This window comes from Rhizobium herbae (genome assembly GCF_019511375.1).
Lineage (GTDB): Bacteria > Pseudomonadota > Alphaproteobacteria > Rhizobiales > Rhizobiaceae > Pararhizobium > Pararhizobium herbae_A.
In genome coordinates this window covers 169,948-225,650 of sequence record NZ_JAEUAO010000002.1, presented here as the reverse complement: position 1 = coordinate 225,650, position 55,703 = coordinate 169,948, and the positions used below count along the sequence as shown (strand labels likewise).

General features: G+C 62.7%; 59 protein-coding genes, 2 tRNA genes and 1 other RNA gene (2 of these 62 only partly in view). 34 read left to right on the top strand and 28 right to left on the bottom strand.

What is annotated here, in order from left to right; genetic code table 11:
• The 8 genes from JNB71_RS08310 to JNB71_RS08275 all read right to left on the bottom strand — a co-directional run.
• Positions 1–147, bottom strand: the start of a protein-coding gene (locus JNB71_RS08310) for a CpaF family protein (protein ID WP_220371372.1). The gene continues 1,332 nt to the left of window position 1, outside the view; 147 of the gene's 1,479 nt are visible here — the first part of the coding sequence; its start codon is at positions 145–147; the stop codon falls past the left edge of the window.
• 32 nt (positions 148–179) lie between these two features.
• The gene (locus tag JNB71_RS08305; protein WP_220371371.1) at positions 180–1,469 is read right to left on the bottom strand and encodes an AAA family ATPase; all 1,290 of its coding nucleotides are present in this window, start codon (positions 1,467–1,469) and stop codon (positions 180–182) included.
• Positions 1,470–1,498: 29 nt separating this feature from the next.
• The gene (locus JNB71_RS08300; protein WP_223215827.1) at positions 1,499–2,164 is read right to left on the bottom strand and encodes a CpaD family pilus assembly protein; all 666 of its coding nucleotides are present in this window, start codon (positions 2,162–2,164) and stop codon (positions 1,499–1,501) included.
• A gap of 102 nt (positions 2,165–2,266) precedes the next feature.
• Positions 2,267–3,781: a type II and III secretion system protein family protein gene (locus JNB71_RS08295; RefSeq protein ID WP_220371370.1), complete on the bottom strand. Its 1,515-nt coding sequence runs from the start codon at positions 3,779–3,781 to the stop codon at positions 2,267–2,269.
• Between the two features lie 20 nt (positions 3,782–3,801).
• The gene (cpaB, locus tag JNB71_RS08290; RefSeq protein WP_220371369.1) at positions 3,802–4,617 is read right to left on the bottom strand and encodes a Flp pilus assembly protein CpaB; all 816 of its coding nucleotides are present in this window, start codon (positions 4,615–4,617) and stop codon (positions 3,802–3,804) included.
• Positions 4,618–4,801: 184 nt separating this feature from the next.
• On the bottom strand, positions 4,802–5,314 hold the full coding sequence (locus tag JNB71_RS08285) for an A24 family peptidase (protein ID WP_220371368.1): 513 nt from the start codon (positions 5,312–5,314) through the stop codon (positions 4,802–4,804).
• Positions 5,315–5,498: 184 nt separating this feature from the next.
• Positions 5,499–5,681 (bottom strand): Flp family type IVb pilin, encoded by a 183-nt coding sequence (locus JNB71_RS08280; RefSeq protein WP_220371367.1) that lies wholly within the window; start codon positions 5,679–5,681, stop codon positions 5,499–5,501.
• Between the two features lie 146 nt (positions 5,682–5,827).
• Entirely contained in the window at positions 5,828–6,010 is a 183-nt protein-coding gene (locus JNB71_RS08275; protein WP_220371366.1) for a Flp family type IVb pilin, read from the bottom strand.
• Positions 6,011–6,292: 282 nt separating this feature from the next.
• On the opposite strand from JNB71_RS08275, the gene JNB71_RS08270 reads away from it, so the two are divergent.
• From JNB71_RS08270 to JNB71_RS08240, 7 genes are all read left to right on the top strand, one after another.
• The gene (locus tag JNB71_RS08270; protein WP_220371365.1) at positions 6,293–6,718 is read left to right on the top strand and encodes a pilus assembly protein N-terminal domain-containing protein; all 426 of its coding nucleotides are present in this window, start codon (positions 6,293–6,295) and stop codon (positions 6,716–6,718) included.
• A 193-nt stretch (positions 6,719–6,911) separates the two neighbouring features.
• Entirely contained in the window at positions 6,912–7,544 is a 633-nt protein-coding gene (locus JNB71_RS08265) for a TadE/TadG family type IV pilus assembly protein (RefSeq protein WP_220371364.1), read from the top strand.
• Positions 7,545–7,553: 9 nt separating this feature from the next.
• Positions 7,554–8,150, top strand: coding sequence for a TadE/TadG family type IV pilus assembly protein (locus JNB71_RS08260; protein ID WP_431028429.1), 597 nt, complete (start codon positions 7,554–7,556; stop codon positions 8,148–8,150).
• Positions 8,151–8,292: 142 nt separating this feature from the next.
• A complete protein-coding gene (locus JNB71_RS08255) occupies positions 8,293–9,513 on the top strand; it encodes a phosphopentomutase (RefSeq protein WP_220371363.1) in 1,221 nt (406 codons plus the stop codon).
• Entirely contained in the window at positions 9,510–10,478 is a 969-nt protein-coding gene (locus JNB71_RS08250) for an adenosine deaminase (protein WP_220371362.1), read from the top strand. Before JNB71_RS08255 ends, JNB71_RS08250 begins: the two co-directional genes overlap by 4 nt.
• A 110-nt stretch (positions 10,479–10,588) precedes the next feature.
• Positions 10,589–11,218, top strand: coding sequence for a uracil phosphoribosyltransferase (upp, locus tag JNB71_RS08245; protein ID WP_220371361.1), 630 nt, complete (start codon positions 10,589–10,591; stop codon positions 11,216–11,218).
• 130 nt (positions 11,219–11,348) lie between these two features.
• On the top strand, positions 11,349–11,867 hold the full coding sequence (locus JNB71_RS08240; protein WP_220371360.1) for a TIGR02281 family clan AA aspartic protease: 519 nt from the start codon (positions 11,349–11,351) through the stop codon (positions 11,865–11,867).
• Here the strand turns inward: JNB71_RS08240 and deoA are convergent.
• From deoA to JNB71_RS08205, 7 genes are all read right to left on the bottom strand, one after another.
• A complete protein-coding gene (deoA, locus tag JNB71_RS08235) occupies positions 11,857–13,176 on the bottom strand; it encodes a thymidine phosphorylase (RefSeq protein WP_220371359.1) in 1,320 nt (439 codons plus the stop codon). The two genes, JNB71_RS08240 and deoA, sit on opposite strands and share 11 nt — an antisense overlap.
• Positions 13,173–13,943, bottom strand: coding sequence for a deoxyribose-phosphate aldolase (deoC, locus tag JNB71_RS08230; protein WP_220372211.1), 771 nt, complete (start codon positions 13,941–13,943; stop codon positions 13,173–13,175). Before deoC ends, deoA begins: the two co-directional genes overlap by 4 nt.
• A gap of 120 nt (positions 13,944–14,063) precedes the next feature.
• Positions 14,064–14,861: a purine-nucleoside phosphorylase gene (locus JNB71_RS08225; RefSeq protein ID WP_220371358.1), complete on the bottom strand. Its 798-nt coding sequence runs from the start codon at positions 14,859–14,861 to the stop codon at positions 14,064–14,066.
• Positions 14,858–15,250: a cytidine deaminase gene (locus tag JNB71_RS08220; protein ID WP_220371357.1), complete on the bottom strand. Its 393-nt coding sequence runs from the start codon at positions 15,248–15,250 to the stop codon at positions 14,858–14,860. Before JNB71_RS08220 ends, JNB71_RS08225 begins: the two co-directional genes overlap by 4 nt.
• 2 nt (positions 15,251–15,252) lie before the next feature.
• Entirely contained in the window at positions 15,253–16,224 is a 972-nt protein-coding gene (locus tag JNB71_RS08215; RefSeq protein ID WP_220371356.1) for an ABC transporter permease, read from the bottom strand.
• A 3-nt stretch (positions 16,225–16,227) separates the two neighbouring features.
• The gene (locus JNB71_RS08210) at positions 16,228–17,358 is read right to left on the bottom strand and encodes an ABC transporter permease (RefSeq protein ID WP_220371355.1); all 1,131 of its coding nucleotides are present in this window, start codon (positions 17,356–17,358) and stop codon (positions 16,228–16,230) included.
• Entirely contained in the window at positions 17,355–18,890 is a 1,536-nt protein-coding gene (locus JNB71_RS08205; protein WP_220371354.1) for an ABC transporter ATP-binding protein, read from the bottom strand. The genes JNB71_RS08210 and JNB71_RS08205 overlap by 4 nt, the downstream gene beginning before the upstream one ends.
• Before the next feature lie 277 nt (positions 18,891–19,167).
• Here JNB71_RS08205 and JNB71_RS08200 point away from each other — a divergent pair, with 277 nt between their 5' ends.
• Positions 19,168–19,377: a SlyX family protein gene (locus JNB71_RS08200; protein WP_220371353.1), complete on the top strand. Its 210-nt coding sequence runs from the start codon at positions 19,168–19,170 to the stop codon at positions 19,375–19,377.
• A gap of 87 nt (positions 19,378–19,464) precedes the next feature.
• Here JNB71_RS08200 and JNB71_RS08195 read toward each other — a convergent pair whose 3' ends face one another.
• The 5 genes from JNB71_RS08195 to JNB71_RS08175 all read right to left on the bottom strand — a co-directional run bounded on the left by JNB71_RS08195 (position 19,465) and on the right by JNB71_RS08175 (position 25,376).
• Positions 19,465–20,457 (bottom strand): BMP family lipoprotein, encoded by a 993-nt coding sequence (locus JNB71_RS08195; protein ID WP_220371352.1) that lies wholly within the window; start codon positions 20,455–20,457, stop codon positions 19,465–19,467.
• Positions 20,458–20,923: 466 nt separating this feature from the next.
• A complete protein-coding gene (locus JNB71_RS08190; protein ID WP_220371351.1) occupies positions 20,924–23,080 on the bottom strand; it encodes a TonB-dependent siderophore receptor in 2,157 nt (718 codons plus the stop codon).
• A 167-nt stretch (positions 23,081–23,247) separates the two neighbouring features.
• Positions 23,248–24,129: a helix-turn-helix domain-containing protein gene (locus JNB71_RS08185; protein WP_220371350.1), complete on the bottom strand. Its 882-nt coding sequence runs from the start codon at positions 24,127–24,129 to the stop codon at positions 23,248–23,250.
• Positions 24,130–24,296: 167 nt separating this feature from the next.
• On the bottom strand, positions 24,297–24,944 hold the full coding sequence (msrA, locus tag JNB71_RS08180; protein WP_220371349.1) for a peptide-methionine (S)-S-oxide reductase MsrA: 648 nt from the start codon (positions 24,942–24,944) through the stop codon (positions 24,297–24,299).
• 102 nt (positions 24,945–25,046) lie between these two features.
• Complete coding sequence (locus JNB71_RS08175; protein ID WP_220371348.1) at positions 25,047–25,376, bottom strand: hypothetical protein; 330 nt, start codon at positions 25,374–25,376, stop codon at positions 25,047–25,049.
• Positions 25,377–25,680: 304 nt separating this feature from the next.
• Between JNB71_RS08175 and JNB71_RS08170 the strand changes: the two genes are divergently transcribed.
• The 6 genes from JNB71_RS08170 to JNB71_RS24605 all read left to right on the top strand — a co-directional run bounded on the left by JNB71_RS08170 (position 25,681) and on the right by JNB71_RS24605 (position 28,760).
• Positions 25,681–25,770: transfer RNA gene (locus tag JNB71_RS08170), tRNA-Ser, on the top strand.
• Between the two features lie 155 nt (positions 25,771–25,925).
• On the top strand, positions 25,926–26,468 hold the full coding sequence (locus JNB71_RS08165) for a hypothetical protein (protein WP_220371347.1): 543 nt from the start codon (positions 25,926–25,928) through the stop codon (positions 26,466–26,468).
• A gap of 397 nt (positions 26,469–26,865) precedes the next feature.
• On the top strand, positions 26,866–28,140 hold the full coding sequence (locus JNB71_RS08160; protein WP_431028422.1) for an alpha/beta hydrolase: 1,275 nt from the start codon (positions 26,866–26,868) through the stop codon (positions 28,138–28,140).
• A 95-nt stretch (positions 28,141–28,235) separates the two neighbouring features.
• Positions 28,236–28,418 (top strand): hypothetical protein, encoded by a 183-nt coding sequence (locus JNB71_RS08155; RefSeq protein WP_220371346.1) that lies wholly within the window; start codon positions 28,236–28,238, stop codon positions 28,416–28,418.
• A gap of 12 nt (positions 28,419–28,430) precedes the next feature.
• Positions 28,431–28,613 (top strand): hypothetical protein, encoded by a 183-nt coding sequence (locus tag JNB71_RS08150; RefSeq protein WP_220371345.1) that lies wholly within the window; start codon positions 28,431–28,433, stop codon positions 28,611–28,613.
• Between the two features lie 15 nt (positions 28,614–28,628).
• The gene (locus tag JNB71_RS24605; protein WP_262927095.1) at positions 28,629–28,760 is read left to right on the top strand and encodes a hypothetical protein; all 132 of its coding nucleotides are present in this window, start codon (positions 28,629–28,631) and stop codon (positions 28,758–28,760) included.
• Here JNB71_RS24605 and JNB71_RS08145 read toward each other — a convergent pair.
• Positions 28,754–29,032, bottom strand: coding sequence for a BON domain-containing protein (locus JNB71_RS08145; protein WP_220371344.1), 279 nt, complete (start codon positions 29,030–29,032; stop codon positions 28,754–28,756). The two genes, JNB71_RS24605 and JNB71_RS08145, sit on opposite strands and share 7 nt — an antisense overlap.
• 230 nt (positions 29,033–29,262) lie before the next feature.
• Here JNB71_RS08145 and JNB71_RS08140 point away from each other — a divergent pair, with 230 nt between their 5' ends.
• On the top strand, positions 29,263–30,207 hold the full coding sequence (locus JNB71_RS08140) for an AEC family transporter (RefSeq protein ID WP_220371343.1): 945 nt from the start codon (positions 29,263–29,265) through the stop codon (positions 30,205–30,207).
• A gap of 119 nt (positions 30,208–30,326) precedes the next feature.
• Here the strand turns inward: JNB71_RS08140 and JNB71_RS08135 are convergent, their stop codons facing one another.
• Positions 30,327–30,971, bottom strand: a complete 645-nt coding sequence (locus JNB71_RS08135) for a c-type cytochrome (RefSeq protein WP_220371342.1) — start codon at positions 30,969–30,971, stop codon at positions 30,327–30,329.
• A gap of 156 nt (positions 30,972–31,127) precedes the next feature.
• On the opposite strand from JNB71_RS08135, the gene JNB71_RS08130 reads away from it, so the two are divergent.
• The 3 genes from JNB71_RS08130 to JNB71_RS08120 all read left to right on the top strand — a co-directional run bounded on the left by JNB71_RS08130 (position 31,128) and on the right by JNB71_RS08120 (position 34,012).
• Positions 31,128–31,880 (top strand): 3-deoxy-manno-octulosonate cytidylyltransferase, encoded by a 753-nt coding sequence (locus tag JNB71_RS08130; RefSeq protein WP_220371341.1) that lies wholly within the window; start codon positions 31,128–31,130, stop codon positions 31,878–31,880.
• An 11-nt stretch (positions 31,881–31,891) separates the two neighbouring features.
• Positions 31,892–32,746 (top strand): prephenate dehydratase, encoded by an 855-nt coding sequence (locus JNB71_RS08125; protein WP_220372209.1) that lies wholly within the window; start codon positions 31,892–31,894, stop codon positions 32,744–32,746.
• A 195-nt stretch (positions 32,747–32,941) separates the two neighbouring features.
• Complete coding sequence (locus tag JNB71_RS08120; protein ID WP_220371340.1) at positions 32,942–34,012, top strand: porin; 1,071 nt, start codon at positions 32,942–32,944, stop codon at positions 34,010–34,012.
• Positions 34,013–34,070: 58 nt separating this feature from the next.
• On the opposite strand, the gene nudC is transcribed toward JNB71_RS08120, so the two are convergent.
• On the bottom strand, positions 34,071–35,045 hold the full coding sequence (nudC, locus tag JNB71_RS08115) for an NAD(+) diphosphatase (RefSeq protein ID WP_220371339.1): 975 nt from the start codon (positions 35,043–35,045) through the stop codon (positions 34,071–34,073).
• A 2-nt stretch (positions 35,046–35,047) separates the two neighbouring features.
• Positions 35,048–35,452, bottom strand: coding sequence for an HIT domain-containing protein (locus JNB71_RS08110; protein WP_220371338.1), 405 nt, complete (start codon positions 35,450–35,452; stop codon positions 35,048–35,050).
• A gap of 102 nt (positions 35,453–35,554) precedes the next feature.
• On the opposite strand from JNB71_RS08110, the gene ffs reads away from it, so the two are divergent.
• The 3 genes from ffs (at position 35,555) to JNB71_RS08095 (ending at position 37,938) form a co-directional block, all read left to right on the top strand.
• An RNA gene (gene ffs, locus JNB71_RS08105) (signal recognition particle sRNA small type) lies at positions 35,555–35,652 on the top strand.
• Positions 35,653–35,701: 49 nt separating this feature from the next.
• Positions 35,702–37,576, top strand: coding sequence for a DNA polymerase III subunit gamma/tau (locus tag JNB71_RS08100; protein ID WP_220371337.1), 1,875 nt, complete (start codon positions 35,702–35,704; stop codon positions 37,574–37,576).
• A gap of 38 nt (positions 37,577–37,614) precedes the next feature.
• On the top strand, positions 37,615–37,938 hold the full coding sequence (locus tag JNB71_RS08095; RefSeq protein WP_026202966.1) for a YbaB/EbfC family nucleoid-associated protein: 324 nt from the start codon (positions 37,615–37,617) through the stop codon (positions 37,936–37,938).
• A 139-nt stretch (positions 37,939–38,077) separates the two neighbouring features.
• Here the strand turns inward: JNB71_RS08095 and JNB71_RS08090 are convergent, their stop codons facing one another.
• Positions 38,078–38,692, bottom strand: coding sequence for an MOSC domain-containing protein (locus JNB71_RS08090; protein WP_220371336.1), 615 nt, complete (start codon positions 38,690–38,692; stop codon positions 38,078–38,080).
• Positions 38,693–38,751: 59 nt separating this feature from the next.
• Between JNB71_RS08090 and recR the strand changes: the two genes are divergently transcribed.
• Positions 38,752–39,357 carry a recombination mediator RecR gene (gene recR, locus JNB71_RS08085; RefSeq protein ID WP_112846534.1) on the top strand — a complete coding sequence of 202 codons (606 nt, stop codon included), beginning with the start codon at positions 38,752–38,754 and terminating at the stop codon, positions 39,355–39,357.
• Positions 39,358–39,560: 203 nt separating this feature from the next.
• Positions 39,561–40,814, top strand: coding sequence for a lytic murein transglycosylase (locus JNB71_RS08080; protein WP_220371335.1), 1,254 nt, complete (start codon positions 39,561–39,563; stop codon positions 40,812–40,814).
• 19 nt (positions 40,815–40,833) lie between these two features.
• On the opposite strand, the gene JNB71_RS08075 is transcribed toward JNB71_RS08080, so the two are convergent.
• Entirely contained in the window at positions 40,834–42,462 is a 1,629-nt protein-coding gene (locus JNB71_RS08075) for an MFS transporter (RefSeq protein WP_220371334.1), read from the bottom strand.
• Between the two features lie 257 nt (positions 42,463–42,719).
• On the opposite strand from JNB71_RS08075, the gene rimP reads away from it, so the two are divergent.
• The 4 genes from rimP (at position 42,720) to infB (ending at position 48,523) form a co-directional block, all read left to right on the top strand.
• Positions 42,720–43,352, top strand: coding sequence for a ribosome maturation factor RimP (gene rimP / locus JNB71_RS08070; protein WP_220371333.1), 633 nt, complete (start codon positions 42,720–42,722; stop codon positions 43,350–43,352).
• 57 nt (positions 43,353–43,409) lie between these two features.
• Entirely contained in the window at positions 43,410–45,017 is a 1,608-nt protein-coding gene (nusA, locus tag JNB71_RS08065; RefSeq protein WP_220371332.1) for a transcription termination factor NusA, read from the top strand.
• Positions 45,018–45,049: 32 nt separating this feature from the next.
• A complete protein-coding gene (locus tag JNB71_RS08060; RefSeq protein WP_220371331.1) occupies positions 45,050–45,733 on the top strand; it encodes an RNA-binding protein in 684 nt (227 codons plus the stop codon).
• 105 nt (positions 45,734–45,838) lie between these two features.
• The gene (gene infB / locus JNB71_RS08055; RefSeq protein ID WP_220371330.1) at positions 45,839–48,523 is read left to right on the top strand and encodes a translation initiation factor IF-2; all 2,685 of its coding nucleotides are present in this window, start codon (positions 45,839–45,841) and stop codon (positions 48,521–48,523) included.
• 175 nt (positions 48,524–48,698) lie between these two features.
• Here infB and JNB71_RS08050 read toward each other — a convergent pair whose 3' ends face one another.
• The gene (locus JNB71_RS08050; protein WP_220371329.1) at positions 48,699–49,148 is read right to left on the bottom strand and encodes a DoxX family protein; all 450 of its coding nucleotides are present in this window, start codon (positions 49,146–49,148) and stop codon (positions 48,699–48,701) included.
• Between the two features lie 188 nt (positions 49,149–49,336).
• On the opposite strand from JNB71_RS08050, the gene JNB71_RS08045 reads away from it, so the two are divergent.
• Both JNB71_RS08045 and JNB71_RS08040 read left to right on the top strand, forming a co-directional pair.
• Positions 49,337–49,618 (top strand): SelT/SelW/SelH family protein, encoded by a 282-nt coding sequence (locus JNB71_RS08045; protein ID WP_220371328.1) that lies wholly within the window; start codon positions 49,337–49,339, stop codon positions 49,616–49,618.
• Between the two features lie 4 nt (positions 49,619–49,622).
• The gene (locus JNB71_RS08040; protein ID WP_223215804.1) at positions 49,623–50,060 is read left to right on the top strand and encodes a YqaA family protein; all 438 of its coding nucleotides are present in this window, start codon (positions 49,623–49,625) and stop codon (positions 50,058–50,060) included.
• Positions 50,061–50,111: 51 nt separating this feature from the next.
• Here JNB71_RS08040 and JNB71_RS08035 read toward each other — a convergent pair whose 3' ends face one another.
• Positions 50,112–50,540 (bottom strand): BA14K family protein, encoded by a 429-nt coding sequence (locus JNB71_RS08035; protein ID WP_220371327.1) that lies wholly within the window; start codon positions 50,538–50,540, stop codon positions 50,112–50,114.
• Between the two features lie 212 nt (positions 50,541–50,752).
• Between JNB71_RS08035 and JNB71_RS08030 the strand changes: the two genes are divergently transcribed.
• The 5 genes from JNB71_RS08030 to JNB71_RS08010 form a co-directional block, all read left to right on the top strand.
• A complete protein-coding gene (locus tag JNB71_RS08030) occupies positions 50,753–52,180 on the top strand; it encodes a phosphomannomutase (RefSeq protein ID WP_220371326.1) in 1,428 nt (475 codons plus the stop codon).
• Positions 52,181–52,328: 148 nt separating this feature from the next.
• Positions 52,329–52,415: transfer RNA gene (locus JNB71_RS08025), tRNA-Leu, on the top strand.
• Between the two features lie 283 nt (positions 52,416–52,698).
• The gene (locus JNB71_RS08020) at positions 52,699–53,400 is read left to right on the top strand and encodes a CerR family C-terminal domain-containing protein (protein WP_220371325.1); all 702 of its coding nucleotides are present in this window, start codon (positions 52,699–52,701) and stop codon (positions 53,398–53,400) included.
• Positions 53,397–54,404, top strand: a complete 1,008-nt coding sequence (gene hlyD / locus JNB71_RS08015) for a secretion protein HlyD (RefSeq protein ID WP_220371324.1) — start codon at positions 53,397–53,399, stop codon at positions 54,402–54,404. The genes JNB71_RS08020 and hlyD overlap by 4 nt, the downstream gene beginning before the upstream one ends.
• Positions 54,401–55,703, top strand: the 5' portion of a protein-coding gene (locus JNB71_RS08010) for an ATP-binding cassette domain-containing protein (RefSeq protein WP_220371323.1). The gene runs 440 nt beyond the window's last position; 1,303 of the gene's 1,743 nt are visible here — the first part of the coding sequence; its start codon is at positions 54,401–54,403; the stop codon falls past the right edge of the window. The genes hlyD and JNB71_RS08010 overlap by 4 nt, the downstream gene beginning before the upstream one ends.

Genomic DNA, 55,703 nt, shown 5'->3' with positions numbered 1-55,703 from the left:
CGTCGTTTCGCGGGCGGGCTCCGCCAGCACGGGTGCAGCCGGCCGCTCGGATACGGCGACGGGAGCAGCGGCGGGCACGGGCGTTTGCTTAAGGGGGGTGATGGTGCCACCCTTTCCGAAGCCTTCGTTTCCTCGTTTACCAAACATGCTCTCAAATCCGATTTTCGTCTAAATATCAGTTATTTGCGCCCAAGCATCCCGAGCACCTTGCCAAGGCCGCCCTTCTTGGGCTTCTTGGCTGTGGTCCTGCCCGTCACCAGATGCGCGAGTTGCGAGAATATTTCCGCGGTCGGTGATTTCCTGTCGGTCTCGGCGATCATCCGGCCGCTGTTCGCTGCATTTCCGAACAGCACGGCATCGAACGGTATGATCGCGACCGGCTCGATCTCCAATGAATCGCAGAAGTCGCCCGGTGATATTTCCGGCCGCTTCGGCATCCCGACCTGATTCAGCACCAGATGCGGCGTCTTGTCGTTCGGCCGGATTTTCTTGAAGGAATCGAACATGTTCTTGGCATTGCGCAGGTTGGCGAGATCGGGCACGGCGACAACCACGACCTCGTCGGCCTCCGCCAGCACGGTACGGGTCCAGTCCGCCCACAAATGCGGCACGTCGAGGACGGAGACGGGCGCGTTGCGCAGCAGGATTTCCATCAGCGGCTGGAACGCCGTTGCGTCGAAGTCATAGGGGCGGTCGAGCATGGAAGGTGCCGCAAGCAGCGACAGGTGCTGCGAGCACTTGGTCAGGAGGCGATCGAGGAACACCTCGTCCAGGCGCTCCGGTGAGAAGACCGCTTCTGAAATGCCCTGCGGCGGATCCTGGTCAAAATTGATGTTGGCGGTACCGTAGGGCAGGTCAAGATCGGCCAGCACCACCTCGGTCGAGAACAGGTTCGAAATGCCCCAGGCGCAATTGTGGGCGAGCGTCGAGGAACCGACACCGCCCTTGGCGCCGATGAAGGCAATGCTGCGGCCGAGCGGCTCGGCTTCGGGATCGACGAAGATGGCGGCAATGGCGCCAAGAATGTCGGGCATGGCGACGGGAGCAACGATATATTCGGAAATGCCGTTGCGGATCAGTTCGCGATAGAGCGGGATATCGTTGTAGCGACCGATGAGGATGACCTTGGTCGAGGGATCGCAGACAGCGGCGAGCGGTGCCAGTTCCGCCATCAGCAGGCGCGGTTCCGTCGATGTTTCAAGAATGATCAGGTTTGGCGTCGGTGCCGTCGAAAACATGTTGGCGGCGGCGGCAATCGAGCCGCTGTTGATCCTGAGGCTGACCTTGCTCATCCGCCGGTCCTGGCCGCAGCGCTCCATCGTGCGCTGCACGGCTTCGGTTTCGCAGAAGGCATGCACGGAGATGCGGGGAAGTGGCCGCAGCTGATCGACATCGCTCGGGCGGACCGCATCGGCATAGCCATCCGGCTCGCCGGATGCAGTCTCTATCTTGTAGTCAATCGTGCTCATGATGCTGTCCCGTCAAACCGCCCGGAGTATCAATTGTTGTTGATGTTGATGGTCGTTTCCGTCCCGGTTGGGACGCCACGGTAGTCGCTGATCACCTGGCCGCGCTGGACCGCATCGATCGGCGACATGTCGCGCGGGCCGAGCAGATCCATTGGGTTGGCAATCTGGGCCGCGAGATTGGCCTGACTGGCGCACCCAAAATTCTCGTAGTTCTTGTTCTCGATCGTATTGACGACGAGGTCCTTCGGCCAGTTGCCACAGGGTGCGGTCTTTGCCGTAATCGCCGTATAGCTGAGCCGGATCGGCGCTGCGTCCCCCTCACCGCTTGCCTGATAGCTTGCTTCGGCAAGGCGCCCTGCCGGAATCCCGGCGCCGACCAGCACGCCACGGACTTCCTTGCGCAGCGCCGATGCGGCATGGGCGTTGACCGAGCCGGTGGGTACCAGGATCTGCACCGTGCCGGTGGCAGAATCCCTATAGTTCGAAGCAAAACCACGGATGACCTCGCGCGCGCCCATGGTCAGGTGCCTGTCGCTGGAGGCGACGGGCACATCGATCGCATGCTCCGCCTCGGCAATCACGATTGGATGGCGGGTGCGGTAGTCATCGGGCAAGGCGCCGGTCGACATGCCGTCGCGGCTGGCGCAGCCGGCAAGGGTCGTGCCCGCCAGCAGCAACGCACCGATCGCCAGCATGCGCGCGAACCGAACCGCACCGGTGGAGATGTTTGGCCGCATGGTCGATTGCCCCTTGATATTGCGGTTCAGGATGATCTTGGTCGTCATGTCCGCTCCCCGCTATTTGTAGATGAAGCCTACATTGCCGTGGTACTGCCCGACCGGGGCTGCCTGACGGTTGCCGTAGATGCGATTGACTTGGCCGAGGAATGCGCCGGACAGGTCATCGGCCGGATTGAAATTATCGTCAGGCCGCGATAGCTCGGCGCGCGCCACCGGCTGAACCAGATAGGGCGTCGCGATGATCACCAGTTCCGTCTCGTTGCGGATGAAGTCCTTCGAGCGGAACAGCGTCCCGAAAATCGGAATCTTGGCAACGCCCGGAAGACCGGACATGGCCTGGCGGATATTGTCCTGCACCAGACCGCCGATCACGATGGAGCCACCAGACGGAAGTTCGACGCTGGTCGACGCCTTGCGGCGGCGGATCGACATGTAGGTCTGACCAGGGATGTTGACTGCATTGGCGTTCACGACCGACCCTTCCCAGGTGGGTTCGGAGACCTCGGTGGCGATTTCCAGGCTGATGCGGCCGGGCCCGAGCACGACCGGCGTGAAATCCAGGCCGATGCCGTATTCCACCGTCTCGTTGGTTCGCGTTATACCGCCATCCTCATCAATCTCCTGCTCGGAGGGCAGCCGATATTCGCCGCCGACGGAGAAGCTCGCCTTCTTGCCGGAGATCGCGGTCAGGCTCGGCTCGGCGAGCGTGCGCATGACGCCCGCCTGCTCCATGGCATTGATATAGCTGGCAAAGCCCATCGTGCCGGAACCGATCGTGCCCGTGACCGAAGATGCAATGGCATTGACGGCGTTGCCGAGGTTGGCCGGGTTGCGGAACGTGATGCCATCGCCGCTCGTCGAACTGCGGATCGAGCCGCTGAAGCCGAGCTGCTTCAACACCTGGCGCGAGACTTCGGCCACGGTGACCTTCAGCATGACCTGGTCTTCGCCATCGATTCGCAGAAGATTGACGATCTGCGAAGCCTGACGGTCTTCGGCGAAAATGTCCGCGTCGCCGTTGGTGCCCTGGGCGGTGATGTTGCGCGTCGTCGCTTCACCACCCTTGATGAACGCCTTGGCGAGTTCTTCGACACGGGTCGAGTCCAACGGCGTGCGGACGGTGCCGGTCAGCACGATGTTGTCCGAAATGATTTCCACCTTGATATCGGAATCGGGCAGGAACCGCCGCAGATTGGCCTCGAGGTTGGAAATGTCGCGCTCGATCTCCAGATCGAGGCTGACGATCTCCTCCCCATGTGGGCCGAATACGAAGATGTTGGTCTGGCCGACCATTTTTCCGAACAGATAGATCCGCCGCGAGGTTCGCGTCACGGCGTCCGCCAGCGTCGGGTCGGCGACCAGAATGTCGTGTGCATCGGTCGGGAGATCGATGACGACGGCCTTGTTCAGCCCCAGCCTGATGGTTTTCTTGACGCCTGGCCCGCTTTCGGCGATGCGCACCAGCGACTGCGACGCAGCCTCAGCCGTCTGGGCAGGCATGCCGGAAAAGGCCAGGCAAAAGGCCAGTCCGCCGGCGATCGAGCTGCGAAGTTTCTTTCCGATCCGGCTCACGTTCCGCTCCCGCTCACACATTATTTCGCTTCGTTCATGGATGAGCTGTCATCGCTCTTGACGATGGAACCCGACTTGATGACCTGGATGGAGGGGCGGCCGTCGCCGCTCAGCAGATAGTCCGCCGCGATGGTATCCGGTTCCTGCGCGTCCGCGACGCTGCGCAGCGCCAGCGACAGACGCTCGGCCATCTGCTGGGCGACGGTCATGACCTTGGACTGGTCCGGCGTCAGCTCCAGCGTCGCGGTCGTACCGACGACGGACTTCGACCCATCGTCCTTTTCCTCGATCTGCTGGTCGATGGCGAGCACGCGAACGTTGCTGAGAACCGTTTCGGTGAGGAAGGAACCGGCTTCCGATTTGCGCACCATGATCACATCGACGCGGTCGTTGGGCAGAATGAAGCCGCCAGCGCCCGTTGCGACGGTAATCTCCGTGGCAACCGCGCGTTTTCCGGCCGGCAGCAGCGCGGACATGATGCGGCTCGATGAATCGGCAATCTTTTCCTGCCGCACGGGTTCGCCGTTGAAGATCGGCAGGCGCACGACGACGCCTTCAAGATCGGTAACGGCGTTCGGGCGAAGCTCTTCGGTGATCAGGCCATCGACAACGCCGTCCTTCGGCCAGGAGATCCAGTGAATGGCGTCCGGGCCGAGCCTCGAGCCGACAGGCAGGCTCTTGCTGGCAACGAGAACGTTGACGGTCGGTTCGCGCTCGATGACGGGCTCGGACGAGGTGACGACGGTCCTGCCGCTGGTCAGCTTGAGAGCCAGGAATCCAGCCAAGCCCGCCGATACGACGGCCACCGCCAGAATAATAACGCGCACCGGTTTCATGATCTGTCCCTGCAGCCGAGAATATGCCTGCTGCAGAATGATCAGGAATTAGTGTAATTATGGTTAACGCACTGCTTATATTCGTGGTTAATAAAGGGTTTGCGCCGCAAGCGGCCGGCAGGCGACTGCGCCGGCGCAACCATCACAGGCCGGGATGATACGAAGACGTTAACGCGTCGAACGCCTAATGCAGCCGGGCGAGCGCTGCCTGCATCAGCGGCGATGAGGGATAAGCGAGAAAACCGCCGAGACCGATGGCAATGCCGTAGGGGATCTTCTTGGCCGTGAACAAAAGCGGCGGAACCGGAAGACCCGAGGCGAGGATGGCGTTTTCCTGCTTGCGCATCATCAGGATCAAAAGCGTGAGCAGACCGCCGAAGATCGAAACATAGAGGGCGAAGGTCATCAGCGAACTGTTGAAGCCGAACCAGACGGCACTCGCAGTGAGCAGCTTGGCATCGCCGCCGCCCATGACATTCAGCGCAAACAGCGTGAAGCACACCGAAAAGACGATCAGGCTGGCGAGCAAATGCATGCCAATCATTGCTGCACTGAGGCCGGCCAGAGGTGCGACGAGCAGGAATGCGCCGAACAGGATGACCGATACACGGTTGGGGATCGTCATGGTGAAGAGGTCGGAGAAGGCGGCGATTGCGAGGCATAACGGCAGGATAACGAAAATGGCAGCTTCGATCATGTGCGTCTCCCACCGGTTATTTGCAGATACCGCCTGCTTTCGCTCCGCACCCCCAGTCAAGTGCTGTTGAACGAACCTACTCTCACTGATTTAACGAAATACCCAATCCGACGCATCGTCACCTTGCGCCCCAAAGAAAAAGCCGCCTAGGAGAGGCGGCTTTTAGGAAAATGAAGTTGATGGCTTAGAACTTGCCGTCGGCAGTCGTCATCTTGGTGCTCAGATCTTGGAACTGAGTATCCAGGGTGGTGCCGAGAGTCGTTGCACCGGTGATCAGTGCAACCGAGATGAGGGCGGCAATAAGGCCGTATTCGATCGCGGTCGCGCCAGACTCATCCTTGATGAAACGTGCGAAAAGCTTGGTCATGTTACTTCTCCTGATTCAAGCATCGGGTCATGCCTCCAGCAGCGAGCGCTGCAGATCGGACACGTGAATTGATACCGCGGATGATGGTCACGGGCGTCACCAACGTCCAGATGAGCCGCCATCACACGGCGCCGGCCTCTTGCTGCTTAGAACTTGCCGTCGGCCGCCGTCATCTTCGTGCTCAGATCCTTGAACTGGGTGTCCAGGGTCGTGCCGAGCGTCGTTGCACCGGTGATCAGGGCGACGGAGATGAGGGCGGCGATCAGGCCGTATTCGATCGCGGTCGCGCCGGACTCATCCTTCATGAAACGTGCGAAAAGCTTGGTCATGTTGTTTCTCCTACTTCACTTGTTGTTCAGCACCGCCGTCAACTGTTTCCCGTTGATCGGATGAAGCGAACCTACACAGCGTGAATTTCAATCAGCTTAAGGAAAAGCGTTACCAAGGGCTTAACGGCTCATGGCAGGTTTCTTGGTAAAGGCAACGTCAATCCGGACGGTCGCTTTTTACCGCTTGCCGATCCCTGCAAGGCTTGGCCGAACGCCTCGGATTTAACGCTTCATTCACCAAAACCGAGCATGCTAGAGCATCCGCATCATCAGGAAGCAGCCATGAACTTGCACAACACAGCCATCGGCACCCGGTTGGTGACAACGACCCTCGCAAGCCTGGCCCTGATAACCTCATTATGGGCGAGCCCTGCCGGCGCCGCCGAGGCGATGCTGAACGTCTATATGAACCACGCGCGGGTGCTGAAGCTCGACCGGCCGGTCAGCAAGGTCATTATCGGCAATTCGGAAGTGGCCGATGCGACCGTCGCCGACGCGAAGACCATCGTTCTGACCGGCCGCTCTTTCGGCACCACCAATCTCGTTATCCTCGACATCGACGGCAACGCCATAGTCGACGAGCGCATCCTGGTGTCGATCGACGAGGGAAATACCGTGCGCGTCTTCAAGCAGACGATCCGCTCCGTTCTATCCTGCACGCCCAATTGCGAAGAGCATGCCACGCATAAGTTGACCATAGCGAATTGACGAAACCGTGCCTGCGTGGGAAATCGCCGACCGAGGACATGCGAGCTGTGACCAAGGTTGAATAGTGCGGTCCTCGCCAAATCGTTAGCATCTGGTGAGTCTTTCCATTCAAATTTCGTCATTGCTTGAATACGAAATATCAACGGTCGTTTCCTAATGTACGCCAACGCATAGCGCTTGACGGAACGACGAGATGTTGAACAACACGGATCATCCCACGGCAGCCGCTCTTTCGGCGCCGAAGTGCGGCGGTTTGCTGCGCCGCTTCCTCAAGGAAAAATCCGGCACGTCGTCGATCGAGTTCGCGCTGCTCGCCCTGCCCTTCCTCGTCGTCGTCTTCGCATCGATCGAGACATTCGTCGCGTTCACAGGGGAGCAGCTCCTCAATAATGCCACCGAGACGATGGCCCGCAAGGTGCGCACCGGCGAGATCACCTTTGGCATCAACGCGGCAACGGACATGTCGCAGGAGCAGTTCCGACAAGCCTTCTGCGACGAGATCTCGATCATGATGACCTGCTCGGAGACCGAGGTCAAAAACCCTTCCAAGCTGTTCATCGATGTTCGCAGCTTCGCCGATTTCTCGCAGATTCCCGCGGCGATCCCCCGCGTCGGCGGCGGCGAAGATTCGGATCTCGATACCAGCGGCTTCAAATTCGCACCCGGCGGACCGACGACGATCAATATCGTGCGCGCCTACTACCGCTGGGAAGTGATCACCGATCTGGTGCGCCCCTATGTCACCAATCTGCGGCCGGCGGGCACCAGCATGCCCAATGACTACCTCATGGTGTCGACGGCAGCCTTCCGCAACGAGGCCTACTGAGGAGCCGCCATGAAAGCCGCGATCCGTTATCACAGGGCCCGCCTCTTGATGAAGGCAGAGGCGCTCAAGCACTTCTGGCGAGACCGCAAGGGCACGGGCGCAATCGAATTTGCGATTATCGCCCCCCTCCTGATCATGGCCTATATCGGCTCGTTCGAAATTTCGCTCGGCTTCAGCATCGCCCGCAAGGTTTCCCGCGCCTCCAGCACCGTCGCCGACATCCTCACCCAGCAGACCACCGTCGATACCAAGACGCTCGACGGCATGAAGGATGTCGCCAAAAGCGTCATGTCGCCCTTCGAGATGACCGACTACTCGCTGAAAATGACCGGCATCAAGGTAACCGGCACCGGCACCGGCACCGTGGTCTGGTCGCGCGACGAGAATGGCGGCACGCCCTATCAGGCCGGCTCTTCCGTGACGCTGCCGAGCGACATTTCATCGGTGAATGCCTTCATCGTCCGCTCGGAGCTCGTGGTTCCCCACGAATTGCTGCTGTTTGCGCCCGGGCTTGCGGCCAATGAGCTGAAGACGATCGATCTTTCCAAGACCTATTATTTCCGTCAGCGCGTCGGCGACGAAATCACGTGCACCGATTGTACCTGATTTGCAATTCGGCCGGTCGCGGGGTATTTCTCGCGCTTTCGTCGCCGATGCGTTGACTGCACCGGGCGGCGACAACAACTGTCCTGCCGCAAGCTGCCTCACGCAATCTGACGAGGACTTGCGGCAGCTTCGCGGGTGATCCATGGCGCGTGCCTTTCTGTTCGTTCTTGATTCCTTCGGCATCGGCGGGGCGCCCGACGCCGGCGATTTCGGCGATGACGGAGCCGATACGCTTGGCCATATCGCCGAATTCTGTGCCGCCGGCGCCGGCGACAGGGCCGGCCTGCGCGAGGGTCCGCTTTCGCTTCCCAATATGGCGGCGCTCGGTCTGCTGCATGCGGCAAAGTTCGCCAATGGTCGCTTGCCGGCGGGCATGGAACTGCCCGAGCGGGTTTTTGGCGTCTATGGCGCTGCCAGCGAAATCTCCCGCGGCAAGGACACGCCCTCGGGCCACTGGGAAATAGCCGGCACGCCGGTGACCTTCGACTGGGGCTATTTTCCCACCGAAGGCGATGCATTTCCGCCCGAACTGGTGGACGCCATCTGCCGCGAAGGCGACGTCCCGGGCATCCTCGGCAATTGCCACGCCTCCGGCACCGATATCATCGCCCGCCATGGCGAGGAACATATGCTGACCGGCAAGCCGATCTGCTACACCTCGTCCGATTCCGTTTTCCAGATCGCCGCGCACGAGCACTCGTTCGGCCTCGAGAGACTGCTTGACTTCTGCGAGACGGTGCGACGGCTGCTCGACAACTACAATATCGGCCGCGTCATTGCCCGGCCCTTCGTCGGCACCACGCCGAAGGATTTCGTCCGTACCGGCAATCGCCGCGACTATTCGGTCCTGCCGCCGGAGCCGACGCTGCTCGACCGGCTGACGGGCGCAGGCCGCACGGTTCACGCCGTCGGCAAGATCGCCGACATTTTCGCGCATCAGGGCATCGGGCGGCTGATCAAGGCCAATGGCAACACGGCACTGTTCGACGCGACGCTACGGGCCATGGACGAGGCCGAGGACGGCGATCTCGTGTTCACCAATTTCGTCGATTTCGACATGCTCTACGGCCATCGCCGCGACGTGCCGGGTTATGCCGCGGCGCTCGAGGCCTTCGACCAGCGGCTGCCTGACCTCGACCGCACGCTGAAACCGGGCGACATCGTCATCCTGACCGCCGACCATGGCTGCGATCCGACCTGGCGCGGTACCGACCACACGCGCGAACGCGTACCCGTCCTCGTTTTCGGCCCAGGTGTGCGGACACGCTCCATCGGCGTGTTGCCGAGTTTTGCCGATATCGGCGAAACCGTCGCCAAACATCTGGGCCTCGAACCGGGCCTCCATGGGAGAAGTTTTCTGTGACTGCACATCTCAAGAAGGCTGAGTTGCACTGCCATATCGAGGGTGCGGCGCCGCCGGCGCTGGCTCTCCTCCAGGCGCGAAAATACAATGTCGATGTCAGCAGCATCATCGAGGACGGTGCCTATGTCTGGGCGGATTTCAGCCATTTCCTGAAATGCTACGACGCCGTTGCCGAACTCTTCCGAACCGAGGAAGACTACGCGCTGCTGGCGGAGGCCTATCTGACGGAGCTGGCGCAGGCAGGTACCATCTACAGCGAGATCATCGTCTCGCCCGATCACGGCAACACGATCGGCATCGGCAGCGACGCCTATCTTCGCGGGCTGGCGGCCGGCATCGAGGCGGCCAGGGCAAAGACCGGCATCGAAGGCCGGATGATCATCACGCTCATCCGCCACATGGGACCGGAAGCCGCGGAACGCACGGCGCTCTATGCGGCAAAACGTGAACATGCGCTTGTAACGGGCCTCAACCTCGCCGGCGAGGAGCGCGTGCACAACGTTGCGGACTTTGCCCGCGCCTTCGACATCGCCCGCGATGCGGGCCTCGGCCTCACCATCCACGCCGGTGAAATGGCCGGTGCCTTCAGCGTCCGCGATGCGCTCGACCACGTCCGCCCGACCCGCATCAGCCATGGCGTGCGCGCCATCGAGGATGCCGATCTCGTCAAGCGGATCGCCGACGAAGGCGTGGTACTGGAGACCTGCCCCGGCTCCAACGTCTCGCTGCAGGTGTTCCCCGATTTCGCCTCACATCCGCTGCGCGCTCTTCATCAGGCCGGATGCCGGGTAACGCTCAATTCCGACGATCCGCCGTTCTTCCACACCTCGCTCAAGCAGGAATACGAGATCGCCTCTCAGGTGATGGGTTTTTCCGACGACGAGATCAATGGCATGACCCGCACCGCAATCGAGGCTGCCTTCGTCGACGAGGCGACCAGACGGCGTCTGCTGGCGGCATTGTAAGCCTTTCGGGCTGGGGATGATGCGGCAAAGCGCCGGTCGCCCCTTGCAGGGGTTCGCCCTTCTGTGAAAAAAGGAACTTGAATTTCTGGTTTCCGAAGGAGGGCTTGGCCATGAACGGCGTTACAGTCATCAATCATCCGCTCGTTCAGCACAAGCTGACCATCATGCGCAAGAAGGAGACCTCGACGGCAGGTTTCCGCCGCCTCCTGCGCGAAATCTCCACCCTTCTCTGCTACGAGGTCACCCGCGACCTCGAACTGACGCTGGAAACCATCGAGACGCCGATGCAGGTCATCCAGGCGCCGGTTCTCGAAGGCAAGAAGCTGGTGTTCGCCTCGATCCTGCGCGCCGGCAACGGCCTGCTCGAAGGCATGCTGGAACTCGTCCCCTCGGCCCGCGTCTCGCATGTCGGCGTCTATCGCGACCATGAAACGCTGGAAGCCGTGGAGTATTACTTCAAGGCGCCGGAAAGCCTGTCGGAGCGCCTCGTCATCGTCGTCGACCCGATGCTCGCGACCGGCAATTCCTCGATAGCCGCGATCGACAAGCTGAAGGAACGCGGCGCCACCAAGCTGCGCTTCCTCTGCCTGCTCGCAGCACCTGAGGGCATCCGCAATTTCCAGTCCGCCCATCCGGACGTGCCGATCTACACCGCCGCCATCGACAGCCACCTCAACGAGCACGGCTATATCGTGCCGGGTCTCGGCGACGCCGGCGACCGGATGTACGGGACGAAGTGATTTCGGGTTTCTTAACCAGATTTTCACAATCAACGGGAAGCCGCCGAAAATTCCGGCGGCTTTTTGCATTCCGTTAGCGCGCATGTGGTTTAGCTGAAACCTCGGTTTCGTCGTTCGGGGTGTGACACGGATGCTCGTGCGTTTCTCCATCTTTGCCGGAGGCATGGTCGCCGCAGCCATGCTGCTGCCGTGGCTTGCAACCACGTATCTCGACCGCCCGAAAACGGAAAGCGCCGAGGCCAGGCCGCAGCAGGTGAGCACGGCAAAATATGCCGGCGGCAAGGGCGTACTGCTCGAGCCGAGCGCCGGCGGACACTTCTTCGGTTCGTTCACCATCAATGGCCGCAAGCAGGATGGCCTCGTCGATACAGGCGCCAGCGTGATCGCCATCAACATTTCGACGGCGCGGCGACTTGGCGTGTCGACGGGATCGCTATCCTTCAATGCGCCGGTGAGCACGGCAAACGGAACGGTCAAGGCAGCGCGTGTCAGCCTGGACCGGGTCGAGATCGGCACCATCTCGGTCCGGGATGTCGAGGCCATGGTGCTTCCCGACAAATCCCTGTCGGGCATGCTCGTCGGCATGAGCTTCCTCAACAAGCTCTCGTCCTATCGCGTCGAAAACGGCGCGCTTTACCTTACCCGCTGATTTTCGAGACGACGACGGGCCGCCCTGCGGGCTCCTCCTCGCTGATCGCATAGATCTCCAGAAGCCGTGAACGCGATTTCTGCGCAGCGTCTTCACTCGCGGCATGGACGAAGGCGAAGGGTTCGCCCTTGGCGACCTTCGTGCCGAGCGGTTTCAGCCCGCTGAAGCCGACGCGGTGATCGATCGGCTCGTCCGGGCGCGTGCGCCCGCCACCAAGCGCGATGACCTCCATGCCGACATCGCGAGCATTGCAGCTGTGAAGAAAGCCTTCGAACGGCGCCTCGACGGGCAAGACGACCGGCGCCACCGGCAGATAGGCATGCGCCCGCTCGACAAAGTCGGTGGGGGCCCCGAGCAGATGGACCATGCGGGCGAACCGTTCCAGCGCCGCGCCGCTCTTGAGGGCGCGGCGAGCAAGATCGGTGCCTTCGGCCGGGCTTACGGTGAAACCCGAGGTCGACAGCATTTCAGCGGCAAGGGACATGACCACCGCTTCAAGTCGTGTACCGGCCTTCTCGCCACGCAGGAAGGCGAGGCAATTTTCAATTTCGACGGCGTTTCCGGCGGCGTCCGCCAGCGGTTCGTTCATGTCGGTGATCAGGGCGGTGGTCTTCACGCCCGCCCCATTGGCGACGCCGACCAGCGAGCGGGCCAGCGTCTCGGCCTCCTCCAGCCCGACCATGAAGGCGCCATTGCCGATCTTGACATCGAGCACCAGCGACTGCAGCCCTGCCGCCAGCTTCTTCGACAGGATCGAGGCGGTGATCAGCGGCACGGAATCGACGGTCGCCGTCACGTCGCGGATGGCGTAAAGCCGCCGGTCGGCGGGGGCAAGGTCGGCAGTCTGGCCAATGATGGCGCAGCCGGCGTCCTTCACCACCTGCCGGAGCAGCGCCGCGGACGGCTTGATGTCGTAGCCCGGAATCGATTCCAGCTTGTCGAGCGTGCCGCCGGTATGACCAAGACCGCGGCCGGAGATCATCGGCACGGCGAGGCCGCAGGCCGCCACGATCGGCGCCAGCATCAGCGAGACATTGTCGCCGACACCGCCCGTGGAGTGCTTGTCGGCAACGGGCTTGTCGATGGCCGCCCAAGACAGGACCTCGCCGCTGTCGCGCATGGCGAGCGTCAGCGACACGGTCTCACCGAGGCTCATGCCGGAGAACCAGACGGCCATGGCGAAAGCCGCCACCTGCCCTTCGGAAATCGAGCCATCGGCAAGACCACGGACGAAGGCCGTGATATCCGCCTTGTCCAGCGCCTCTCCGTCTCGCTTGCGGCGGATGACCTCCTGCGGGATCATCGTCAATACGCCGTTGCGCCGGCGACAGGCTCGCGGTCCTCGAGCACCGAGAGGATGTCGAGCAGACCCGATGCACCGAAGCGGAATGTCGAGGGCATCGGCCAGTCCGGGCTGTGGATCGTTGCGGCAAGATTGAGATACATGCGGGCATCACCGATCGTGCGCACGCCGCCAGCCGCCTTGAAGCCGACTTTTCGGCCGCTTTCGCGGATGCAGGTGAGCATGATGTCGGCTGCCTCCAGCGTCGCGTTGACGGCGACCTTGCCGGTCGAGGTCTTGAGGAAGTCGGCCCCCTCCTGGATGGCTATGTGCGAAGCACTGCGGATCAGGTCCCGGTCCCGCAGCTCGCCGGTCTCAAGGATCGCCTTGATGAGCACTGGTGCCGGGCAAACCCGGCGAACGGCCGAGATCATCCCGCGCACGGCCTGTTCATCGCCGGCCATCAAGGCGCGATACGGAATGACCAGGTCGATCTCGTCTGCACCGTCGCCGATGGCTCGGCTGGTCTCCTCAACGACAGTGTCGACCGCCAGCTCGCCGGACGGGAAATTGGCGACCGTCGCGATCTTCACCGCGTTGTTGGGCCCGAGAATGGCGCGCGCTTGGGCGACGAAACGCGGCCAGATGCAGATGGCGGCCGTGTGACCGTGGCGGATGCGGGCGCAAGCGCAGAGCCTCTCGATCGCTTCCGGCGTGCAATCGTCCGTCAGATCGGTGAGATCCATCAAAGACAACGCAAGCGCAGCTATCTGGCGATTGGTGGCTTCGAGCATCATGGGGTCCGTCCATTTTATGCCGCGATTGGTTCGTGGCCCAGCCAGGGATCGCGAATGCTTGTTCTATACGCTCAAGGTCGGCACGCAAAGCCTTTCCATGCCGCAAGCTGGCCGACGTCAGGCCTTGGCCGAGATCATTTCCGTCAGGATGGCGGCAAGACGGCGCCCGCCGATCGGCGCCATGTCCTTGGTTTCGTGATGGCTGAGTTCACCGCCCGTCATGCCCGCCCCGAAATTTGTGATCACCGAGGCCGCCGCCACCCTCAACCCGAAGAACCGCGCCAGAATGACCTCCGGCACCGTCGACATGCCAACCGCATCGGCGCCGAGAATGCGCGCCATGCGGATTTCGGCCGGTGTTTCGAAATTCGGGCCGGAGAACCACATGTAGACGCCCGAGCCGAGCGGAATATCGAGCTTGACTGCCGCAGTGCGCATGCGCTCTGCCAGTTCGGCATCATAGGCGCTGGTCAGGCCGACGAAGCGGTCGTCACTCTCCACGCCGATCAGCGGGCTGGCGCCTGAAAAGTTGATGTGGTCGGTGATCTGCATTACCGAGCCCGGTGGCAGGTCCTCGCGCAGGGAACCGGCCGAGTTGGTAAGGATGAGTGTCTCGACGCCGAGCGCCTTCAGCGCCTCGATCGGGCCACGCATGGCGTTGGCATCGCCACGCTCGTAGAAATGCACGCGGCCCGAAAGCACGATGACGGCAGCGCCGCCGATCGTGCCGGCGACCAGTTCGCCCGCATGGCCGGAGACGGCGCTGACCGGGAAGCCCGGAACATCGGCATAGGGAATCCGCACCGGATCGACCACGGCCTCGACGAGCGAGCCGAGGCCCGAACCGAGCACGATGCCGTAGCGTGGCGAAAGCCCGGAAAGCCGGGTCCTGAGCATGTCGGCCGCGGCGCTCATCCGAGGATCTCGGTCTCGAAGGAATGCGGTAAGAGGTCGGACATCGACAGTGTCTTCCTCACGCCGGTCTCGTCGCACAGAAAGATGCGGGTCGAGGCGCCGGAGAACTCGGCGAGCCGCTGGCGGCAGCCGCCGCAGGGCGGGCAGAGCGCCAGTTTCTCGGCAATGACGGCAACCTCGAGGATCTTGCGCTGGCCAGCCATGACCATATGGCTGATCGCCGTCGTTTCGGCGCACCAGCCCTCCGGAAAGGACAGGTTCTCGATGTTGGCGCCGCTATAGATCTTGCCGTCCTCGGCGCGGATGGCGGCCCCTACCGGAAATTTGGAATAGGGGGCATGGGCCTTCGCCATGGCCTCGCGCGCCGCTTCGAACAGCTCGTTTTCCATGATCAGCGTTCCTTTACATAGGGTACGCCGCCGGCCTTCGGCGGGATCGCCTTGCCGATAAAGCCGGCGAGCAGGATGACGGTCAGGATATAGGGGAGCGCCTGCATCAGCTGCACGGGTACCTGGCCGATGAAGGGCAGCGGATTGCCCTGCAGCCGGATCGCCAGTGCATCGAGGAAGCCGAACAGCAGGCAGGCCATCATGATGTTGACCGGCCGCCACTTGGCGAAGATCAGGGCGGCGAGCGCGATATAGCCCTTACCCGCCGTCATGCCCTTGACGAAACCGGCGCTCATGGCAAGCGACAGATAGGCGCCGGCGAAGCCGCAGAGGATGCCGCAGCAGATGACCGCGCGATAACGCAGCCAGATCACCGAAATGCCCGCGGTATCTACCGCGCCCGGATTTTCACCGACGGCACGCAGTCGCAGGCCGAAGCGGGTTCGGTAGAGCACCCACCAGCTGAAGGGCACGAGCAGGAAGGCAACATAGGTGAGGATGAAATGTCCGGAGATCAGGTTGGAATAGATCGGCCCGAAGATCGGCACGTCCTTCACCGCATCGGCGAAGGGGAACGTTACCGTCTGGAAGCGGGCGTCGGCGTCCAGTGCCGGCGTGCGGCCGCCCTGCCTGAACCAGGCTTCCCCGAGAATGACGGTCGAGCCGGCGACGATGAAGTTGATGGCGACGCCCGAGACGATCTGGCTGCCGCGCTGGGTGATCGAGGCATAGCCATGCACCAGCGAGAGCAGCACCGAGATCAGGATCGCCGCCATGAGCCCCGTCAGCACGGAGCCGGTGACGGCCGCCACCGCGCCGGCGGCAAAGGCTGCGCCCAGCATCTTGCCTTCCAGTCCGATGTCGAACACTCCTGCCCGCTCGGTGAACAGGCCGGCAAGTGCGGCGAAAATCAGCGGGACGGAGACGCGGATGGTGGATTCGAGGATCGCGACGATCGTGTCGAAAAATTCCATGGATTACGCTCCCCTCTGTGCGGCGACCGGGAAGCGCCGACCGAACGTCGCAAAACCGCGCCCGATCGCCGGGCGGAACATGTTTTCGAGTGCGCCGGCAAACAGGATGACGAGGCCCTGGATGATGACGATCATGTCGCGCGAGATGGAGGGCATTTCGAAGGCAATTTCAGCGCCGCCCTGGTAGAGCATGCCGAACAGGATCGCCGCCGGAATGATGCCTGCGGGATGCGATCGGCCCATCAGCGCGACCGCGATGCCGACGAAGCCGGCGCCCTGGACGAAGTCCAGCTGCATGCGGAACTGCTCGCCCATGATCGGGTTCAAAGCCATCAGACCGGCGAGGCCGCCGGAAATCATCATGACGATGACGGTGATGCGGGCCTCCTTCATCCCGGCGTATCGGGCGGCCGAGGGGCTGAAGCCCATGGTGCGCATCTCGTAGCCGAGCTTGGTGCGCCAGATCAGCACCCAGACGCCAAACGCGGCGAGAAGGGCAAGCAGGAAGGAGACGTTGAACGGCGCGTTGCCGACATCGAGCCCGAAGACCGATAGCAGCCAGTCGAGCTTGGGCAACTGGCCGCCCGCCTCGAAAGTCCGGGTCTGTGGCGCCATGGAGCCGAGCGGCTTGAGAACGCGGGTCAACAGATAGACCATCAAGCTCGAGGCAATGAAGTTGAACATGATTGTGGTGATGACCACATGGCTGCCGCGCTTGGCCTGCAGCCAGCCGGGCAGGAACGCCCAGAGCGCGCCGAAGGCGGCCGAACCGACGATCGCCAGCGGGAAAACGACGAACCAGGGCATGGTCTTGTCGAGCCAGAGACAGGCGAGCGCCACGCCGATGCCGCCGATATAGGCCTGACCTTCGCTGCCGATATTGAACAGACCGGCGTGGAAGGCCACGGCGACCGACAGGCCGGTGAAGATGAAGGTCGTCGCGTAGTAGAGCGTGAAGCCGATATATTCGCCGCGGCCGAAGGCACCGTTGATCATGTGATAGGCGGCCTTCAGCGGGTTTTCGCCGACCAGAAGCACGACGAGACCCGCCACCAGGAAGGCGACGACGAGGTTGACCAGCGGGATCAGGCCGTATTCGGCCCAGGCCGGCAGCTTTGCATATGGATTGCTCATTCGGCGGCCTCCTTGCGGCCTTCGACACCGGCCATCAAGAGGCCCAGTTCCCCTTCGGTCGCATCCGGCTCCCGCTCGCCGACGACGCGGCCGGCGAACATGACGATGATGCGGTCGGACAGGGCGCGGATCTCATCGAGCTCGACGGAAACGAGCAGGACAGCCTTGCCCTGGTCGCGCATCTCGATGATCCGCTTGTGGATGAATTCGATGGCTCCGACATCGACGCCGCGCGTCGGCTGGCCGATGATCAGCACGTCCGGCCCACGCTCCATTTCCCGCGCCAGCACGATCTTCTGCTGGTTGCCGCCGGAGAAATTCGCCGTCTTCAGCCGCGGATTGGGCGGCCTGATGTCGTATTTCCTGATCTTTTCCTCGGCGTCGGCCTGGATCGCCTTGGTGTCGAGGAAGACGCCGTTCAGGTAGCGCTTGTCATTGTGGTAGCCGAGAATGCCGTTCTCGGCCTCATCGAACTTCAAGACGAGGCCGACATGGTGGCGGTCTTCCGGCACATGGGCGAGACCGCGGCTGCGCAGGTCGCCAGGATCGGCATGGCCGGTCACGTCGATCGGCCTGCCGTTGAGGAGCACCGTGCCGCTGACCGCCTTGCGAATGCCCGAAATCGCCTCGAGCAATTCCGACTGGCCGTTGCCCGCCACGCCGGCGATGCCGACGATTTCGCCGGCGCGCAATGTGAAGGAGACGTTGTCGACCATGGTAACGCCGCGGCTGTCGCGAACCGTCAGGTTTTCGACGGCCAGCTTGACCGCACCCGGATTGGCCTCGCCCTTGTCGACGCGCAGCAGCACCCGGCGGCCGACCATCAGCTCGGCCAGTTCCTCGACCGACGTGTCCTTCGTCTTGCGGGTCGCCACCATCTCGCCGCGGCGCATGACGGAGACCTCGTCGGTGATCGCCATGATCTCGCGCAGTTTGTGGGTGATGAAGATGATCGTCTTTCCCTGATCCTTCAGCTGGCCGAGAATACGGAACAGGTGATCGGCCTCCGGCGGGGTCAAAACGCCGGTCGGTTCGTCGAGAATGAGAATATCGGCCTTCCGGTAGAGCGCTTTCAGGATTTCGACGCGCTGCTGCAGGCCGACCGGCAATTCCTCGATCAGCGCGTCGGGATTGACCTCCAGCGCATATTCCTTTTCCAGCCGCTTCAACTCGACGCGCGCCTTGGAAATGCTGGTGTTGAGGATCTGGCTGTCTTCGGCACCGAGCATGACGTTTTCGAGCACGGTAAAGTTCTCGACCAGCATGAAATGCTGGTGGACCATGCCGATGCCGCTTAAGATCGCCGCGTTCGGATCCTTGATCGTGACCTTGTTGCCACCGACCAGAATGTCGCCGCTGTCGGCCTGGTAGAAGCCGTAGAGGATCGACATCAGCGTCGACTTTCCGGCGCCGTTTTCGCCGATGATGCCGTGGATGGTGCCCTTGCGGACGGTCAGGTTGATGTTCTTGTTGGCGTGGACAAGGCCGAAGCTCTTGTCGATGCCACGCAACTCAATGGCCATATCGCTCATATTGACCCACGTTCCCCAAGTCGGCCCGGTTTTCCGCTTCGATGACAGCGGCCCAGGCATCGATTTTTTTACCAATTGGTATAGGTTTAGCATCGAATTTTGGACACGGAAGCCCAAAAATCACTGGTTTGTCTACTCTTCCCAGTTCATCGGGGAGAGTCCAGCGCGATTTACGCGTCTGTGACCGAAACGCAATATAGCGGCGGCGCAGCCTGTATCCTACATGTGGATATGATAGGGAAAGCGCCTGCACAGGAACGGCTTGCCGAGGAAACCCATGAGCAACGACAACGAACGCATCACTCGGCTCGAGGAAACGATCGCGTATCAGGCAAAGACCATCGAAGAACTGTCGGACCAGTTGGCCGAACAATGGGCGGTCGTCGAGCAGGTTCGCACCAAACTCGACCGGCTGACCGAGCGGTTCCTCAGCCTCGAGGAACAGAGCCTGGACGCGCCGGCGATTACCCGCCCGCCCCATTACTGAGCCGGCTAACAGCCCCTTGTGATGCCGAAACAGAGAGCCGCCGGCCCAGAGGGTACCGGCGGCTCACCTTCATTCGATCCCGAGAGATCAATAGGGGCAGGATTCGTCCGTCATGTAGTCGTGAACCTCAATCTTGCCGGCAATGATGTCGGCCTTGGCCTTGTCGACGGCAGCCAGCATTTCGGGCGTGATCAGGGCCTTGTTGTTGTCGTCGAGCGCAAAGCCGACGCCGTCTTCCTTCAGGCCGAGATTTGAAACGCCGAATTCGAACTTGTCGTCCTTGGCAGCCTTGAAGGCTTCGTAGACGGCAACGTCGACGCGCTTCAGCATCGAGGTCAGCACTTTGCCCGGCTGCAGGCCGTTCTGGTTGGAATCGACACCAATGCCGAGCTTGCCGGCGTCTGCCGCCGCCTGGAGCACGCCGACGCCCGTGCCGCCGGCAGCGTGATAGACGACGTCCGAGCCCTGGTCGATCTGGGACTTGGCGATTTCGCCGCCCTTGACCGGGTCGTTCCAGGCATCCGGGGTGGTGCCCGTATAGGCCTCGAGGACCTTGACGTCAGGGCCGGTCGACTTGGCGCCACCGACGTAACCGCAGGCGAATTTGTGGATCAGCGGGATGTCCATGCCGCCGACGAAGCTGACGGTCTTCGTCTTCGAAGCAAGACCGGCGAGAACGCCGACGAGGTAGGAACCTTCCTGCTCCTTGAAGACGATCGACTTCACGTTCGGCTTGTCGACGACCATGTCGATGATGGCGAATTTCGTGTCCGGATATTCGGCCGAGAGCTTTTCGAGCGGCGGCGCCCAGTTGAAGCCGACGACCACGATCGGGTTGTTGCCGTCGCCGGCGAAGCGACGCAGCGCCTGTTCGCGCTGTGCGTCGTTGCTGATTTCGAACTCGCGATATTCAACGCCGGTTTCGGCCTTGAACTTTTCCGCGCCGTTGAAGGCCGCTTCATTGAAGGATTTGTCGAACTTGCCGCCGAGATCGAAGATGAGCGCCGGCTTGACGTCGGCGGCAAGCGCCGTGGCGGACATCATCGAGAAGGCAAAGAGACCGAGAAGGGTTTTTTTCATTGTGCAGCCCTGTTGTTGCTATTGATCTTGTTGGGTCCTCCCGCAAGCTCCTCTTCGGGAGCATGTCTGCGGAACCACCACTCCCTGTTCAAGGGGATGTCTGGCTGGCGCGCATCCTTGCACGCCTCAAATCAAAATTCACCCGAAATTTTTCAATTGGTAAAAAAAGGTAAATCGCTCAAAAACCCGGCAAAATCATCGGCTTTGCGGGCATATGCGGCCAATATTTGAGCTGCCGCGAACGTGACAAAGCCGCGGCGAGAAAGCGCCGCGGCTAAAACGGCTGACGAACCTCACCAAGCCCGCGACGTCATCCTCGGCCTTGTGCCGAGGATCTGCCACGTCCGATTCCTGGTTCAGATGCTTGGGACAAGCCCGCGCATGACGAAAGAGGAGATGGCCGACTTTGTCATCAATCTGAGCCGCGTCGAGCGAGCGCCGCGGCTTTCGTGCAATGGAGTTCAGCCTACCAGGACTTGCTGAGCTTCAGCGTGATCGTCCTCTGGTCGCCGTAACCGCAGGTGAAGAGGCCCTGGCAGCCCTTGACGTAGTCCTTGTCGAACAGGTTCGTCACGTTGAGCGCAGCACCCCAGCCGTTGTTTGCATAGCGGATCGCCGCGTCGGCAACGACGGCGTCGGGAACCTTGGCCGTGTTGGCGTTGTCGGCGAAGGATTCGCCCTGGTAGCGCAGGCCGCCGCCGAGGCTCACGCCTTCCAGCGCACCGTCTGTCACCAGATATTCAAGCCACAGGGCGGCCTGGTGTTCCGGGATCAGGTAGGGCCGGTTACCGATCAGCTCGGCGTTCAGGTCCTCGGTGATCTCCAGATCGTTATAGGTGTAGGAGCCGAGCAGCTTCCAGTTCTGGGAGAGGTTGACCTTGCCTTCCAGTTCCAGGCCGCTCGAGGTGACTTCGCCGAGCTGCTCCTGCAGGAAGTCGGGCCGGGTCAGCGCGACGTTCTGCTTGACGATATGATAGACCGAGGCGGTGAACAGGCCGTCGATGAAGGTCGGCTGATATTTGATGCCGCCCTCGAACTGATGCCCCTCTTCCGGTTCCAGCGGACTGCCGTCGAAGGCCGTGCCGATCAGCGGATTGAAAAAGGTCGCGGCCGACACATAGGGCGTCAGGCCGTTGTCGAATACATAGGCGAGGCCGGCCCTGCCGCTGAGCGCATCATCGGTCGCCTGGTAGCTCGTGCCGATTGCCGCATCGGACTGCGTGTCGACATGGTCGTAGCGGCCGTTCAGGGTGACGAGCCAGCCCTCGCCGAAGCGGATCTGGTCCTGCGCATAGACGCCGACCTGCTTCAGCCGCATCACCTGATCGAGATAGGTCGAGTAGGCAGGAAGGTCGCCGCCATAGACCGGATCCCCGGGATCGAGATCGGGCGCCGGAAACGCCGAAGCCTGCGTCTGGTCGATCTTGAAATTCTTGTAGTCGAGGCCGACCAGCAGCGCGTGGTCGAGGAAGCCTGTGACAAATTCCTTTTCCGCCCGGTTGTCGACCGCAAAACTGTCCACCGAGGTGTCGTGCTTGAAGCCGAGGCGCGCCAGATCATAGGTTGCCGTGTAGGCATAGGGGTAGACAAGCTCCTCGGCCTTGTCGAGGTGGCCGTAGCGCAGGTTCTGCGTGACCTTCCAGCCATTGTCGAATTCGTGCGAAAACTCGTAGCCGATCATCTGCTGGTCATGGCGGCCGAAATCGTGATCCGGTTCACCGAAGAAGAAGTCGCGGTCGATCTTGCCGAAAGGCGCGCTCGTCACCGTGCCCTCATAGGGCAGGAAGCCGTTGCCGACATGGGTCTGGTCGAGCGCGGAGACGATCGCGTAGACCGTCAGGCTCGTGGCATCGTTCGGCGCATAGGTCACCTGCGGCATCAGGAAGCCGCGCAGGTCCTCCGAATAATCGCTGTAATTGTCGCCGCCCGCGATCTTGCCAGTGATGCGGTAGGTCAGCGTGCCGTCGGCGTTCAGCCCGTCGTTGGCATCGAAGCCGAAGAAGGCATTGCCGAAATTGTTGATGCCGATTTCCGTCGAATAGGCCGGCTCGTCCTGTGGCCGCTTGCGAATGAGATCGACGATACCGCCCGGGCTGGAGCCGCCATAGAGGACCGAGGCCGGGCCCTTCAGCACCTCGACGCGTTCGAGCATGTAGGCATCCATCTGGAAGCCGCCGAAACCGTAGGAATAGAGGTTGAGTCCGTCGAGAAAGACACCGGTCTGGGTCGCGTCGAAACCGCGGATGTAGAACCAGTCCGTATCGGGATCGCTGCCGAAGGGCTCGGTCGAGACGCCGGCGGTGTAGCGCAGCGCCTCGTCGATCTTGGTGACGACGCCGCGGTCTTCCAGTTCCTCGCGCCCGACCACAGAAACGGATTGCGGAATGGCGGAGATCGGCGTGGCGGTCTTGGAGCCGGTGCCGGTCGCCTCTGCCACATAGCCGTCGACAGGGCCACTCGCTTGCGCGTCGCCGGCTTTGCCGCCCTCGACCGTCAGGCGCTCCAGCTGCGTCGCACTGGTCGCTGCCGCATCCTGCGCCGAAACCGCGTGCGGGATGGTGATTGCCGTCACCGCCGCGCTTGCCATCAATATCCGGCGGAAACCGGTTCCCTTGGTCTGCATCTGTTCGTCACCCCAGCCTGGCTCCGGACGCCCGTCGGCAACGCACTATCCGGCAATTGCCTGAAAATAAGCTGAGTGTTTAGATCAACTATTAGGGCCGGGATTGTCTCTCAATGCGGAAATTGAACATTTCTGGCCTATATTCCGCATCGTACGGGGGCGCACCGTCACAGTCGCTGGCTCTTCGCCCAGGTGGCAGGCGTCGCCCCGACCGTCTTGCGGAAGACGCGGGTGAAATGCGCCTGGTCGGCGAACCCGGTTTCGGCGGCCACGACACTCATCGGCAGATCGCCCGTAAGCATCAGCGTCTTGGCGCGCTCGATGCGGGCCTTCATCTGCCACTGATGCGGCGGCAGGCCGGTCGAGGCCTTGAAGGCGTGGCTGAAATAGGACTGCGACAGGCCGGTCAGCGCCGCCAGCTCCTCCAGCCGGATCCCGCGCAGGCAGTTTTCCTCGATATAGTCGATCGAGCGGCGCAACTGCCAGGAGGCCAGTTCGCTGCGCTTGCGCGACCGCACGGGGCCGAGCCGCATGACGTCGATGAACAGCGCCACCGACAGGCCGTCGCCATAGAGATCGTGCAGCGGCTGCGGATTGGCGCATTCCGCCGCAATCAGTTCCGCCAGCGCCAGGAACCGCGGCTCGGAAAACATCAGGCGCGGCATGGCCAGCTTGCGCGGATCGAGGTCTTCCATCAGCCGGCGGCTGAGCGTCTCGGCGTTGAAATGCAGATCGAGGTGGCGGACATAGTTTACGTCGACCATCTCGGCCCAGAGTTCCATGCCGGCGGGAATATAGGAGATCACCTGGCGCCGGCTGTCTTCCGCAACCGCCTGCATCTGGCGCAGCCGGATATTGCGCCGGCCGCCGCCCTTGGCATCGAGCACGATGAACAGCCGCGGATCATCGGCCACGTAGAAGCCGCCCGCGACCGGCGCGCATTCGACGTCCCACAGATCCGCGACAATCCCGTTCCACACGCGCCGGTTCAGGCCGCCGATGACGGAGAACCCCGAAATCCTGTTGTTCATGCGCGGTTGAAAGGTCATGCCTCGGTCTCAGGCAGCGTCGGGCCACCAGTAAACTTGCCAATAATAGTCAAGTTTAGCTAGCCGATTTTTCGCATCGTTTCAATCGTGAAATGTTCGCAATGCCGTGACACAAAGATGCCGCGCCTTGTTCGGGCGCGGCATTTTGCACGGGCTGACCGCAACGGTCAGATGGCGCAGCTGACGCCGGTGCCGCGCAAGCCGCAGTAGCCGTTCGGGTTTTTCGCCAGATACTGCTGATGATCGGCATCGGCAAAATAGAACGCGCCGGCCCTGGCGATTTCCGTGGTGATCCTGCCCTTGTGCCCGGCCTTTGCCAGCGCCGCCTGGAACGCGTCGCGGGCGGCGATCGCTTCGGCCAATTGCGCGTCGTCCTCGACATAGATGGCCGAGCGGTAGGTGGTGCCGACGTCGTTGCCCTGGCGCATGCCCTGCGTCGGGTCATGCTCCTCGAAGAACACCTTGAGCAGTTCCGCAAGCGACACCTTGGCGGGGTCGTAGACGACCAGCACCACTTCCGTGTGGCCGGTCAGGCCCGTCGTGGTTTCCTGATAGGTCGGGTTCCTGGTGAAGCCGCCGGAATAGCCGGCCGCAGTCACATAAACACCGGGAATCTGCCAAAGCAGCCGCTCGGCGCCCCAGAAGCAACCCATGCCGAACAGGACCTGCTTGTAGCCTGCCGGGTATGGCCCCTTCAGCGGATGCCCGTTGACGAAGTGGCGCGCGGCGGTTGGGATCTCGGTTTCGCGGCCCGGCAGAGCGTTTTGCGGGTCCGGCATCGTCGTCTTCTTGTTGAACATTTCGGTCAGCAACATGCCTGTCTCCTTCGGCTGTTTCAATCGGGGGAAATCTCGTCGCGGATCATCCGCGCCGGTCTCGGGGCCGGCACCGCATTTCTCAGGTCTGCAGGGCGGAACTCAGGCGGAAAAGCGGCCGGCCACCGGCGGTCGCTTGTAGCCCATCATCCAGAGGACGAGCGCGATCAGCAGGAAAAAGGCGAAGGCCGGCTGCTGCAGCGTCCAGCGGATCACCGGATCCCAGAACGCGCCCCACAACGCGCCGCCGGCGTGCGGCCTTTCCAACGCCTCAACCAGCGACTGGGTCGACGAGCCGCCGGCAGCAAGCGCCGTTGACAGCGGCGTCAACACCGGCTGGGACGCCGAGACCGACTGGATGGCGTCCACCGAGGCCACCAGGACAGCGGCAACGAGCGCCAGAAAACTTGCAAACCGCAGCAAAAACCGCATACCGCCCCTCCGCCGATCGGCAGGCAACCCATCTCCACCCGACCGGATTTCTCCCGCTCAGCAAGACATAGGCAGAGGTCTTGCGAAGTGCAATGCCGCACTTTTGCCGCCCGGCGTCACAAGAAGTCAAAAAACTGTCAGAAACCAGTTGATCCCTCAGGCTTCCTCGGTATATATCGCGCCGGTCCGCTGGTTTTACACTTGCCGGACACCCCGATCTGGCCCTGCCGAACGGGATTTCAAGGAGAAAGCAAGCGCTTGTCTCTGATCCGCCGGACCCAACCGCCGGCGCGATTGACAAAACGGACAGGTGGCCGAGTGGTTGAAGGCGCACGCCTGGAAAGTGTGTATACGTGAGAGCGTATCGCGGGTTCGAATCCCGCTCTGTCCGCCATTTATAGCTGAAATAATTGGGATTTATTTGGCTATCTCGGCTCAAACCCCAACTTAATCTCTAACTTCCGCCAGCGTCACAGGGCTTAAATCGCTCTATCATTGCGTTCGAACCTTTATTGCTGCACCTTCTGTCAATGCAACACGGAGGGTGCAATGAAGCCTGCTGGAATGTTGATGACCGTTTTATCCTCGGTCCTGTTGGACGCTGTCGGCGCTAGCATTATCGCATTCCTGTTCGGAGGCACCGAAAAGGCCGAAGTCTTCGCTCTCACTTTCGCATTCATGTTGATTGTGCCCTGCATTTTAGGTGCGTGGGGCCTGTTGAAGTTTTGGATAGGTTACGCCCTGTTCTTCAAAAGCCGCCTTACGCGAGTCTACTTGGCAGAACTTAACAGGCACACGCTGCCGAGCGCCGCCCATCACTATGACGGCACGAGCTACCTTAGTGAGGTGATTCAGGATGCGACGGAAATTCCATCGGTTCGCGCGAGTGCAGCACTCGTACTTGGTGAGTTGCAGGCGGCTAGGGCGCTCAAACCTTTTTCACTCGGCATGGGAAGCAGCATTGCTTTAGAAGCAGCTATGAGCCAATACCTGCGCCGACCGGATATGTTTTCGGCCATGACAAAAAAGGCGGAGATGGCAGCTATGGCTGCACAACTCGAAAATCAGGAAGTAAAAGCAAAAGATTCCTAGAAATCTACACCAAGCAGCCTACCAAACATCGCCAGCGCCGCGCGCTCCGACCGATCGTTCAAAGCCTCGCCTCTGGGCCCAAGCTTCTCGTAAGTCCGCCAATGCACGCCTTTCGGCTTTTCCGGGAACGGGTCATCTGTGCAAGGTGAGCCGCCCAATCTTTGCCATAACTTCTGCGCTTGCGATAATGCCCGGCAATGCGGTTTGTCGGACGCTCTGTCCGCCATTTTTCCAGCTCCTCCCGATTAGTTCATTGATACGGCGGGAAGCTGTGCGATAGATGCCAGACCCCTCAGGCTTCCCGCCAGGCACCCTTGACGAGGCCCGCCGATTGTGTGCGGAGTCGAGCCCGCAATCCGGAGCGGTTTGCAGTGTTTGCTCGGGTGGAAGCATGGTCATGGGAAAGATGTCGAACGGGGTCTCGGCGACACGAGCAGCGGCGGGGCGCGTTCGGCGGATTGCCGTCGTGTGGTCGCTCTCGATCGCGCTTTCGGGCTGTGGCGGCCATGTGAAGGGCGTCATGGAGCCGCTCAACCTTGCCGAGGCCCCCAGGGGCAATGCCGTCGTCGATATGCTGGTTGCGACCAGCCGGCGGCCGTCCGACAATCCCGCCACCCTGTTTTCCGGCGAGCGCAGCACAAATCCCTCTGTCACCGATGTCGCCGTCTCGATCCCCTCGGGCAAGGAGCGCGCTGCCGGCACCGTGCAGTGGCCGAAGAAGCTGCCGCCCAATCCGGAAACGGATTTTGCCGTGGTGCGCGTCCAGCCAATCGAGACCGTCGCGCAAGCCCATGAGTGGGTGCGACGGCATTCGAAGGGCGGCCACGCCATGGTGTTCATCCACGGCTTCAACAACACCTATGAGGATTCGGTCTTCCGTTTTGCCCAGATCGTCCACGATTCCGGCGCCGACGTGACGCCGATCCTGTTTACCTGGCCATCGCGGGCGAAGGTGCTTGATTATAACTACGACAAGGAAAGCACCAACTATTCGCGCACCTCGCTGGAAAGGGTGCTGAAGGCACTGGTCGAAGACAAGAACGTCAAGGACATCACCATCCTCGCCCATTCGATGGGCACGTGGCTGGCGATGGAATCGATACGCCAGATGGCAATCCGCGACGGGTCGCTGCCGAAAAAGATTGAAAACGTCATTCTCGCCTCGCCGGATATCGACGTCGATGTCTTTGCCCGGCAATGGAGCGAGCTGGGCGACAAGCGGCCGAACTTCACCATCTTCGTCTCGCAGGACGACCGGGCGCTCGCGCTGTCCCGCTACATATCCGGCGACGTCCAGCGGCTCGGCCAGATCAATCCGGCGGAGGAACCCTACAAGACCAAGCTCGAAGCTGCCGGAATCACCGTCGTCGACCTGACCAAGGTAAAAGCCTCCGACCGGCTGAACCACGGCAAGTTCGCCGAAAGCCCGCAGATCGTGCAGCTGATCGGCCAGCGGCTGGTCACCGGTCAAACGCTGACGGATTCGGATGTCGGCCTTGGCGACGGCATCACGGCAGTGGTCGCCGGGACCGCCAGCAACATCGGTAAGATCACCGCCTCCACGGTGGCAACACCGGTCGATCTTCTCTCCGGAAACCTCAGGCCGAACCCGAAAAGGAGACCCGGCGATCTCGACGCGACGCTGCAAGGCGAAAACGCGCCTCTGAATTGACGCCAGGCGCGACCATCCATGCTCCCGAGGAACGGGGGTGCCCTCGGAACCATCGGCCAGCAAATTCGTTCTCCTCCCGATCAAGGAGGACCGTTATGCCGAAGACAACTCCCCTTCCGCCGGACGAGACATCGCACGACCGGCAGCCAGACATGCCGCAGCCCTCTCGGGACGAGCCTGTGACGCCGCCTGTAACCGACAAGGATGATCCGAATAAGCCCGATCGGGTGCCGGATCCGGCCCTGCTGCCGATCGGCGATCCCGCCGGCATGGCCTAAAGGAGCCCTTAAATGTCGACCGATGACAGCAATGTGACGCCCGAACAGAAGAAGCCGCGGGATGTGCACAGGTCGCCCGGCCAGCCCTCCCATGCCGACGAGAAATCCAAGGCACCGCCCGCGGTGCAGCCGGCCGGCGCCAAGGACGAGAGCGAAAAGCCAGTGGTAAACCCGGTTACCGGCGGCGCTCTTTAAAAAAGGACAATCGTGATGCCGGTATCAGAAACACCAAGAAAATCCGTCCGCCGCGAATACCGGCAGCTGATGTTTCGCCAGTTTCTGATGTGGCTGTTCGGCGTCTCGCTACCAGCCCTTTTGGCGTTTGCCTTTTGGGTCTATTGAACCGGGCGTTCGGTTTGCTGCGGTCGCACCTCCAGCCGGTTCTCCACCAGATGCACGCCGATGACCGAGGCGGCTGCCTCCTCGGCGCAGCCGAGTTCCGATTCGCAGGAAACATAGCCGCTTAGAACGACGGTCCGGCCGATAGCCGTGACCGAGAGGCCGGACGTATCGATCAGCGCGGAATACCGGACGTAGCGCAACACCTTTTCGGCAAGTTCGTCGCCCGTCAAATCCGGGTGATCGTCCTCATGGACGTAAATCTGCTTGTGCATGGCCACCACCTGCCCTTCCATGGGGAAAACGCAAAGCTTTTCCCGAAGGTTCCCTCGGGCGGCGTGTGCCAGCCGTTCTGCGGAGGAGGGCATTCCCCGGATCGCGTGAGTCTCGGACGACGCGGCTGCCCGAAAAGCCGCGTTCGAAGCGCCTGTACCTCGCGCCAGGTTGCGGCATAGCGGCGAATGGGTCTATGGCGGAAGCTCAACTCGCCAAGAGGCAGCACCCGATGTCCGATGTCTTCCTGAATGTCGTGCCGATTTTCGTCCTCATACTGCTCGGATGGCTGATCGTGCGGACGAACTATCTGAAGGCGACCGTCGGGGAAGCGCTTGGCGATTTCGTCTTCCGGGTGGCAGTGCCGGTTCTCTTGTTCCGCACCATTGCCGAGGCCGACTTCAAGGAAGGGTCGCCCTGGCCGCTCTGGGTCGCCTATTTCTCAGGCGTTGCGGTCACATGGACGCTCGGGCATCTCGCAGCCACCATGTTTTTCAAGAAGGATGCGCGCGTCGGCGTGCTCTCGGGCGTTTCCTCCGCCTTTGCCAATACGGTTTTCATCGGCCTGCCGCTGGTCTCCCGCAACGTCGGCGAGGACGGGGTGGTGGCGCTGTCCATCCTTTTATCGGTGCATCTGCCCGTCATGATGATTGCCGGCACGATCCTGATGGAGCGGGCCGAGCGCCAGACCAGCGGCAAGCCCGGCCAGAGCCCCTTGCGGCTGTTGAAGGGCATTCTGCGCAATCTGGTGCGCAATCCGCTGGTCATCGGCCTGGTCTGCGGTGCGGTCGTCTATCTCGTCGGCATGCCGCCTGGCGGACCGGTCAAGGTCGTCGTCGATCAGCTCGCCTCCCTCGCCGCCCCAGCGGCGCTCGTCTCGATCGGCATGGCGCTCGACAAATACGGTCTCGCCGGCAATACCGGGCTTGCTTCGATCACCAGTGTCCTGAAGCTGGTCATTCTGCCGGCAACCGTCTATGGCGCCTGCCATCTGCTCGGCCTCAACAGCAACTGGACGGCCGCCCTGGTTTTGACCTCATCGGTGCCGACCGGCGTCAATGCCTGGCTGATTGCCAATCATTTCAACGTCGGCCACGGGCTGGCCTCCTCGACGATCACCATCACCACCGCACTTGGCGTCATCTCGGTTTCGGCCTGGGCCTATATACTCCTGTAGGAAGGGCGGACTGCGGATTGGCGCGGCAGACGCATTTGTTGCCGGTTGGCCGAGCGGTCACGAAAAAGCCCGGCACATGGCCGGGCCTAGGGATGTAACTGGCTTCAAGAAGCAGCGGCTTATTGCGCCGGCGCGGTTTCCGTCGCCGGCTTGGCTGCCTCGGCTTCGGCAGCCGGCTTCACGGCTTCGCCTTCGGCGGCAGGCGTCGCGGCAGCGGAAGCGTCCGGCAGTGCCACCGGCGCGTCGGCCTGTTCGCGCAGCCAGGCAATCAGGTTGGCGCGCTCTTCCGGCTTCTTGATACCGGCAAAACCCATCGCAGTGCCGGGAACGTGCTTCTTCGGCGCTTCGATGAAGAAGCTCAGATGGTCGTAGGTCCAGGTCTTGTTGGCTTCGGCGAAGGTCTTCATGCCGGCCGAATAGCTGAAGCCCTCATGCGAGGCGATCGGACGCTCGACAACGCCCCAGAGATTCGGGCCGACCTTGTTCGCGCCGCCCTTTTCGGAGGTGTGACAGCTCGCGCACTTCTTGAAGACGGTCGCGCCGGCCGCCGGATCGGCCGATGCGAGCAGCGGCTTGATATCGACTTCGGCTTCTGCCGCGCCACCGGCACCGGCTTCCGATCCACCTTCTTCGGCGATGATGGCGAAACCTTCCTTCTCGGGAGCTTCCGAATGGAAAATGCCTTCCGACGCAATCGATACGGACATCAAAACAAAGACCGTACCAAGAAAGGCACCCACGCCCATGTTCACATATGAGTTCATCTGCAAACGCTCCCCTTGCAACCGGCGCAAACAAAACGCCGGCCTATCTTGAAATCGCGCGGAACCTATGTCTTTTGGCTTTGCGTTGCAACAGACATTATAAGCCCCGGACTGAGACCTTTTGACACTTTTCCGGCGCGTTTTGAAGGCCCAGGCATGAACAGCGACAATTTGGACAAAACCCTCATTCTCATTCCTGCCCGCATGGCCTCGACGCGCCTTCCAGGCAAGCCGCTCGCCGACATTTGCGGCCTCCCGATGATCGTACAGGTCGCCTTGCGGGCAAAGGCCGCTCAGGCCGGGCGGATCGTCGTTGCCGTCGATCACCAGGACGTATTCGATGCGGTGACCGCCGCCGGCTTCGAGGCGGTGATGACCCGCTTGGATCACCAGTCCGGTTCCGACCGTATTTACGAAGCGCTTGTGAAGAGCGACCCCGAAGGCAAGGCCGAGATCGTCATCAATGTCCAGGGCGATCTGCCGACGATCGAGCCTGAGACCATACGCGCAGCCCTCAGGCCACTGGAAAACCCGCAGGTCGATATCGCCACGCTGACCGTGGAAATCGAGGACGAGGAAGAAAAGCGCAATCCGAACGTCGTCAAGGTCGTCGGCGCGCCTCTGTCGGAGACGCGCCTGAAGGCGCTTTATTTTACCCGCGCCACCGCGCCGCACGGCGAAGGGCCGCTCTACCATCATATCGGCCTCTATGCCTATCGGCGGGCGGCGCTGGAGAAATTCGTGTCGCTGGCGCCCTCGACGCTGGAAAAGCGCGAATCGCTGGAGCAGTTGCGCGCGCTCGAAGCCGGCATGCGCATCGACGTCGAGATCGTCAGGTCCATACCGCTCGGCGTCGACACCCCGGCGGACCTTGAAAAGGCCCGGCGCCTTCTTTCCGCAAAAGCCTGATTGGAACCATGATGATCACCAAGACCAACCGCATCTCGTTCCAGGGCGACTACGGCGCCAACTCCGACATGGCCTGCCGCGACATGTTCCCGGACATGGAACCGCTGCCCTGCCAGACCTTCGAGGACGCGTTCCTGGCAGTCGAGAACGGCGAGGCGGATCTTGCGATGATCCCGATCGAAAATACGATCGCCGGCCGCGTCGCCGACATTCATCACCTGCTGCCCGAATCACGGTTGCATATCGTCGGAGAATATTTCATGCCGATCCGCTTCCAGCTGATGGTGCTGCCAGGCGTGTCGCGCGACGAAATCCGCACCGTGCACAGTCATATCCATGCGCTCGGTCAGTGCCGCATGATCGTCCGCGCCAACGGCTGGAAGCCGGTGGTGGCCGGCGATACAGCGGGCGCTGCCAAGCTGGTGGCGGAACGCGGCGACCGGTCGATGGCAGCCCTTGCGCCGAGGCTCGCCGCCGACCTCTACAAGCTCGAGATCATCGCGGAAAACGTCGAGGACACGGAAAACAACGTCACGCGATTCGTCGTCCTCGCGCGCGACGCAAAGGAGATCAAGCGGCAGTCGGAAAAGGACGTCATCGTCACGACCTTCGTCTTCAACGTCCGCAACATTCCCGCATCGCTCTACAAGGCGCTCGGTGGTTTCGCCACCAACGGCATCAACATGACCAAGCTCGAAAGCTACCAGCTCGGCGGCAAGTTCATCGCCACCCAGTTCTACGCAGATATCGAAGGGCATCCGGACGATCCGCACGTGCGCCAGGCCCTGGATGAACTGCGGTATTTTTCCGAGAAGGTCCGCATTCTCGGCTCCTATGCCGCCCATCCGATGCGGCTCGTCCTGTAGGAACGCTTGCGTCCGATTTAAAGGGCCAAAACTGACGGCTATCCCTTGTGGCCGGAAGACGGTTATTTTGCGCAGCACCCTCAGCGGTTGGTTCGACGCAGAATGCTTGTATTGCTTCGCCGATGCGCCATCATCGTATCCAGCAACACTTCATGCGCATGCCGCCCGCACGGCATGCGCCACAAAGGTTAGCCTATGACACTCAAACTCCTCCTCCTCGGCTCGGCGGCTGCATTGTCGGTCGTGACGGGTGCGCGCGCAGCAGATGCGATCGTTGCTGCAGAACCCGAACCCCTCGAATATGTACGCGTTTGCGATGCTTTCGGTGCTGGCTTCTTCTATATCCCCGGTACGGAAACATGCCTGAAGATCAGCGGCTATGTGCGATCCGAATCGAGCTTCGGCGACGACCCCTATAGCGGCGAGGATATCGGCTGGGACGGTTTTGCTCGCGGCACCATCCGGCTCGATGCCCGCAACGATACGGAATACGGCACCCTAAGTTCCTTTATCGAGCTGCGCAGCCAGGCGTCCGCCGATGACGAGGCGACCTATATCAACAGCGCCTATATCGAGCTGGCCGGCTTTCGCGCAGGCTATGACGATTCGCGGTTCGACACCTGGCTGAACTCGGCCGGCAACATCATCAACGACGATGTCATCGACTATACCGGCGATCGCACCAACCAGGTGAGCTATGTCTATGAAGCCGGAAACGGCTTTTCCGCCCTGATCGGCCTCGAAGAGGGCTCCGGTGACTACGACACCGGCTTTGCTCCCGTCCCGACCGCTTCGTACAGCGGTGGTGACGCCCCACATATCATCGGCGGCGTGAAATATGAGCAGGAGTGGGGCGGCATCGCGGCCGTTGGCGGCTATGACACCTACGCCGATGCCTTCGGGGCCAAGGTCCGCGTCGACGTCGAGTTCAACGATGCGTTCTCGGTCTTCGTCATGGGCGGCTATCAGTCGGATTGGGACAACGACAATGGCCCCGGCGGCAGCCGTCAGCTGAACTATTATGGCCCATGGTTCGGCGACTGGGCCGCCTGGGGCGGCTTCTCCGCGACGCTCAGCGACAAGGCGTCCTTGAACGGCCAGCTCGCCTATGAGGAGGATGGAACGCTCGCGGCCGCGTTGAACGTCGAATACGCGGTGGTTCCGGGCCTCATGGTGCAGCCGGAACTCAACTACACCGACTTCGGCGGCGAGCGCGGCAGCGGCGAGGCCTTCGGCGGCATCCTGCGCGTCCAGCGGAATTTCTAAACGGGAAACGGCCCGGAAAGAGAGATCGGCGTCCGCCTCCAGCGGGCGCCGATTGTCCTTATCGCAGCCAGTCCAGCCAGTCGCGCATCAGTTGATGAGCGATGGCGCCCTTCGGCGGCGGGCCGAGTTCGCCGTCAGCCAGCGCCACGCCGGTGTTGCGTGCCAGCATGGCAGCCGTTTCCTCGCGGCTGAACCAGCGGCAATCCTCGAGCTCCTGCTCGTCGCGATGGATATTGCGGGACTGGGCTTCGGCATAGCAGCCGATCATCAGCGTGTGCGGCATCGGCCAAGGCTGCGAGGCATGGTAGCGGACGCGGCCGACGCGGATGCCGGATTCCTCGTGGGTTTCCCGCCGCACCGCATTCTCGATCGTTTCGCCCGGCTCGACGAAGCCCGCGAGACAGGAATACATGCCTTCCGGAAAATGCGGGCTGCGGCCGAGCAGGCAGAGATCGCGCTCGACGTCGATGGTCAGCATGATGACGACCGGATCGGTGCGCGGGAAAGCCATGTGGCCGCAGGCGGTACAGACGCGGCGGTAACCGCCGGCCTTGCTTTCCATCGCCGAGCCGCACTTGCCGCAGAAACGGTTGGCCGCATTCCAGCTGATCAGGCTCGAGGCCTGCGCGAACTGGCCGAGCAGCTCGTCGGGCAGCATCTGCTGGCGATAAAGCGTGCGGCCGTCAGCAAGCTTGAAGGGCTCCGGCAGCGTTTCCTCCGTCAGGCCGACCGGAACGGCGAGCCGCGGCTCGCCGTTGGCGAGGAAACCGAGCAGGATGGCGTCGTCGAGTTCCGGCTCGAGCCCCGCCAGTTCATAGGGCGCAAACAGCGGATCGATGATTTTCTCATCGTGCTTGACGACGAGCTTGCCGCCGGAAAAGGCGAAGACATGCGCCCCCTCCCTGCGGAAGGCGGCTTCGACGCAATCGTCCGGTCGATGTTCGGATTGCCGGTCCAGGTGATTCTCGGCGAAGGCAACGAGCGTGCTCGGCTCGGGGTGCGGGCTGTGCAGTTCGAAGATCGATTTCGTCATGATCAGAGATTTTCCAGTATCCGTGCTGCCAATGCCTTGCGCTCGTCATCGCCCCAGGGTTCGGCCGTGCCGAAACCCCAGACCGGCCCCGGCCAGTTGGCATCGCCCTCGCTGCGGGCAATGACATGGACGTGGAGCTGGCGGACGATATTGCCAAGCGCGCCGACGTTGATCTTCGTCGCGCCCGTTGCCTTTTTCAATGCCGAAGCGACCATGTTGGTCTCGAAAGTCAACATCGCCTGGTCGAGCGGCGTCAGGTCGAAGATTTCCGACACGCCGTCGCGCTGCGGAACGAGCACCATCCAGGGCCAGCGGCGGTCGTTGTTGATGCGAAGCTGGCAAAGACCGAGCGTGGCGATCAGCAAGCCGTCGCGTTCAAGGCGTTCATCGATATCGAAGGCAGGCAAGCGGGTCTCCCGGATCAGTGATTTTCCTTTGTTTGCACAAAGATAGCAGTTTTTTGAAGGCGTGGCTTGCATTTGGTTTCGATATTGCCGATATGAGAGCCGGGAGGTTGGTGGTGGACGAGCCACTCGCCAACCGGGTCAGGTCCGGAAGGAAGCAGCCCCAACGAGCCACGGCACGGGTCATCGTGCCAGCCTCCCACCTTTTTCTTCCGTCCTGTCTGGACAGACTTGTAGCCAACGGCAGGGGCGATGAGCGAAGATACGTTGATCCCGACATCTGAAAAGCCCGCCGCCTACCGGGTTCTCGCGCGCAAATACCGCCCCAAGGATTTCTCCGACCTGATGGTCGGCCAGGAACCGATGGTGCGCACCCTCACCAACGCCTTCGAGACCGGCCGCATCGCCCAGGCCTATATGCTGACCGGCGTTCGCGGCGTCGGCAAGACGACGACGGCCCGCATCCTGGCCCGCGCGCTGAACTACAAGACGAGCGAAATCGACAAGCCGACCATCGACCTGCGCATCCCCGGCGAACATTGCCAGGCGATCATGGAAGGCCGCCATGTCGACGTGATCGAGATGGACGCCGCCTCCCATACGGGTATCGACGATATCCGCGAGATCATCGAGCAGGTGCGCTATCGGCCGGTTTCCGCGCGCTACAAGGTCTATATCATCGACGAAGTGCACATGCTCTCGACCCAGGCCTTCAACGGCCTGCTGAAGACGCTCGAAGAGCCGCCGGAGCATGTGAAGTTCATCTTCGCCACCACCGAAATCCGCAAGGTGCCGATCACCGTGCTGTCGCGCTGCCAGCGCTTCGACCTGCGCCGCATCGGCGCGTCGGATCTCGTCGGCCTGTTCACCACCATTCTCGGCAAGGAAGGCATCTCGGCCGATCCGGATGCGCTGGCGATGATCGCCCGTGCGGCCGAAGGCTCGGCGCGCGACGGCCTGTCGCTGCTCGACCAGGCGATCGCCCATGGCGGCGGCGTGGTCGAGGTCGAGGCGGTGCGCTCGATGCTCGGGCTTGCCGACCGCGCCCGCATCGTCGACCTGTTCCAGCATATCGTCAAAGGCGATGTCGCAGCCGCGCTCGAGGAGTTCAACAGGCAGTACGAGGCCGGCGCCAGCCCATCCGTGGTGCTGACCGACCTTGCCGACTTCACCCATCTCGTTACCCGGCTGAAATATGTGCCGGATGCCGCGAGCGACCAGTCGCTGAGCGAGATCGAGCGCACCCGCGGCGCCGAATTCTCGTCAGGCATCGCCGTGACGACGCTGTCGCGCATCTGGCAGATGCTCTTGAAGGGCATTCCCGAAACGGAAAGCTCGTCGCGTCCGGCCGGTGCCGCCGAAATGGTGTTGATCCGCCTTGCCCACGCCGCCCACCTGCCCTCGCCGGAAGACGCCGCCCGCCGGCTGCTCGAACTGTCGGGCGGAGAAGCCGCCCGCCCGCCCGCAGCGCCGAACGGCGGCAGTGGCGGTGGTGCCCAGGCTTCCGCGGCTGCCGCCGTTCAGGCAAGGGGGAGCGACATGGTTCCCGCGCAACGGACGACCGGAAATGGCGCGACCATGCTGCGCGCCGTGCCGAGCATTGAACCGCAACCGGACCTGCCGGTCGGCAAGACGGAAGCCAAGCCGGTCGAAGTCCCGGCGGCAAAAGCGGAACCGAAGGTCGCCGTCAAATCGGCGAGCGACATTGCCGATCTCTGCGCCACAAACCGCGACATCAGGCTGAAGACGCTGGTGCGCAATTTCGTCCGTCTGGTCAATCTGGAGCCCGGACGGCTGGAGATCAACCTGCCGGACGATGCGCCGAAGACGCTGGTTGCCGAGCTGCAGAAAAAGCTGGAGGACTGGACGGGCATCCGCTGGATGGTGATCCTCAGCCGCGAGCCCGGACAGCCGACGCTTGTGGAGGCCGAAGCGGCCACCAAGGAGCGCCAGTTCAACGACGCCCGGCAGGATCCGGACGTCGCCGCCATCATCGCACGGTTTCCAGGCGCGAAGATCGCCGACGTCAGGATAAAGGGGCCGGAACCCGAGGAAGAGCCGCAGGCCGTGGCCGCCGCCGAATCCGCGGAAGGCGATATCCTTCCCGGCGACGATATCGAGCACTAGGTTTATACGTTTACACGAGACAGGAAGAGGACATGGCGATGCGCGACATCATGGGCATGATGGGCAAGGTCAAGGAAATGCAGGCCAAGATGGAAAAGATGCAGGAAGAGATTTCTGCGCTCGAAGTCGACGGCTCCTCCGGCGGCGGTCTGGTCACCGTGCGCATGGACGGCAAGGGCAACCTGAAAGGCATCAAGATCGACCCGTCGCTGTTCAAGGAAGACGATGTCGAGATCCTCGAAGACCTGATCGTCGCTGCCCACAAGGACGGCAAGGACAAGGCCGAGGCGATCACCGCCGAAAAGACCCGCGCGCTCACCGCCGGCCTGCCGATCCCGCCCGGCATGAAACTGCCGTTCTAGAGCAATTCCAGCAAAAGTGCGTAGCGGTTTTGCGTCCGGACTTGCGTATTTTCGCGATTCGAAGAAAACCGGAAAAGCTGTAAGCCGCACGACGACACAGGCGAGTGGCCACCAGAAGCGGTCGCAGGATTGCGGACGCTTATGCGCGGCTGATCTCGGCACGCAGTTTGTGGTGGATCGGCGCGGCGAGATAGCGGTCGCGATCCTTCTCAGAGAGATTCCTGCCGAAGGTTTCAAGCAATTCCGGCATCCAAACCGGCAGCCCGGAATAGGCGCGATAGGTGACGGCATCGCCGGCCTGAACCACGCCATCCCTGAGCACGCGGCAATAGAAGCCCGGCCGTCCGGCGGCGAGAAAGCGCTTCGGGAAGGCCGGATCCTCCATTCGTGCCGCGAGCGTGGCGCAGGGGATGCGCGCCGAGGTGACTTCGAGCTCGATCCTGTCGGTTGCGAACCGGTCGCCGACCGCGATCGTGCGGCTGTCGGCTCCTTCGATCACCAGATTTTCCCCGAACGTGCCCGGCTCCAGCCGGCGCCCCAGTTCCTTGGACCACCAGTCGAGGTCGATCGAACCGAGGGCATAGACCGCCTGATCGACCCCGCCATGATGCTTGCGATTGCAGATCCTGTCGCCGATCAGCCCCTCGCGATCGACCATCACGCCGGCTTCGACCGGATGTTTGAAGATGCCCGTCCGGTAGGACTTTCCCGGCAGGATTTCGGCGCTGCCGGTACAGACGGCCAGGATTTTCATGGGTGATCCTCTCGTTTTAAGCGATTCCGTTCCCCCGAGATATGGAGTAGAACCGCCGCATGGCAAAGCGAGTCACCGGCCCCGAAATCGAAAAACTCATTCAGCTTCTGGCGAAGGTGCCCGGGCTCGGGCCGCGCTCGGCCCGGCGGGCAGCCCTTCATCTCGTCAAGAAGAAGGACCAGCTGCTCGGCCCGCTCGCCGACGCGATGGGCGACGCCTACGCCAAGGTCCGGATCTGCTCGTGCTGCGGCAATGTCGATACCAGCGACCCCTGCAGCGTCTGCACTGACGACCGGCGCGACAATTCCGTCATCATCGTCGTCGAGGACGTCTCCGACCTCTGGGCGCTGGAGCGGGCAAGCGCGATGAACACCGCCTATCATGTGCTCGGCGGCACGCTCTCGCCGCTCGACGGCGTCGGCCCCGACGACCTCAACATCAAGGGCCTGATCGAGCGCGTCTCGAAGGGCGGCGTGCGCGAACTGATCATCGCGGTCAATGCCACCGTCGAGGGCCAGACAACGGCGCACTACATCACCGACCAGCTCGACGGGCTTGACGTCAAGATCACCCGCCTCGCCCATGGCGTGCCCGTCGGCGGCGAGCTGGACTATCTGGACGAAGGCACGCTGACGGCGGCATTGCGGGCGAGGACGGTGATTTGAGCTTTTCGGAAATTCTAGGCGATCTACGCGGATTCCTGGGGGCTTTGTGGGATGCCCCCCTCTGTCGGCTTCGCCGACATCTCCCCCTCAAGGGGGGAGATCGTTCCTTTCCAGCGCCGGCCTCGTACGAACTCGCTCGTTCCAGGGCAGTTAAAGAGCGCGGCAGTATCCAGTCCCCCCCCTTGAGGGGGAGATGTCACGCAGTGACAGAGGGGGGTAAGCCTCGGCGTACACTAAGTCTTTTGCTTGCTATCCTCCTCATTCCCCTGCCCGCCCTCGCCGCCTCGAAAGCCGAGACTGAGGCGCAGTTCCGCCAGTGGCTGCAGACCGATCTCTGGCCGGAAGCGCAGAAGGCCGGCATTTCGGAAAAATCCTTCAACGCTGCCTTTGCCGGCGTCAAGCTCAACTGGGACCTGCCGGACCTCGTGCCGCCGGGTACCAAACCGCCGAGCGAGCAGAAGCAGAGCCAGGCGGAATTCTCCTCGCCGGGCGCGTATTTCTCCGAGGAGCGGCTGCAGGGACTGGCCGCAACCGGCCGCAGCCTTGCCAAGACCCATGCCGCAACGCTCAAGCGGGTCGAGAAGACCTATGGCGTGCCGGGTCCGGTCGTGCTCGCCATCTGGGGACGCGAATCCGGCTTCGGCCGCGCGAAGATTCCGCATCCGATCATCGATGTGCTGGCGACCAAGGCCTTCATGTCAACGCGCGGCGATCTCTTCCGCCGCGAACTGATCGCCGCCCTGCATATTCTCGACAGCGGCGACGTGCGCGAGGCGGAGATGAAGGGCTCCTGGGCCGGCGCCATGGGCCAACCGCAGTTTCTGCCGACGAGCTTCCTGAAATATGCCGTCGACTTCGACGGCGACGGACGCCGCGACATCTGGAACTCGGTGCCGGACGTGCTCGGCTCGATCGCTCATTACATGGCTGAAAAGGGCTGGCAGCGCGGCCGCGACTGGGGCTTCGAGGTCAGCATTCCCGCCAAGGTCTCCTGCGCCCAGGAAGGGCCCGACCTTGCCAAGCCGATATCGCAATGGGCTTCGACCGGCATCGAGCGCGTGTCGGGAAAGGCATTTCCGGCGGGCGAAGCCAAGGCCAGCGGCATGATGCTGGTGCCGGCCGGACGCCACGGGCCGGAATTCATCGTCACGCCGAACTTCTACGTGATCAAGGAATACAACAACTCCGACCTCTATGCGCTGTTCATTGGCAACCTCGCCGACCGGATTTCGTCCGGCGGCGGCGCCTTCAAGGGCCAGTTCGGCGACGTCGGCAAGATGCTGCGCTCGGATGTCTTGAAGATGCAGAAGAACCTGCAGGCGCAGGGCTACGATATCGGCAAGGCCGACGGGCTGGCCGGCTACAAGACCCGCCGCTCGCTGGGGGACTGGCAGGCGAAGAACGGCCTGGCGCCGACCTGTTTTCCGGATGCGGGGCTGAAGGCCAGGCTGCGCTAAGAAGCCGCAATACCATAGCTCAGTGCATGTCCATCTGCTGCTTGTAGCGCTCGTAGTCATAGGGAAGGATGGTCTGGCGCTCGATCATCCGGTGCACGCGCGGCGGCGTCTCGCCGCGATGCAGTTCAAGCAGCCGATCGCCGATTTCCGCGTCGGCCTGCGTCCGGCGCTGGTTGTGGCGGACATATTCCACCCAGGTCGGGACGTGATAGGTCTCGGTCCACACCGTCGGGTTTTCCAGGTCGCGCATCAGTCCCCATTGCCCGGCGCCATCACGGATGCGGATGCGGCGGCGTTCGGCCATTGCCGTCAGGAAGGCCGGCACGTCGTCGTCGGCGATGTCGTAGTCGATCATCACCACGATCGGTCCGCTGCGCGGCTTGAGGTCAAGCTTCAGGAGCGGTTCTGAAAAGCGGTTGAGCGGATCGAGGTTGAGCGACTGGAATTCCGGCAAGGGCAATCTGAGCCCGATGGCGGCGCCGACGACCATCAGAGCGGCCGAAGCGATCAGCGCATTGGCCGGGCCATAGGTCTCGGCCGCCTGCCCCCACAGCCAGCTGCCCGCGGCAATCCCGCCGAAAGTGGTGGTCTGGTAGAGCGACAAGGCCCTGCCGACCACCCAGCGCGGAGTGGAGAGTTGCACTGTCGTGTTGAACAGCGACAGGGCCAGCACCCAGCCGGCGCCGGAGAGAAGAAGCGCAAGGCTGGTCAGCCAGCCATGCGAGCTGGACGCGGTGACGAGCGCGCTGACGGCGAAACCGGCAAAGGCGATGCGCACGATCCACTCGCTCGACAGATGCTCGCGCAGCCGGGCGCTCAATAGCGCCCCGCCGATGGCGCCGAGGCCGAAGGCCCCGAGCATGATGCCGTAGGTGAGCGGCCCGCCGGCAACGAGATCGCGGGCAACCAGCGGCAGCAGCGCAAGGATGGCGCTGGCCGACAGGCCGAAGACGAAGCCGCGGAACAGCACCTTTCCGATATTGGGGGACATGGCGACATAGCGCAGGCCGGCGGAAATCGCCCGGCCCATCGATTCGCGCGGCAGCGTCGAAAGCGTCACTTCCCGACGCCAGCGGATGAGCGCGAAGAGAAGCGCGAAATAGCTGAGCGTATTGGCGGCGAAGGCGGCGGCCGCGCCGGCCGCGGCGACGATGGCGCCGCCGATCGCCGGGCCGACCGAGCGGGTAATGTTGAAGCCCATGCTGTTCAGCGCCACGGCGGCTGGAAGGACGTCGCGCGGCACCATGTCACCGACCGACGCCTGCCAGGACGGATTGTTGAGCGCCGTGCCGCAGCCGATCAGGAAGGTGAAAAGCAGAAGCAGCCAGGGCGTGACGAGGCCGAAATAGGTGCAGACCGTCAGAAGCGCCGAGACGGCCAGCATGAAACACTGGGCGATCAGCATGATGCGGCGCCGGTCGAAATTGTCGGCGAGCGCGCCGGAGACGAGCGAGAACAGCATGATCGGCAGCGAGGTCGAGGCCTGCACCAGCGCCACCATGTTCACCGAATCCGAGATCGACGTCATCATCCAGGCGGCGCCGACGGCCTGGACGAGCCCGCCGAAGTTGGAGGCGAGGCTGGCCACCCAGATGACGCGAAACGTGTCGTGCCGGAAAGGCGCCAATGGCGATAGGCGATGCGGCAAGCTTTGTCCCCACCCGTTCAGTCTTTGATTGTCGTTATGATGGTCAATCTAGGCCAGATCATGCATCGGGCAAGCAAAAGTGCGGACTCAGGCAGGATTTAGCCACCTGGCTCCCGCATCGCCCGGCAAGCCACGGCATATCTTGCATTTGCGGATGATCAAGCGTATATGACGCTCAAATTCTTGATCGGTTGATGAAGAGTGGGCCCGTCAGGACCCGCTCTTTTTTATTAGCCGATGGTTTGGGAGAGCATCGTTTGTCCGACACGACAGCGACAGAAAACACGCAGGAACCGCGGCTGATCACCGAAACCGGGATCGACCGCCGCATCGCCGACATCATCGAGCCGGTGCTCGTTCCGATGGGATACCAGCTGGTGCGGGTTCGCCTGACCTCGCAGAACGGCGCGACACTGCAGATCATGGCCGAGCGCACCGACGGAACGATGACGGTCCAGGATTGCGAAGCCGTCTCGACGGCGATTTCGCCGGTTCTCGATGTGGAAGATCCGATCGACAAGGCGTATCATCTGGAAGTGTCCTCGCCCGGCATCGACCGACCGATGGTGCGCAAGTCGGATTTCAGCCGCTGGGCCGGCCATCTGATCAAATGCGAGACCTCGATCCTGGTCGATAATCGCAAGCGTTTTCGAGGCAAGATCGTTGCGGCCGACGATGAGGGTTTCACCATCGAGCGCGACCAGCCGGCTTATGGCGAGGAGCCGCGGGTCACCATCCCGTTCACGGCGCTGGCTGAAGGCAGGCTGATCCTGACGGACGACCTGATCCGCGATGCGCTAGCGGCAGACAAGAAGGCCAAGGCCGCCCAAGCCGCACATGGGATGGCGGCAAACGAAAACTTCGAAGACGAAGATTCGCCGATCGAATGAGTTTATGGCGCGGGACGCTTCAGGACGAAGCCCCGGCAATCAGACGGAGACTTGAAAATGGCAGTGAGTGCTAACCGGCTCGAACTTCTGCAGATCGCGGATGCCGTCGCGCGCGAAAAGGTGATCGACCGCGAGATCGTTCTGGCCGCCATGGCCGACGCGATCCAGAAGGCGGCACGCTCGCGCTATGGTTCGGAAAGCAATATCCGCGCCGACATCAATTCCAAGACCGGTGAAATCCGCCTTCAGCGCCTGCTCGAAGTGGTCGAGGCTGCCGAGGACTATTCCACGCAGATCCCGCTCGAACTGGCGCGTGACCGCAACCCGGACGCCAAGCTCGGCGACTTCATCGCCGATCCGCTGCCGCCAATGGATTTCGGCCGCATCGCCGCCCAGTCGGCCAAGCAGGTCATCGTCCAGAAGGTGCGCGAAGCCGAGCGAGACCGCCAGTACGACGAATTCAAGGATCGCATCGGCGAAATCGTCAACGGCACCGTCAAGCGAGTCGAATATGGCAACGTCATCGTCGACCTCGGCCGTGGCGAGGGCATCATCCGTCGTGACGAAATGATCCCGCGCGAGAACCTGCGCTACGGCGATCGCGTCCGCTCCTATGTCTATGACGTGCGTCGCGAACAGCGTGGCCCGCAGATCTTCCTGTCGCGCACCCATCCGCAGTTCATGGTGAAGCTGTTCACCATGGAAGTTCCGGAAATCTACGACGGCATCATCCAGATCCGCTCGGTTGCCCGCGACCCCGGCTCGCGCGCCAAGATCGCCGTGATCTCGAACGATAGTTCGATCGATCCGGTCGGCGCCTGCGTCGGTATGCGCGGTTCGCGCGTCCAGGCCGTCGTCGCCGAACTGCAGGGCGAAAAGATCGACATCATTCCGTGGTCCCAGGATCCGGCGTCGTTCATCGTCAACGCGCTGCAGCCGGCCGAAGTCGCCAAGGTCGTTCTCGACGAGGATGCCGAGCGCATCGAAGTCGTCGTGCCGGACGAGCAGCTGTCGCTCGCCATCGGCCGCCGCGGCCAGAACGTCCGCCTCGCCTCGCAGCTCACCGGCTGGGACATCGACATCATGACCGAAGCGGAAGAATCCGAACGTCGTCAGAAGGAATTCAACGAGCGCACCAACCTGTTCATGGAAGCGCTCGACGTCGACGAAATGGTCGGCCAGGTTCTGGCTTCGGAAGGCTTCGCCGCCGTCGAGGAACTGGCTTACGTGGAACTCGACGAAATCGCCTCGATCGACGGTTTCGATGAAGACACGGCAAACGAGCTGCAGACCCGCGCCCGCGAATATCTCGAGCGCCTGGAAGCGGAAATGGACGCCAAGCGCAAGGAACTCGGCGTCTCCGACGAGTTGCGCTCGATCGACGGCATGACCGGCCAGATGCTGGTGGCGCTCGGCGAAGACGGCATCAAGACGATGGAAGACTTCGCGGGCTGCGCCGCCGACGATCTCGTCGGCTGGTCCGAGCGCAAGGACGGCGAGACGAAGAAGTTCGACGGCCTGTTCTCCAAGCTCGAAGTCTCGCGCGTCGAAGCAGAGCGCATGGTGCTGCAGGCGCGCCTCGCGGCCGGCTGGATCACCGAAGAGGATCTGGCGCGCGAACAGGAAGCGCTCGAAGTCGTGGAAGGCGCTGAACAGGACGCCTGAAAAGGCGTTGCTGATCGTGATCCGGGCCGCTGATGCTGCTTGAAGACAAAGATCCCGCCGGGGACATCGAAGGTGAAGCAGTGAACGGCCGCATGTGCATCGTGACACGCCAGAGCGGGACGCCGGAAACGCTGATCCGCTTTGTCGCGGCCCCTGACGGCCGGGTCGTGCCGGACCTGAAGAAGCAGCTGCCGGGCCGCGGCTGCTGGGTCAGCGCCGACCGGGCCGTGCTCGAAAAGGCAATCGCCAAAAAGCTGTTCGCCCGCGCCCTGAAGGCCGATGTGACAGCCGGGCCGGAGCTCGCCGACGAGGTGGACCGGCTCTTGTCGATGCAGCTTGCCGGCATGATGAACATGGCCCGCAAGGCCGCACAGTTCATCAGCGGCGCCTCGAAGGTGGAACAGGCGGTGCGCGCCATGGCAGCGCTCGCCACGTTCCACGCGGTCGATGCGGCCGCAGACGGGGTGCGCAAGATCGACCAGGCCCGCAAGGCGATGAGCTTTGTTGCCGACGACGGACAGGAAATACCCTCCTTCCGCTTCTTCACCGAGGCGGAAATGGAGGGGCTTTTGGGTCAGAATGCTTTTATCCACGCTTGCGCGCTTGCAGGGCAGGCGGGTGAGGGTGTAGTGAAGCGCGCAAACATGCTCGCAAGGTACCGGGGAACCGTCCCGGTCCGAGCCGTTGGCGCCGACACTGGCTTGCCGACACAATGACGCGGGTCACCGGCGAAGGCCGGCCAAACTGCGATTGTACATATGAAATCGAACGACGGGGTCTGGTGATACGCATCCGGCCCTGATCTTAGGAAACGGAACGGAATGACCGACAACAACGACGACAAGACATTCGGCGGAGTGAAGAAGACGCTGACCCTGAAGCCCTCCGGGGTCAGTCAGGGAACTGTTCGGCAGGACATGGGTCGGGGCCGGACGAAGGCGGTCGTGGTCGAAACGCGCAAGCGGCGGCCGCATCGGCCGGAAGACGAAAAGCCGGTTGTTCCAATCACGACTCCGGCCGCTCGCGCGGCGGACCAACGGCCGACACCCGTTCAGCAGCCATCGCGTCCTGCGCCACAGGCCCAGCAGCCGCGCCAGGACAACCGCCAGCAGGACAGCAACCGGCCGCGCGTCGGCGTGGTGCTGAACCAGCTTTCGGCCGGTGAGATCGATGCGCGCCGCCGTGCGCTCGCAGAAGCGCAGGCCCGCGACGCCGAGGACGCCAAGCGCCGTGCCGCCGAAGAGGCGCTCCGCCAGGCCGAGGAAGCCGCCCGCCTGAAGCAGGAGCAGGAAGAAGCCGCCCGCCGCGCCGCGGAAGAGGCTGCCCGCTCGCCTGCCGAACGCGAAGCCGACCGGGTGGCAGCCGAGGCGGCAAAGGCCGCGGAAGCAGAAGCAGCCGCCGTCGAAGCCCGCAGGGCCGAGGACCGGGCACGCGCCCAGGCCGTCAAGCCCGCAACGACGCCGACAGTTACCCCGCCGGTCGGCCTGCGTGCCCGCAAGCCGGAAACCGAAGACGACGATACCCGCCCGAACCGCGGTGGTGCCGCCCCCGTGCGCGGCAAGGTCGTTCGTCCGGAACCGGCCAAGGTCCCGGCCCGCCCGAAGACCGAGGAAGAGCGCCGCAAGGGCAAGCTGACGCTGACCGCCGCTCTCGACGAAGACGGCAACGCGCGCGGCCGCTCGATGGCCGCGATGCGCCGCCGTCAGGAGAAGTTCCGCCGCAGCCAGATGCAGGAAACCCGCGAAAAGGTGATGCGCGAAGTGATTTTGCCGGAAACCATCACCATTCAGGAACTGTCGCAGCGCATGTCCGAACGGGCCGTCGACGTGATCAAGTACCTGATGAAGGAAGGCCAGATGATGAAGCCGGGCGACGTCATCGACGCCGACCTTGCCGAACTTATCGCCGGCGAATTCGGCCATACCGTCAAGCGCGTTTCGGAATCCGACGTCGAGGAAGGCATCTTCGATGCGGCCGATACCGGCGAAATGCTGCCGCGTCCGCCGATCGTCACCATCATGGGCCACGTCGACCACGGCAAGACTTCGCTGCTCGACGCCATCCGCCATGCCAACGTCGTGTCGGGTGAAGCCGGTGGCATCACCCAGCATATCGGCGCCTATCAGGTGGAGCAGAACGGCAGCAAGATCACCTTCATCGACACCCCCGGTCACGCCGCGTTCACCGCGATGCGTGCCCGTGGCGCGCAGGCGACCGACATCGCCGTGCTGGTTGTCGCAGCCGACGACAGCGTGATGCCTCAGACGATCGAATCCATCAACCACGCCAAGGCGGCCGGTGTGCCGATCATCGTGGCGATCAACAAGATCGACAAGCATGAGGCGAACCCGGACAAGGTCCGCCAGCAGCTCCTGCAGCACGAAGTCTTCGTCGAATCCATGGGCGGTGAAGTGCTCGACGTCGAGGTTTCGGCCAAGACGCACAAGAACCTCGACAAGCTGCTCGAAGCCATCCTGCTGCAGGCGGAAATCCTCGACCTGCGCGCCGATCCGAACCGGACTGCCGAAGGCACCGTCGTCGAAGCGCAGCTCGACCGCGGCCGCGGCTCGGTAGCGACCGTTCTCGTCCAGAAGGGCACGCTGAAGCCGGGCCAGATCATTGTCGCTGGCGACCAGTGGGGCCGCGTGCGCGCGCTCATCAACGACAAGGGCGAGCACGTCAAGGAGGCGCCGCCGTCGATGCCGGTCGAAATCCTCGGCCTTTCCGGCACGCCGCAGGCGGGCGACAAGTTCGCCGTCGTCGAGAACGAGAGCCGCGCCCGCGAAATCTCCGAATATCGCCAGCGTCTTGCCCGCGACAAGGCGGCTGCCCGCCAGTCCGGCCAGCGCGGCTCGCTCGAGCAGATGATGTCGCAGATGCAGGTCTCCGGCCTCAAGGAATTCCCGCTGGTCATCAAGGGCGACGTGCAAGGCTCGATCGAAGCCATTGCCGGCGCCCTCGAAAAGCTCGGCAACGACGAGGTGCGCGCCCGCATCGTGCATTCGGGCGCCGGCGCCATCACCGAGTCCGACATCTCGCTGGCGGAAGCCTCGAATGCCGCGATCATCGGCTTCAACGTCCGCGCCAATGCGCAGGCCCGCACGGCCGCCGAGCGCGCCGGCATCGAGATCCGCTACTACAACATCATCTACGACCTGACGGATGACGTTAAGGCGGCGATGTCGGGCCTGCTGTCGCCGGAGCGCCGCGAGACCTTCCTCGGCAATGCCGAGATCCTGGAGGTGTTCAACATCACCAAGGTGGGCAAGGTCGCCGGTTGCCGCGTCGTCGAAGGCAAGGTGGAGCGTGGCGCAGGCGTTCGCCTGGTGCGCGACAACGTCGTCATCCACGAAGGCAAGCTCAAGACGCTCAAGCGTTTCAAGGACGAAGTCTCCGAAGTGCCGATGGGCCAGGAATGCGGCATGGCCTTCGAGAACTACGAAGACATCCGCGCCGGAGACACGATCGAGTGCTTCCGCGTCGAGCACATCACCCGCACGCTGTAATGGCGTCCGGGCTGACATGACACTCTTCAGAATGGCGGCCTCGGCCGCCATTTTGCTGTGCGGCTGTAGCGGCGCAACAAAAAGGCCCGGAGAGCGGAAATGCCGCCGTCCGGGCCAACTCGGTCTTGGAGACTCGCGCGTCGAACAGGAGGCGCGAAGCTGCCGTCGAGGCCGATCAGATCTGCCGGCCGAGCTTCGCGTCCACCGACTGCGAATTCGAGCCGCGCACGGCGAAGAACAGGAAGATTGCCGCCCAGAGGATCGATTTTTCGGCGCCGCCGAGGCCTTCGCCTTGCACGATGCCGTGGAAATAGACGGTCACCAGCAGCACGATCATCGCCGCAAACGAGGCCGGCCGGGTAAACAGGCCGATCGCGACGAGAATGCCGCCGAAGAATTCGGTTGCAGCCAGAAGCGGCGACCAGAAGACGCCCGGATAGAATCCGAGGCCTTCCACCATGCCGACAGCGCCGAACGGATTGATGATCTTGCCGTAGCCATGGGTAACGAGAATCACGCCCGCGACGACGCGCAAAAGCGTTTCGGCCGTCGTATCGAATGGCAGGTAGAGCTTTTGCAGGGCAGGCAGCATGGCTGGCGGCCGATTTGATGAAATGTCAGTCATGTCGACTCCTCATGAATTTTCGCAACCCGACACTCTGTTGCTGCGGAAACTGCACCGATCAAGGGACGCCGGCCGGAAACCTGATAAACTTAGTTGACAATTTCGTGAGGCCTCGTGCCCTGACGCAATTGCGGCTTCGGCCGGCGGCCGCTAAGTTGCCGCCTCTGAACGCATCGACGGACCCCGACATGAGCGAAAAGCCCCGCATCACCATTCTCTATTGCACCCAATGCAACTGGCTGCTGCGCGCCGCCTGGATGGCGCAGGAACTGCTCTCCACCTTCGGCGACAGCCTCGGTGAAGTGGCGCTCATTCCCGGCACCGGTGGCAATTTCGAAATCCACGTCGGTGAGACACTGATCTGGGAACGCAAGCGCGACGGCGGCTTTCCGGGACCGAAGGATTTGAAGCAGCGGGTGCGCGACGTGATCGAACCGGAGCGCGACCTCGGCCATACGGACAGGTCCTGAGGTTTTGACGACAGGCCTGCTTTTCTCTGTCTTCGGTGCCGCCTTCCTCTCCGCGACGCTGCTGATGGGCGTGTCTGAGGCGGCGCTGGTTGTTGCGGCCGCGCAGCCGGACGCCCGGCTCTTCCCGCTCTTTCTTGCCGCGACAGCAGGCAATGTGCTCGGCGCCGCCGTCAACTTCGCGCTCGGGCGTTCACTGCTGCGCTTCGAGGATCGCCGCTGGTTTCCCGTCAGCCCGGCGAACCGGCGCAAGGCCGAGGCGCTCTTCGGCCGCTATGGGCGGCCCGTGCTGCTGTTTTCATGGCTGCCGGTGATCGGCGATCCGCTGACGCTTGCAGCCGGGCTCATGCGAACGCCCTTCGCCGTCTTTCTCGTCTATGTGACGATCGGCAAGGCGGCGCGCTATGCCGTGCTGCTCTGGCTCTGGAACGCCATAACCGGCTAGCCTTGGAAAAACGGCGGGGAGAGCCCCGCCGCCTGTCTGACGAGGGTGCACTCAGCGATAGGGCGAGTAACAGATCTTGTAGACGCCACCGTAGCTCAGGAACCGGTTGGTTGCCGGGTCGTACGAGCGATACCGCTGCAGGCACCAGTTCACATGGTCGCTATAACCACGGCGGACGTAGCGATCGCGGTAATAGGGCCGCGGGGTGACATAGACGTCGACATTGGGCCGGTAGTAAGGCCGGTAGTAAGGCCGGTACGGCCGGTAGTTGTAGGGCCGATAATAGCCGGGGTCGCCATAATAAGGCCGGTGGTCACGATAATATCCGCCATAGTCACGACGGTAGTACTGCACTTGCGTCGGTCGATCGATCCTCACCTCCGGAACCGCAAGCGGAATCGCTTGCGCGCAAGCCAAAGGTGTCACGATGGACGCGACGCTCACCGCGCAGCCAATAACGAAATTTTGGAATCCCGCCATTTGTTTCCTCATTTCTCCCAAAAGGGTTTGCTTCGGTTGGTGTCCCTGTTTCATATAACGGGCATTGTCCTTATTTTATTCGTGTTTCGCCCATTGTCCGACTGTAAATTCAGCATCTGTTGGCCTCCAACCCCTTCATGGTAGAATGGCCCAATTTTCCCGTTAGGTCACTCGCGCCGTTATCAAATCCTGTCAACCCGACGGAGAATGGATTGAGCTTGAAATTCGGAACCAGCGGCCTGCGCGGCCTCGCAATCGATCTGAACGGCCCACCTGCGGCCATCTACGCAACCGCGTTTGCGCGCTACCTTCTCTCGTCCGGCCGCGCCAAACCCGGCGATCCGATCCTTCTCGGCCGGGATTTTCGCGATTCGAGCCCGTCTATCTCCGCCATCTGCGCCGGTGCGCTTTCCCGCGCCGGCCTGACCGTGCTTGATTGCGGCACGGTGCCGACGCCGGCGTTGGCCCTTTACGGCTTGGAAAAGGGCGCCGCCGCGCTGATGATCACCGGCTCCCATATCCCAGCCGACCGCAACGGCATCAAATTCTACCGGCCGGACGGCGAGATCGACAAGGGTGATGAACAAGCGATCGGCGCCGAGGCAGCCGAGGTGCGGGCCTTTCCCGTCGATGCCACGCCGGGCAGCGCGCAAGACCATTCGCAGCAGGCGATAGACCTCTTTGTTGCCCGCAACGCCACCATCCTGCCTGCGGGCGCGCTACACGGCCTGAAGGTCGGCGTCTACCAGCACAGCACGGTCGCCCGCGACCTCTTTGTCGATGTCCTTTCCCGGTACGGCGCCGATGTCGTGCCGCTCGGCCGTTCCGAGACCTTCATCCCGGTCGATACCGAAGCCGTCTCTCCCGCGACGATCGACCTCCTCAAGACCTGGACTGCGCAGCATGGCCTCGATGCCATCGTTTCGGCCGACGGCGACGGTGACCGCCCGCTCGTCAGCGACGAAACCGGTCAGCCACTGCGCGGCGACCTCATCGGACTGATTGCCGCCCAGTTTGTCGGCGCGGCGGTCGCCGTCACGCCAGTCACCTCCAATTCGGGCCTCGAGCGTCAGCCGGGCATCTCCATCCTGCGGACCCGCGTCGGCTCTCCCTTCGTCATCGACGGCATGATGGAGGCCATTGCCCGGGGGCAGACGGGCGTCGCAGGCTTCGAAGCCAATGGCGGCACGCTGACCGCCACGGATTTCACGCTCAACGGCACCGTGTTCAAGGCGCTGCCGACGCGCGACAGTTTCCTGCCGGCACTGGCCGTGCTCTTCCGTGCCGCACATGCCGGCAAGACCCTCTCGGCGCTTGCCGCAACTTATGCCCTGCCGGTGGCGCTGAGCGACCGAATCGAGAATTTTCCACTCGAGACGAGCGGCGCGCTGATGGACTATCTGCGCGCCGGCGAAGACAATCTCGCACAATTCCTCGAGCCGATCGGCGCACCGGGCAGCGTCAGCGACATCGACGGATTGCGGGTCACGCTCACCGATGGCCGGGTCATCCACTTCCGTCCGTCCGGCAATGCGCCCGAGATGCGCTGCTACGTCGAGGCGGAAACCGCCGTGCAGGCTGAGGCGCTGCTAAAACAGGGCCTCGAGCGCATCCGCGCTTTCGCCCGGCAGCAGGGGTGACAGGGGCCATCAGCTTGGACAGGCAAATTCAATTCGGACAAAAATCCTTGTAATCCAAGCCTTTGTTCGACTTTTCAGCAGGGTTTTCAAGAAAACTTCAAAAACCCTGTTGACACCACAGCGCAGGCCCCTTACATGCCGGTCCGTCGCCCAGATGGCGGAATTGGTAGACGCGCCAGCTTCAGGTGCTGGTACTCGCAAGGGTGTGGAGGTTCGAGTCCTCTTCTGGGCACCAAATTCCAAAAAAGCTCTGCAATCCCAAAAGGATGCAGAGCTTTTTGCGTTTTGGCCAGCCATTGCGTTTGACAGGCCCTGAATCCCAACAATCTTCGTTTGCTCTGGCGATCACTCGCCCACCGCCAGAAGACCTCCGCCACGAACCGGGCGCTGTGCTTCCCCTCTTCACACACGGCGCAACATCGCCTTTTCGCCTCTCGGTCCGAGATTGCTTCGATCTGTGGCAACTTGGTTCAATTCATTCGATTGACTTAATCTCGGAAACGACATATATATGCGCCATGTCTAAACCAGAAAACGAACAGAACACTTCGCCCCCGCGCCGCGACGCAACGCGTGAGAAGCTGCTTGCCGCCGCGCTCGACGTGTTCGGCCGCTATGGCTTCGACGGCGCTTCGACACGGCGGCTGGCCGATGCCGCGGGCGTCAACCTGCAGGCCATTCCCTATTATTTTTCGGGCAAGGAAGGCCTCTATATCGCCACCGCCGACTATCTGACGGAGCTGATCAGCAATCATGTCGGCGACATGCGGCAGCGCGTCGGCGCACGCATCGTCGCGCTCGACACAGCAGGTGAACCGATGTCGCCGGCCGAAGCCCGCGCCTTCCTCACCGAGATCGCCCAGACGATGATCGCGCTCTTCGTCAGCAAGAAATCCGAGTCCTGGGCCCGCTTCATCATCCGCGAGCAAATGGAGCCCACCGAGGCCTTCACCCGCGTCTATCAGGGCATCATGCGGCCGATGATCGAGATCGCCCGGCGGCTGATCGGCACGATCCTTGATGACGACCCCGCATCCGAGCATGTGCGGCTGCGCGCATTTGCCTTTATCGGCAGCATCCTAGTCTTCCGCATGGCGCACGCCGCGGTGCTCGCGCAGATGGAGTGGGAGACGGCCGGGCCGCAGGAGGTCGCAACCCTGCGCCATCTGGCCGCCGAACTCGTGGCGGCCCTTGAGCCCTTCAAAGGAGGCGCAGCATGAAAAGGATCGTCGTCATACTGCTGCTCGCCGTCGCCGGGGCGTCCGCCTGGTGGTTCGAGCTGCCCGCAAAACTCGGATGGGAGGCTGCGGGACGACAGGACTTCGTGCTCTACGGCAATGTCGATATCCGCCAGGTCTCGCTCGGCTTCCGCGTCAACGGCCGCTTGTCGGAGGTGGCGGTCGATGAGGGCGACGCTGTCAAGCGCGGTGCGGTCCTCGCCAGGCTCGATGCCCGGCCCTACGACTACGCGGTGCGCTCGGCGGAGGCCAATGCTGCTGCCCTGCGAGCCACGCTCGACAAGCTGAAGGCCGGCCCCCGCCCGACGGAGATCGCCCAGACACGCGCCAACTACAATGCCAGCGTCGCCGAGCTGCGCAATGCCGAGCTCGAGCTCACCCGCGCTGAGCAGCTTCGCCCGCGCGGCACGATCTCGCAGTCGGCCTTCGACCAGGCGACCGCGGCGAAAGCGATGGCGGCAGCGCGCGCGGAGGCCGCCAGGCAGGCGCTCAACCTGATAGAGGAAGGCACCCGCGCCGAAGACATCGCCACCGCCGCCGCGCAGTTGCAGGCCGCCGAAGCGGCACTGGCCTCCGCCCGTACATCGCTGGAGGATACCGAGCTTCGCGCGCCGAACGACGGCGTCATCCTCTCGCGGGTGCGCGAAACCGGTGCGATCGTCGCGCCGGCCGACAGCGTCTTCGTCCTGTCGCTGACCGAGCCGGTCTGGGTGCGCGCCTACGTCGCCGAGCCGGACCTCGGCCGCATCCATCCCGGCATGAAGGTGAAGGTGACGTCGGATACCCGCCCGAACGACGCCTATGAAGGCACGATCGGCTTCATTTCGCCGGTCGCCGAATTCACCCCGAAATCGGTGGAAACGGCGGAACTGCGCACCGACCTCGTCTACCGCCTGCGCATCGTCATCGACAAGCCGGGTGCGGACCTGCGCCAGGGCATGCCGGTCACCGTCCGCCTTCCCCTGGGCGAGGCAGCGATACGATGACCGAGGCTGCGGACAGGGCCGAACTGGTCCGGCTGGCGGACGTCACGAAGCGGTTCGGTGATGCTTCGCCGGCGCTCGATGCCGTGTCCGGCGCGATCCTCGCCGGCGAGATCACCGGGCTTGTCGGCCCAGACGGTGCCGGCAAGACGACGCTCATCCGGCTGATGACCGGCCTGATGCTGCCCGACAGCGGCAGCGTCTCCGTGCTTGGCTTTGCCACCGCCAGGGACCCGGCCGCCATCCAGGCCGCCATCGGCTACATGCCGCAGCGCTTCGGGCTCTATGAAGACCTGTCGGTGCAGGAAAACCTTGATCTCTACGCCGACCTGCGCGGCCTGCCGAAGCACGAGCGGGCGGCGACCTTCGATGAACTCCTGACCTTCACCGATCTCAAGCGCTTCACCGGCCGGCTGGCCGGCAAGCTCTCCGGCGGCATGAAGCAGAAGCTGGGGCTTGCCTGCGCGCTTTTGAAGAAACCCCGCCTGCTCTTGCTCGACGAGCCCGGCGTCGGCGTCGACCCGATCTCGCGCCGCGATCTCTGGACGATGGTCGAAGACCTGACGAAGGAAGGCATCGGCGTCGTCTGGTCGACCGCCTATCTCGACGAGGCGGAAATCTGTGACGGCGTGCTGCTGCTCAACCAGGGTAAACTCATGTTTTCCGGCAAGCCGGCCGACATGACCGCACGTGTCGAGGGCCGGGTGTTCCGCGTCTCCGGCGTCTCGGGTCGCAAGCGGCAGGTGCTGGCGAAGCTCTTGGACGAAGAGGGCGTCATCGACGGCGTCATCCAGGGCGAGGCGTTGCGGATTGTCACCGGGCAAGGCACCGAGCCGGCATTCAGATCCGCCGGAGACGGCGCAAAGTCTGCCCCTGCCCTGCCGCGCTTCGAAGATGCCTTCGTCGACATGCTCGGCGGCGGGCCGGGCGGCCGCTCCAGACTCGCCGAAGCGCAGCAGCCGCTGGCCGCGAAGGATGACCGTCCCGTCATCGAGGCGAAGGGGCTGACCAAACGCTTCGGCGACTTCACTGCCGCGGACGGCATCACCTTCGATATCCAGCGCGGCGAGATTTTCGGACTGCTCGGGCCGAACGGCGCCGGCAAATCCACCACCTTCAAGATGCTCTGCGGCCTGTTGAAACCGACCGCCGGCGAAGGCCGCGTCGCCGGCTTCGACCTGCGCCGCGACGCCGCCTCCGCCCGCAACCAGCTCGGCTACATGGCACAGAAATTCTCGCTTTATGGCGATCTCAGCATTGCCCAGAACCTCGATTTCTTCGCCGGTGTCTATGGCCTTTCCG

Bases quoted from the DNA above. Each gene is read 5' to 3' on its own strand.
- JNB71_RS08210 (WP_220371355.1), bottom strand. From the start codon at position 17,358: ATGAGCAATCCATATGCAAAGCTGCCGGCCTGGGCCGAATACGGCCTG.
- JNB71_RS08035 (WP_220371327.1), bottom strand. From the start codon at position 50,540: ATGGCGGGATTCCAAAATTTCGTTATTGGCTGCGCGGTGAGCGTCGCG.
- hlyD (WP_220371324.1), top strand. From the start codon at position 53,397: ATGAAAAGGATCGTCGTCATACTGCTGCTCGCCGTCGCCGGGGCGTCC.
- cpaB (WP_220371369.1), bottom strand. From the start codon at position 4,617: ATGAAACCGGTGCGCGTTATTATTCTGGCGGTGGCCGTCGTATCGGCG.
- JNB71_RS08145 (WP_220371344.1), bottom strand. From the start codon at position 29,032: ATGCACAAGCAGATTTACGTCCATGAGGACGATCACCCGGATTTGACG.
- JNB71_RS08185 (WP_220371350.1), bottom strand. From the start codon at position 24,129: ATGACCTTTCAACCGCGCATGAACAACAGGATTTCGGGGTTCTCCGTC.
- JNB71_RS08045 (WP_220371328.1), top strand. From the start codon at position 49,337: ATGAGCGAAAAGCCCCGCATCACCATTCTCTATTGCACCCAATGCAAC.
- JNB71_RS08300 (WP_223215827.1), bottom strand. From the start codon at position 2,164: ATGCTGGCGATCGGTGCGTTGCTGCTGGCGGGCACGACCCTTGCCGGC.
- JNB71_RS08150 (WP_220371345.1), top strand. From the start codon at position 28,431: ATGTCGACCGATGACAGCAATGTGACGCCCGAACAGAAGAAGCCGCGG.
- JNB71_RS08270 (WP_220371365.1), top strand. From the start codon at position 6,293: ATGAACTTGCACAACACAGCCATCGGCACCCGGTTGGTGACAACGACC.
- JNB71_RS08255 (WP_220371363.1), top strand. From the start codon at position 8,293: ATGGCGCGTGCCTTTCTGTTCGTTCTTGATTCCTTCGGCATCGGCGGG.
- JNB71_RS08240 (WP_220371360.1), top strand. From the start codon at position 11,349: ATGCTCGTGCGTTTCTCCATCTTTGCCGGAGGCATGGTCGCCGCAGCC.
- JNB71_RS08190 (WP_220371351.1), bottom strand. From the start codon at position 23,080: ATGCAGACCAAGGGAACCGGTTTCCGCCGGATATTGATGGCAAGCGCG.
- JNB71_RS08225 (WP_220371358.1), bottom strand. From the start codon at position 14,861: ATGAGCGCCGCGGCCGACATGCTCAGGACCCGGCTTTCCGGGCTTTCG.
- JNB71_RS08165 (WP_220371347.1), top strand. From the start codon at position 25,926: ATGAAGCCTGCTGGAATGTTGATGACCGTTTTATCCTCGGTCCTGTTG.
- JNB71_RS08285 (WP_220371368.1), bottom strand. From the start codon at position 5,314: ATGATCGAAGCTGCCATTTTCGTTATCCTGCCGTTATGCCTCGCAATC.
- JNB71_RS08135 (WP_220371342.1), bottom strand. From the start codon at position 30,971: ATGAACTCATATGTGAACATGGGCGTGGGTGCCTTTCTTGGTACGGTC.
- JNB71_RS08155 (WP_220371346.1), top strand. From the start codon at position 28,236: ATGCCGAAGACAACTCCCCTTCCGCCGGACGAGACATCGCACGACCGG.
- JNB71_RS08280 (WP_220371367.1), bottom strand. From the start codon at position 5,681: ATGACCAAGCTTTTCGCACGTTTCATCAAGGATGAGTCTGGCGCGACC.
- JNB71_RS08125 (WP_220372209.1), top strand. From the start codon at position 31,892: ATGATCACCAAGACCAACCGCATCTCGTTCCAGGGCGACTACGGCGCC.
- deoC (WP_220372211.1), bottom strand. From the start codon at position 13,943: ATGCTCGAAGCCACCAATCGCCAGATAGCTGCGCTTGCGTTGTCTTTG.
- JNB71_RS08200 (WP_220371353.1), top strand. From the start codon at position 19,168: ATGAGCAACGACAACGAACGCATCACTCGGCTCGAGGAAACGATCGCG.
- JNB71_RS08020 (WP_220371325.1), top strand. From the start codon at position 52,699: ATGTCTAAACCAGAAAACGAACAGAACACTTCGCCCCCGCGCCGCGAC.
- JNB71_RS08100 (WP_220371337.1), top strand. From the start codon at position 35,702: ATGAGCGAAGATACGTTGATCCCGACATCTGAAAAGCCCGCCGCCTAC.
- JNB71_RS08175 (WP_220371348.1), bottom strand. From the start codon at position 25,376: ATGCGGTTTTTGCTGCGGTTTGCAAGTTTTCTGGCGCTCGTTGCCGCT.
- JNB71_RS08160 (WP_431028422.1), top strand. From the start codon at position 26,866: ATGGGAAAGATGTCGAACGGGGTCTCGGCGACACGAGCAGCGGCGGGG.
- JNB71_RS08120 (WP_220371340.1), top strand. From the start codon at position 32,942: ATGACACTCAAACTCCTCCTCCTCGGCTCGGCGGCTGCATTGTCGGTC.
- JNB71_RS08265 (WP_220371364.1), top strand. From the start codon at position 6,912: ATGTTGAACAACACGGATCATCCCACGGCAGCCGCTCTTTCGGCGCCG.
- JNB71_RS24605 (WP_262927095.1), top strand. From the start codon at position 28,629: ATGCCGGTATCAGAAACACCAAGAAAATCCGTCCGCCGCGAATACCGG.
- JNB71_RS08130 (WP_220371341.1), top strand. From the start codon at position 31,128: ATGAACAGCGACAATTTGGACAAAACCCTCATTCTCATTCCTGCCCGC.
- JNB71_RS08205 (WP_220371354.1), bottom strand. From the start codon at position 18,890: ATGAGCGATATGGCCATTGAGTTGCGTGGCATCGACAAGAGCTTCGGC.
- JNB71_RS08305 (WP_220371371.1), bottom strand. From the start codon at position 1,469: ATGAGCACGATTGACTACAAGATAGAGACTGCATCCGGCGAGCCGGAT.
- JNB71_RS08195 (WP_220371352.1), bottom strand. From the start codon at position 20,457: ATGAAAAAAACCCTTCTCGGTCTCTTTGCCTTCTCGATGATGTCCGCC.
- JNB71_RS08260 (WP_431028429.1), top strand. From the start codon at position 7,554: ATGAAAGCCGCGATCCGTTATCACAGGGCCCGCCTCTTGATGAAGGCA.
- JNB71_RS08275 (WP_220371366.1), bottom strand. From the start codon at position 6,010: ATGACCAAGCTTTTCGCACGTTTCATGAAGGATGAGTCCGGCGCGACC.
- infB (WP_220371330.1), top strand. From the start codon at position 45,839: ATGACCGACAACAACGACGACAAGACATTCGGCGGAGTGAAGAAGACG.
- JNB71_RS08090 (WP_220371336.1), bottom strand. From the start codon at position 38,692: ATGAAAATCCTGGCCGTCTGTACCGGCAGCGCCGAAATCCTGCCGGGA.
- recR (WP_112846534.1), top strand. From the start codon at position 38,752: ATGGCAAAGCGAGTCACCGGCCCCGAAATCGAAAAACTCATTCAGCTT.
- JNB71_RS08215 (WP_220371356.1), bottom strand. From the start codon at position 16,224: ATGGAATTTTTCGACACGATCGTCGCGATCCTCGAATCCACCATCCGC.
- JNB71_RS08060 (WP_220371331.1), top strand. From the start codon at position 45,050: ATGCTGCTTGAAGACAAAGATCCCGCCGGGGACATCGAAGGTGAAGCA.
- JNB71_RS08140 (WP_220371343.1), top strand. From the start codon at position 29,263: ATGTCCGATGTCTTCCTGAATGTCGTGCCGATTTTCGTCCTCATACTG.
- JNB71_RS08050 (WP_220371329.1), bottom strand. From the start codon at position 49,148: ATGACTGACATTTCATCAAATCGGCCGCCAGCCATGCTGCCTGCCCTG.
- JNB71_RS08220 (WP_220371357.1), bottom strand. From the start codon at position 15,250: ATGGAAAACGAGCTGTTCGAAGCGGCGCGCGAGGCCATGGCGAAGGCC.
- upp (WP_220371361.1), top strand. From the start codon at position 10,589: ATGAACGGCGTTACAGTCATCAATCATCCGCTCGTTCAGCACAAGCTG.
- nudC (WP_220371339.1), bottom strand. From the start codon at position 35,045: ATGACGAAATCGATCTTCGAACTGCACAGCCCGCACCCCGAGCCGAGC.
- JNB71_RS08095 (WP_026202966.1), top strand. From the start codon at position 37,615: ATGCGCGACATCATGGGCATGATGGGCAAGGTCAAGGAAATGCAGGCC.
- nusA (WP_220371332.1), top strand. From the start codon at position 43,410: ATGGCAGTGAGTGCTAACCGGCTCGAACTTCTGCAGATCGCGGATGCC.
- msrA (WP_220371349.1), bottom strand. From the start codon at position 24,944: ATGTTGCTGACCGAAATGTTCAACAAGAAGACGACGATGCCGGACCCG.